This window comes from Streptomyces sp. NBC_01237, assembly GCF_035917275.1.
In the GTDB taxonomy this organism is placed as follows: Bacteria; Actinomycetota; Actinomycetes; order Streptomycetales; family Streptomycetaceae; genus Streptomyces.
In genome coordinates, this window is the sequence record NZ_CP108509.1 from 115,343 (window position 1) to 169,575 (window position 54,233).

At 69.0% G+C, this 54,233-nt stretch carries 64 protein-coding genes and 4 pseudogenes (2 of these 68 running past the window's edge); 37 read left to right on the forward strand and 31 right to left on the reverse strand.

What is annotated here, in order from left to right:
• Together OG251_RS36875 and OG251_RS36880 are read left to right on the forward strand one after the other, a co-directional pair.
• On the forward strand, positions 1-447 hold the 3' portion of the coding sequence (locus tag OG251_RS36875) for a NucA/NucB deoxyribonuclease domain-containing protein (protein ID WP_326681630.1). It extends 411 nt beyond the left edge of the window; 447 of the gene's 858 nt are visible here — the last part of the coding sequence; its start codon lies off the left edge, out of view; it ends in the stop codon at positions 445-447.
• Between the two features lie 18 nt (positions 448-465).
• On the forward strand, positions 466-1,011 hold the full coding sequence (locus OG251_RS36880; protein ID WP_326681631.1) for a hypothetical protein: 546 nt from the start codon (positions 466-468) through the stop codon (positions 1,009-1,011).
• Between the two features lie 12 nt (positions 1,012-1,023).
• On the opposite strand, the gene OG251_RS36885 is transcribed toward OG251_RS36880, so the two are convergent.
• On the reverse strand, positions 1,024-2,454 hold the full coding sequence (locus OG251_RS36885) for a transcriptional regulator (protein WP_326681632.1): 1,431 nt from the start codon (positions 2,452-2,454) through the stop codon (positions 1,024-1,026).
• Between the two features lie 462 nt (positions 2,455-2,916).
• Between OG251_RS36885 and queC the strand changes: the two genes are divergently transcribed.
• Entirely contained in the window at positions 2,917-3,627 is a 711-nt protein-coding gene (queC, locus tag OG251_RS36890) for a 7-cyano-7-deazaguanine synthase QueC (RefSeq protein ID WP_326681633.1), read from the forward strand.
• Positions 3,628-3,790: 163 nt separating this feature from the next.
• On the opposite strand, the gene OG251_RS36895 is transcribed toward queC, so the two are convergent.
• Both OG251_RS36895 and OG251_RS36900 read right to left on the reverse strand, forming a co-directional pair.
• On the reverse strand, positions 3,791-4,204 hold the full coding sequence (locus OG251_RS36895) for a WHG domain-containing protein (RefSeq protein WP_326681634.1): 414 nt from the start codon (positions 4,202-4,204) through the stop codon (positions 3,791-3,793).
• A complete protein-coding gene (locus OG251_RS36900) occupies positions 4,173-4,526 on the reverse strand; it encodes a TetR/AcrR family transcriptional regulator (protein ID WP_326681635.1) in 354 nt (117 codons plus the stop codon). Before OG251_RS36900 ends, OG251_RS36895 begins: the two co-directional genes overlap by 32 nt.
• A 155-nt stretch (positions 4,527-4,681) precedes the next feature.
• On the opposite strand from OG251_RS36900, the gene OG251_RS36905 reads away from it, so the two are divergent.
• The 3 genes from OG251_RS36905 (at position 4,682) to OG251_RS36915 (ending at position 8,902) form a co-directional block, all read left to right on the forward strand.
• Positions 4,682-7,195 (forward strand): hypothetical protein, encoded by a 2,514-nt coding sequence (locus tag OG251_RS36905; protein ID WP_326681636.1) that lies wholly within the window; start codon positions 4,682-4,684, stop codon positions 7,193-7,195.
• A gap of 164 nt (positions 7,196-7,359) precedes the next feature.
• The gene (locus OG251_RS36910; protein WP_326681637.1) at positions 7,360-7,614 is read left to right on the forward strand and encodes a hypothetical protein; all 255 of its coding nucleotides are present in this window, start codon (positions 7,360-7,362) and stop codon (positions 7,612-7,614) included.
• Positions 7,615-7,810: 196 nt separating this feature from the next.
• The gene (locus tag OG251_RS36915; protein WP_326681638.1) at positions 7,811-8,902 is read left to right on the forward strand and encodes an NUDIX domain-containing protein; all 1,092 of its coding nucleotides are present in this window, start codon (positions 7,811-7,813) and stop codon (positions 8,900-8,902) included.
• An 80-nt stretch (positions 8,903-8,982) separates the two neighbouring features.
• Here the strand turns inward: OG251_RS36915 and OG251_RS36920 are convergent, their stop codons facing one another.
• From OG251_RS36920 to OG251_RS36950, 7 genes are all read right to left on the reverse strand, one after another.
• The gene (locus OG251_RS36920) at positions 8,983-9,750 is read right to left on the reverse strand and encodes an SDR family NAD(P)-dependent oxidoreductase (protein WP_326681639.1); all 768 of its coding nucleotides are present in this window, start codon (positions 9,748-9,750) and stop codon (positions 8,983-8,985) included.
• 57 nt (positions 9,751-9,807) lie between these two features.
• A complete protein-coding gene (locus OG251_RS36925; RefSeq protein WP_326681640.1) occupies positions 9,808-10,575 on the reverse strand; it encodes a glucose 1-dehydrogenase in 768 nt (255 codons plus the stop codon).
• Between the two features lie 47 nt (positions 10,576-10,622).
• Positions 10,623-11,873, reverse strand: coding sequence for an MFS transporter (locus tag OG251_RS36930; RefSeq protein WP_326681641.1), 1,251 nt, complete (start codon positions 11,871-11,873; stop codon positions 10,623-10,625).
• 53 nt (positions 11,874-11,926) lie between these two features.
• A complete protein-coding gene (locus tag OG251_RS36935) occupies positions 11,927-12,469 on the reverse strand; it encodes a cyclophilin-like fold protein (RefSeq protein ID WP_326681642.1) in 543 nt (180 codons plus the stop codon).
• Positions 12,466-13,149: an SDR family NAD(P)-dependent oxidoreductase gene (locus OG251_RS36940; RefSeq protein ID WP_326681643.1), complete on the reverse strand. Its 684-nt coding sequence runs from the start codon at positions 13,147-13,149 to the stop codon at positions 12,466-12,468. Before OG251_RS36940 ends, OG251_RS36935 begins: the two co-directional genes overlap by 4 nt.
• A 71-nt stretch (positions 13,150-13,220) precedes the next feature.
• Positions 13,221-13,631: a (R)-mandelonitrile lyase gene (locus tag OG251_RS36945; RefSeq protein WP_326681644.1), complete on the reverse strand. Its 411-nt coding sequence runs from the start codon at positions 13,629-13,631 to the stop codon at positions 13,221-13,223.
• 24 nt (positions 13,632-13,655) lie between these two features.
• Complete coding sequence (locus OG251_RS36950; protein WP_326681645.1) at positions 13,656-14,672, reverse strand: zinc-dependent alcohol dehydrogenase family protein; 1,017 nt, start codon at positions 14,670-14,672, stop codon at positions 13,656-13,658.
• A 264-nt stretch (positions 14,673-14,936) separates the two neighbouring features.
• On the opposite strand from OG251_RS36950, the gene OG251_RS36955 reads away from it, so the two are divergent.
• Positions 14,937-15,833 carry a helix-turn-helix transcriptional regulator gene (locus OG251_RS36955; RefSeq protein WP_326681646.1) on the forward strand — a complete coding sequence of 299 codons (897 nt, stop codon included), beginning with the start codon at positions 14,937-14,939 and terminating at the stop codon, positions 15,831-15,833.
• Between the two features lie 133 nt (positions 15,834-15,966).
• Here the strand turns inward: OG251_RS36955 and OG251_RS36960 are convergent, their stop codons facing one another.
• From OG251_RS36960 to OG251_RS36970, 3 genes are read right to left on the reverse strand one after another with little or no spacing between them, the layout of a single operon-like run.
• Positions 15,967-16,404, reverse strand: coding sequence for a hypothetical protein (locus tag OG251_RS36960; RefSeq protein ID WP_326681647.1), 438 nt, complete (start codon positions 16,402-16,404; stop codon positions 15,967-15,969).
• Positions 16,401-18,542: a site-specific integrase gene (locus OG251_RS36965; protein WP_326681648.1), complete on the reverse strand. Its 2,142-nt coding sequence runs from the start codon at positions 18,540-18,542 to the stop codon at positions 16,401-16,403. The genes OG251_RS36960 and OG251_RS36965 overlap by 4 nt, the downstream gene beginning before the upstream one ends.
• Complete coding sequence (locus OG251_RS36970) at positions 18,539-19,450, reverse strand: hypothetical protein (RefSeq protein ID WP_326681649.1); 912 nt, start codon at positions 19,448-19,450, stop codon at positions 18,539-18,541. Before OG251_RS36970 ends, OG251_RS36965 begins: the two co-directional genes overlap by 4 nt.
• Positions 19,451-19,632: 182 nt before the next feature.
• On the opposite strand from OG251_RS36970, the gene OG251_RS36975 reads away from it, so the two are divergent.
• The 3 genes from OG251_RS36975 to OG251_RS36985 are packed head-to-tail and all read left to right on the forward strand — an operon-like array spanning position 19,633 to position 21,424.
• On the forward strand, positions 19,633-19,935 hold the full coding sequence (locus tag OG251_RS36975) for a hypothetical protein (RefSeq protein ID WP_442818445.1): 303 nt from the start codon (positions 19,633-19,635) through the stop codon (positions 19,933-19,935).
• Positions 19,932-20,972: a GNAT family N-acetyltransferase gene (locus tag OG251_RS36980; RefSeq protein WP_326681650.1), complete on the forward strand. Its 1,041-nt coding sequence runs from the start codon at positions 19,932-19,934 to the stop codon at positions 20,970-20,972. The genes OG251_RS36975 and OG251_RS36980 overlap by 4 nt, the downstream gene beginning before the upstream one ends.
• A gap of 20 nt (positions 20,973-20,992) precedes the next feature.
• Positions 20,993-21,424, forward strand: a complete 432-nt coding sequence (locus OG251_RS36985) for a hypothetical protein (protein WP_326681651.1) — start codon at positions 20,993-20,995, stop codon at positions 21,422-21,424.
• Positions 21,425-21,431: 7 nt separating this feature from the next.
• Here the strand turns inward: OG251_RS36985 and OG251_RS36990 are convergent, their stop codons facing one another.
• Entirely contained in the window at positions 21,432-21,845 is a 414-nt protein-coding gene (locus tag OG251_RS36990; RefSeq protein WP_326682746.1) for an HIT family protein, read from the reverse strand.
• A gap of 72 nt (positions 21,846-21,917) precedes the next feature.
• On the opposite strand from OG251_RS36990, the gene OG251_RS36995 reads away from it, so the two are divergent.
• The gene (locus OG251_RS36995; RefSeq protein ID WP_326681652.1) at positions 21,918-22,346 is read left to right on the forward strand and encodes an NUDIX hydrolase; all 429 of its coding nucleotides are present in this window, start codon (positions 21,918-21,920) and stop codon (positions 22,344-22,346) included.
• Positions 22,347-22,473: 127 nt separating this feature from the next.
• Here OG251_RS36995 and OG251_RS37000 read toward each other — a convergent pair whose 3' ends face one another.
• Both OG251_RS37000 and OG251_RS37005 read right to left on the reverse strand, forming a co-directional pair.
• Entirely contained in the window at positions 22,474-23,229 is a 756-nt protein-coding gene (locus OG251_RS37000) for a restriction endonuclease (protein ID WP_326681653.1), read from the reverse strand.
• 902 nt (positions 23,230-24,131) lie between these two features.
• Positions 24,132-25,484, reverse strand: a complete 1,353-nt coding sequence (locus OG251_RS37005) for a helix-turn-helix domain-containing protein (protein ID WP_326681654.1) — start codon at positions 25,482-25,484, stop codon at positions 24,132-24,134.
• Positions 25,485-25,772: 288 nt separating this feature from the next.
• Between OG251_RS37005 and OG251_RS37010 the strand changes: the two genes are divergently transcribed.
• From OG251_RS37010 to OG251_RS37050, 9 genes are all read left to right on the forward strand, one after another.
• Positions 25,773-26,477, forward strand: a complete 705-nt coding sequence (locus tag OG251_RS37010; protein WP_326681655.1) for a 6-pyruvoyl trahydropterin synthase family protein — start codon at positions 25,773-25,775, stop codon at positions 26,475-26,477.
• Entirely contained in the window at positions 26,474-27,208 is a 735-nt protein-coding gene (locus OG251_RS37015) for a 7-carboxy-7-deazaguanine synthase QueE (RefSeq protein ID WP_326681656.1), read from the forward strand. The genes OG251_RS37010 and OG251_RS37015 overlap by 4 nt, the downstream gene beginning before the upstream one ends.
• 113 nt (positions 27,209-27,321) lie before the next feature.
• Positions 27,322-27,960, forward strand: coding sequence for a GTP cyclohydrolase I (gene folE / locus OG251_RS37020; protein ID WP_326681657.1), 639 nt, complete (start codon positions 27,322-27,324; stop codon positions 27,958-27,960).
• On the forward strand, positions 27,957-28,778 hold the full coding sequence (locus OG251_RS37025) for a hypothetical protein (RefSeq protein WP_326681658.1): 822 nt from the start codon (positions 27,957-27,959) through the stop codon (positions 28,776-28,778). Before folE ends, OG251_RS37025 begins: the two co-directional genes overlap by 4 nt.
• Complete coding sequence (locus OG251_RS37030) at positions 28,775-29,854, forward strand: hypothetical protein (RefSeq protein ID WP_326681659.1); 1,080 nt, start codon at positions 28,775-28,777, stop codon at positions 29,852-29,854. The genes OG251_RS37025 and OG251_RS37030 overlap by 4 nt, the downstream gene beginning before the upstream one ends.
• Positions 29,851-30,549 carry a dTMP kinase gene (locus tag OG251_RS37035; protein WP_326681660.1) on the forward strand — a complete coding sequence of 233 codons (699 nt, stop codon included), beginning with the start codon at positions 29,851-29,853 and terminating at the stop codon, positions 30,547-30,549. Before OG251_RS37030 ends, OG251_RS37035 begins: the two co-directional genes overlap by 4 nt.
• A 35-nt stretch (positions 30,550-30,584) precedes the next feature.
• Positions 30,585-31,508, forward strand: coding sequence for a DUF2797 domain-containing protein (locus tag OG251_RS37040; RefSeq protein WP_326681661.1), 924 nt, complete (start codon positions 30,585-30,587; stop codon positions 31,506-31,508).
• Between the two features lie 77 nt (positions 31,509-31,585).
• On the forward strand, positions 31,586-32,425 hold the full coding sequence (locus OG251_RS37045; protein WP_326681662.1) for a class I SAM-dependent methyltransferase: 840 nt from the start codon (positions 31,586-31,588) through the stop codon (positions 32,423-32,425).
• Positions 32,422-32,973 carry an NUDIX hydrolase gene (locus tag OG251_RS37050; protein WP_326681663.1) on the forward strand — a complete coding sequence of 184 codons (552 nt, stop codon included), beginning with the start codon at positions 32,422-32,424 and terminating at the stop codon, positions 32,971-32,973. Before OG251_RS37045 ends, OG251_RS37050 begins: the two co-directional genes overlap by 4 nt.
• Positions 32,974-33,005: 32 nt before the next feature.
• Here OG251_RS37050 and OG251_RS37055 read toward each other — a convergent pair whose 3' ends face one another.
• The gene (locus tag OG251_RS37055) at positions 33,006-33,536 is read right to left on the reverse strand and encodes an NUDIX hydrolase (protein WP_326681664.1); all 531 of its coding nucleotides are present in this window, start codon (positions 33,534-33,536) and stop codon (positions 33,006-33,008) included.
• A gap of 105 nt (positions 33,537-33,641) precedes the next feature.
• Here OG251_RS37055 and OG251_RS37060 point away from each other — a divergent pair, with 105 nt between their 5' ends.
• The 3 genes from OG251_RS37060 (at position 33,642) to OG251_RS37065 (ending at position 37,154) form a co-directional block, all read left to right on the forward strand.
• The gene (locus tag OG251_RS37060; protein WP_326681665.1) at positions 33,642-34,850 is read left to right on the forward strand and encodes a hypothetical protein; all 1,209 of its coding nucleotides are present in this window, start codon (positions 33,642-33,644) and stop codon (positions 34,848-34,850) included.
• Positions 34,851-35,703: 853 nt separating this feature from the next.
• Positions 35,704-35,991 carry a type I-E CRISPR-associated protein Cas6/Cse3/CasE gene (locus OG251_RS45065; RefSeq protein ID WP_442818446.1) on the forward strand — a complete coding sequence of 96 codons (288 nt, stop codon included), beginning with the start codon at positions 35,704-35,706 and terminating at the stop codon, positions 35,989-35,991.
• Positions 35,992-36,098: 107 nt separating this feature from the next.
• Complete coding sequence (locus tag OG251_RS37065) at positions 36,099-37,154, forward strand: zinc-ribbon domain-containing protein (protein ID WP_326681666.1); 1,056 nt, start codon at positions 36,099-36,101, stop codon at positions 37,152-37,154.
• 294 nt (positions 37,155-37,448) lie between these two features.
• On the opposite strand, the pseudogene OG251_RS37070 reads toward OG251_RS37065, so the two are convergent.
• A pseudogene (locus OG251_RS37070) lies at positions 37,449-37,823 on the reverse strand (helix-turn-helix domain-containing protein); the annotation flags it as partial.
• A 58-nt stretch (positions 37,824-37,881) separates the two neighbouring features.
• Between OG251_RS37070 and OG251_RS37075 the strand changes: the two are divergent.
• The gene (locus OG251_RS37075) at positions 37,882-38,154 is read left to right on the forward strand and encodes a YrhB domain-containing protein (RefSeq protein WP_326681667.1); all 273 of its coding nucleotides are present in this window, start codon (positions 37,882-37,884) and stop codon (positions 38,152-38,154) included.
• A 116-nt stretch (positions 38,155-38,270) separates the two neighbouring features.
• On the opposite strand, the gene OG251_RS37080 is transcribed toward OG251_RS37075, so the two are convergent.
• Positions 38,271-38,468 (reverse strand): DUF397 domain-containing protein, encoded by a 198-nt coding sequence (locus OG251_RS37080; RefSeq protein ID WP_326681668.1) that lies wholly within the window; start codon positions 38,466-38,468, stop codon positions 38,271-38,273.
• Positions 38,458-39,360, reverse strand: a complete 903-nt coding sequence (locus OG251_RS37085; protein ID WP_326681669.1) for a helix-turn-helix domain-containing protein — start codon at positions 39,358-39,360, stop codon at positions 38,458-38,460. Before OG251_RS37085 ends, OG251_RS37080 begins: the two co-directional genes overlap by 11 nt.
• Positions 39,361-39,668: 308 nt before the next feature.
• Here OG251_RS37085 and OG251_RS37090 point away from each other — a divergent pair, with 308 nt between their 5' ends.
• The 11 genes from OG251_RS37090 to OG251_RS37135 all read left to right on the forward strand — a co-directional run bounded on the left by OG251_RS37090 (position 39,669) and on the right by OG251_RS37135 (position 45,976).
• A complete protein-coding gene (locus OG251_RS37090; RefSeq protein WP_326681670.1) occupies positions 39,669-40,559 on the forward strand; it encodes an ATP-binding protein in 891 nt (296 codons plus the stop codon).
• Entirely contained in the window at positions 40,556-40,936 is a 381-nt protein-coding gene (locus OG251_RS37095; RefSeq protein ID WP_326681671.1) for a DUF6415 family natural product biosynthesis protein, read from the forward strand. Before OG251_RS37090 ends, OG251_RS37095 begins: the two co-directional genes overlap by 4 nt.
• Positions 40,936-41,358, forward strand: coding sequence for a DUF6302 family protein (locus OG251_RS45070; protein WP_442818472.1), 423 nt, complete (start codon positions 40,936-40,938; stop codon positions 41,356-41,358). The genes OG251_RS37095 and OG251_RS45070 overlap by 1 nt, the downstream gene beginning before the upstream one ends.
• Positions 41,359-41,434: 76 nt before the next feature.
• The gene (locus tag OG251_RS37100) at positions 41,435-41,683 is read left to right on the forward strand and encodes a DUF5999 family protein (protein ID WP_326681672.1); all 249 of its coding nucleotides are present in this window, start codon (positions 41,435-41,437) and stop codon (positions 41,681-41,683) included.
• 68 nt (positions 41,684-41,751) lie between these two features.
• Entirely contained in the window at positions 41,752-42,003 is a 252-nt protein-coding gene (locus tag OG251_RS37105) for a hypothetical protein (RefSeq protein WP_326681673.1), read from the forward strand.
• Between the two features lie 17 nt (positions 42,004-42,020).
• The gene (locus OG251_RS37110) at positions 42,021-43,025 is read left to right on the forward strand and encodes an MvdC/MvdD family ATP grasp protein (protein ID WP_326681674.1); all 1,005 of its coding nucleotides are present in this window, start codon (positions 42,021-42,023) and stop codon (positions 43,023-43,025) included.
• 164 nt (positions 43,026-43,189) lie between these two features.
• Complete coding sequence (locus tag OG251_RS37115) at positions 43,190-43,621, forward strand: hypothetical protein (RefSeq protein WP_326681675.1); 432 nt, start codon at positions 43,190-43,192, stop codon at positions 43,619-43,621.
• Positions 43,618-43,866 carry a hypothetical protein gene (locus OG251_RS37120; RefSeq protein ID WP_326681676.1) on the forward strand — a complete coding sequence of 83 codons (249 nt, stop codon included), beginning with the start codon at positions 43,618-43,620 and terminating at the stop codon, positions 43,864-43,866. The genes OG251_RS37115 and OG251_RS37120 overlap by 4 nt, the downstream gene beginning before the upstream one ends.
• Complete coding sequence (locus OG251_RS37125) at positions 43,859-44,638, forward strand: HAD family hydrolase (RefSeq protein WP_326681677.1); 780 nt, start codon at positions 43,859-43,861, stop codon at positions 44,636-44,638. Before OG251_RS37120 ends, OG251_RS37125 begins: the two co-directional genes overlap by 8 nt.
• A gap of 592 nt (positions 44,639-45,230) precedes the next feature.
• Positions 45,231-45,545 (forward strand): hypothetical protein, encoded by a 315-nt coding sequence (locus OG251_RS37130; protein WP_326681678.1) that lies wholly within the window; start codon positions 45,231-45,233, stop codon positions 45,543-45,545.
• On the forward strand, positions 45,542-45,976 hold the full coding sequence (locus OG251_RS37135) for a helix-turn-helix domain-containing protein (RefSeq protein ID WP_326681679.1): 435 nt from the start codon (positions 45,542-45,544) through the stop codon (positions 45,974-45,976). The genes OG251_RS37130 and OG251_RS37135 overlap by 4 nt, the downstream gene beginning before the upstream one ends.
• Positions 45,977-46,085: 109 nt before the next feature.
• Here OG251_RS37135 and OG251_RS37140 read toward each other — a convergent pair.
• The 10 genes and pseudogenes from OG251_RS37140 to OG251_RS37180 all read right to left on the reverse strand — a co-directional run.
• Positions 46,086-46,433: pseudogene (locus OG251_RS37140) on the reverse strand (NAD(P)H-dependent glycerol-3-phosphate dehydrogenase); the annotation flags it as partial.
• A 43-nt stretch (positions 46,434-46,476) separates the two neighbouring features.
• A pseudogene (locus OG251_RS45075) lies at positions 46,477-46,551 on the reverse strand (hypothetical protein); the annotation flags it as partial.
• 519 nt (positions 46,552-47,070) lie between these two features.
• The gene (locus tag OG251_RS37145) at positions 47,071-48,438 is read right to left on the reverse strand and encodes a hypothetical protein (protein ID WP_326681680.1); all 1,368 of its coding nucleotides are present in this window, start codon (positions 48,436-48,438) and stop codon (positions 47,071-47,073) included.
• A gap of 228 nt (positions 48,439-48,666) precedes the next feature.
• Positions 48,667-49,215 carry a hypothetical protein gene (locus OG251_RS37150; protein ID WP_326681681.1) on the reverse strand — a complete coding sequence of 183 codons (549 nt, stop codon included), beginning with the start codon at positions 49,213-49,215 and terminating at the stop codon, positions 48,667-48,669.
• Position 49,216: 1 nt separating this feature from the next.
• Positions 49,217-49,795, reverse strand: a complete 579-nt coding sequence (locus OG251_RS37155) for a hypothetical protein (RefSeq protein WP_326681682.1) — start codon at positions 49,793-49,795, stop codon at positions 49,217-49,219.
• Positions 49,796-49,842: 47 nt separating this feature from the next.
• Positions 49,843-50,037 (reverse strand): hypothetical protein, encoded by a 195-nt coding sequence (locus OG251_RS37160; RefSeq protein WP_326681683.1) that lies wholly within the window; start codon positions 50,035-50,037, stop codon positions 49,843-49,845.
• A 2-nt stretch (positions 50,038-50,039) separates the two neighbouring features.
• The gene (locus OG251_RS37165) at positions 50,040-50,186 is read right to left on the reverse strand and encodes a hypothetical protein (protein ID WP_326681684.1); all 147 of its coding nucleotides are present in this window, start codon (positions 50,184-50,186) and stop codon (positions 50,040-50,042) included.
• A 62-nt stretch (positions 50,187-50,248) separates the two neighbouring features.
• A complete protein-coding gene (locus OG251_RS37170) occupies positions 50,249-50,632 on the reverse strand; it encodes a hypothetical protein (RefSeq protein WP_326681685.1) in 384 nt (127 codons plus the stop codon).
• Between the two features lie 69 nt (positions 50,633-50,701).
• On the reverse strand, positions 50,702-51,826 hold the full coding sequence (locus tag OG251_RS37175) for a hypothetical protein (RefSeq protein ID WP_326681686.1): 1,125 nt from the start codon (positions 51,824-51,826) through the stop codon (positions 50,702-50,704).
• A gap of 493 nt (positions 51,827-52,319) precedes the next feature.
• Positions 52,320-52,448 carry a hypothetical protein gene (locus OG251_RS37180; RefSeq protein WP_326681687.1) on the reverse strand — a complete coding sequence of 43 codons (129 nt, stop codon included), beginning with the start codon at positions 52,446-52,448 and terminating at the stop codon, positions 52,320-52,322.
• A gap of 248 nt (positions 52,449-52,696) precedes the next feature.
• Here OG251_RS37180 and OG251_RS37185 point away from each other — a divergent pair, with 248 nt between their 5' ends.
• Together OG251_RS37185 and OG251_RS37190 are read left to right on the forward strand one after the other, a co-directional pair.
• A complete protein-coding gene (locus OG251_RS37185) occupies positions 52,697-53,518 on the forward strand; it encodes a hypothetical protein (protein WP_326681688.1) in 822 nt (273 codons plus the stop codon).
• Positions 53,519-53,781: 263 nt separating this feature from the next.
• Positions 53,782-54,000: a hypothetical protein gene (locus OG251_RS37190; protein ID WP_326681689.1), complete on the forward strand. Its 219-nt coding sequence runs from the start codon at positions 53,782-53,784 to the stop codon at positions 53,998-54,000.
• Positions 54,001-54,168: 168 nt separating this feature from the next.
• Here OG251_RS37190 and OG251_RS37195 read toward each other — a convergent pair.
• Positions 54,169-54,233 (reverse strand): annotated as a pseudogene (locus OG251_RS37195) (IS110 family transposase) (its annotated part continues 742 nt past the right edge of the window); the annotation flags it as partial.

A 54,233-nucleotide genomic window follows, 5' to 3' on the forward strand; every position in this document is an offset into this window, starting at 1 on the left:
CCGATTCTGGTACTGCACTACAACGATCCCTCCGCGGGATGGAACGCACTCAATGTGGGCTGGTCCATCTATACCGGCCTTCCGGCCGAGCTCACCCGGCTGCTCAACCCTGCGGATTCGAAGGGCAACGGAGACCGAGCCTGCCCGAGCGGCGGCGCCTACCCCCGCCCCGTCGGCTACGAGTGCGACGAATACCCTTTCCGGTCCACCCAGGAAGGCGCGAAGACCAGCGGCACCCCGTTTGCTCCCAGGACGTTCTCGTTCTGCCAGCTCAACGACACCTGGCCGAATACGCCCGTGGTGAGCACCGATGTTGGCCCCCTGGGGTGGAGCCGCTGCAACATCCCAGGGCCGGACAACCAGGCCGGCGGTCAGATCCTTTCGAAGTTCTACATCGATCAGCGGGTTCTGTCGGGGGAGAAGTTCCTCGTCGTCCCGACGGACTAGCAGGAGGAATCAGCAGGCATGGCGGGACTGCAGGACGGCCGGGTCTGGGCGAGCCACCACCTTTTCTACCTGACCTCAGGTCCGCCCATGCCTGACAGGGTTTGGCTGCCGTCACCAGCGACCGCCGGTCTCGTCACCGCCAGGGAAGGGGCGATCATGGTCGAGACCGGCATCCATACAGGCGACGTGAGGCTGGCCATCGAGGTACTCGACCGTGAACCGCCGCTTTCCGCCGGTTGGGAAGACGTGGCCGAGGTGTCAGTGGTCGTGCCCAACGGAATTCTGCGGGTGCAGGAACTCATGGAGCCATCGGTCTTTCCCGATCTGCCCCTCCAAGGACCGGGCAGCTACCGGATTCGCGTTCACGCCAATGGGCGGGAGTTCGGCCACCGCGGTGTCGAATTCGCCGAGCGCTATCTGATGTCCCTCTGGATGGCGCCCCTGGCGGATGATGCCGTGGTGCACCTGACGGCCCATTCCCGGTGTCAGGCCCGTGCAAGGGCGATGGCCTCGAATGCAACCGCCCTCGCTCGCGCACCCCGCCCGCCCCGCTCCCCGCGATAGCGAGCGGAGGTGTCAGAGCGGTTGCAGTGCGTCATGGATGCGTGCGCGGCTGTCCTTGGTGGCCGACGTGCTGGGGGCGGCCGCGAGTTCGTCGTCCAGCTCGCGCAGGCGGTCGCCGACGCGGGTGGAGGTGATGCTGCCCATCAGCGTCAGTGCGTTGGTGGTGGCGGTGGCAGCGGCTTCGGGCTGGTCGGCGCGGACGTGGGCTCGTGCCAGGGCGATCTGGTCGAAGGCCCGGCTGCGTACCCGTTCGGCGGGCCGGTCGGCGGTGCCCCGCTCGATAAGCGTGATGGCGTTCCCGGCTCGGTCGGGGGCGTACTCGGCGGCGATGAACTCGCACACGCCGACGGTGACGCGGTATTCGGCGGGGTCGAACCAAGCGGCCCAGCCGGGGGTTGTCTCGGTGTCGTCGTCGGCGAGGGCCTGTTCGGCGGCCCCGTTGGCACGGGTCATGTCGTCGATGTGTCCAAGGACCGCGTGGGAGCGTGCTTCGAGCGAACACAGCAGGGCCTTCAGCCGGCCCGGGCGGAGTTTGCGGGTGCCGTACTGGGCGGCCTGAACAAGGTCGAGGGCATCCTCCGCGTGTCCGAGGTGGTTGGCCTGCCGGGCGAGGCAGTTCATCAGGTGCCCGCCGATCCCGGCACCGTCGGGTCCGGCCTGCTTGGCGGCCTGAAGGCCCAGGAGCAGGTAGTGCTGGGCGTGCGCGTGGGCCCCGGCGTCGTGGGTCATCCAGCCGGCGACGGAAGCGAGTTCCGCGACGGCAACGAACAGTGCACGGCCCGTCTCCTCGGTGTAGGTGCGGGTGCGGATCAGCTGAGTGACGTGCTGGAGCTGGCCGACGACCGCGAGGCGGGACAGGCCCCCGCCGTGCGCGTTGTCCAGTTCGCGGAACGCGCCGGTGGTCGCCTCGATCCGCGCCACGTCCGGCATACCGAGGCGGCCCCCGGGCCCGGCCGCAGGCAGGGGTTCGAGGCCGTTCAGATGCAGCCAGGGCTGGACAGCGTTCACGAGGGCAACGCCGGACAGGGGGTGCGCGCGGGACAGGGTGCGGTCGTCGGTCACGGCATCGCTCCGGGTGGTTTCGAGTAGGGCGGCCACAACCCCCAGGGCGGACCACGTGTCTCCTCCCCGGGGCAGTCCGCCTGCGGTCAGGCCCAGGTCGGCCGCAGTGAGCGTGCGCCCGTCGCACAAGTTGCTCATCGCCTCGGCGAGGAACACGGGGACGGGATGGCGGGGCCGTTCGCCCTTGTTGATCCACCGGGAGACACGCGAGCTGTCGGTCTGGATGTCCCGGCGCCCGTGCCGGGCCGCAACGCGGCCGACTTCCGTCGCGATCCGGCTGTAGCTGGCGCCCGAGGTACGCACCCAGTGCGCCAGGGCTTCATTGGGTCCGGACTGCGCCACCGTGTCCACCTGGTCCGAGTGAGGAAGTGCTGCGGGCATGGCCGAGAGGGTGCGAGTCCAGGCTACGCCGCGCAGCGTGAACTCCGCCCAGTCCAAGAGCTGTTCGCAGTGATTCGCAGCGGTATCGCCACGCTGCGGCTCTCGTGGAGCGCAGGCAAGCGCAAGGGGTTCCGCCGTGGAGACGCAGCGGGTGCAGGGGGTGAACTGTGCTCAGCCCGGCAGGCACGGCGCCGGGTGCACAACGGAAGGACTGTTCGGCCTGCTGATCGGGTTCGGGGCCGGTGACCAGGATGTCGCACCGGCCTCGGAGCATCTGATCCGGCAGTGCTCACGAAGGGACCGATGCCTCGTCCTGCCCGCTTCGGCCTCACTGCTGCCAGGCGGTGACGGAACTGGTCCGACCCCGCTCGCGCGGCTTGCGGATTCTTCCCGTCAGCCGACCCCAGGTCCACAAGATCCACTGCCCCGGGCACGGTCCGGGGACCTCGGAAGGGCACATTCATGCCTCGAACTGCTCTACCGCGTCACGCGGTACTCATCTTCTCCGGCGGCCTGGACAGCGCCGTCACGGCCTACAGACTCCGGGACGGGGGCGTCACCCTGAGCCTGCTGTCGTTCGACTACGGGCAGCGCCACGTCAAGGAACTGGCCCACGCCGCGCACCTGGCCGATCAGCTCAGCGTGTCCCACGACGTCGTCGACCTGACGTCCCTGGGCCGGATTCTGGGCGGTTCCGCCCTGACTGACCCGGCCATCGCGGTTCCGCACGGCCACTACCGTACCGAGACCATGAGCAGCACGGTCGTCCCGAACCGGAACGCGATCATGCTGGAGGTCGCGGCCGGCGCCGCGGTGGCAGCGGGGGCGGACGCGGTGGCATTCGGCGCGCACTCCGGGGACCACGCGGTCTACCCGGACTGCCGGCCGGAGTTCTTCACCCTCATCGAAGCGTCCATGAAGGCCGGGAACGACGGGCACATGGACGCCGACTTCCAGCTGGTCGCCCCGTTCCTGAACCTCACCAAGGCCGACATCGTGCGCGAGGGTGCCCGACTGGGGGTGCCATTCGAGCTGACCTGGTCGTGCTACGAGGGCGGCGACGTGCACTGCGGTGCCTGCGGAACCTGCGTCGAGCGTCGGGAGGCGTTCGACGGGGCCGGGGTGGCCGATCCGACCGTCTACGCAATGACGCCGAAGGGAACAGTCCAGTGACCAGCTCTCAGCCTCTCTTCCGGATCGGGAAGAGTTTCCGCTTCGAGGCCACGCGGCAGCTGCCCGACGGCCGCTTCGACGGTCACTCGTTCACCGTGGAAGCAGTGCTGTCCTCCTCGGTGCTCAGCCCGGTGGGCCCCGGCCTGAAGGAGGCCATTGTGCGCTACGGCTTTCGCGGCACACCACACAGGGCGAGGAGATCGTCCATCATGTTCTCGAACAAGGGCGGGTAATCATCGAATGACGAGGCCAGGTGTCCGTAGACGGCCATGCAGAGCAGCCCGTAGATCTGCCGCCAGCATGTGATCATTACCATGGCGACCCCTGGCGGGTAGTCGTGCTCCATCAGCCGCCCGTACGCCGTCACCTGTGCCCGAAGGCGCGGCTCCATCTCTTTCACAGACGGGTACCGCAGGATGTCCCGACGCCACAGCTGCGCGAACGTTTGTCCGAATAGTCCGCCCAACTCCCGAATCAGCACCTGGTCGACGTGTTGCCCGGAGGCGACCAACCGTGCGTAGCCTGCGCCCATGAGGAGATCGAACTCACCAGGGTTCGCGACCGACCATTCCAGCACTGCCCTTGCAGCCGCGTACAGTTGCCCCCCCGAAATCCTCCGGGCCCATCACCCCCGCCGCCTTGGCAACCGTCGACACGAAATCACGCGTAACCCCTTGGTAGACCGCCAGCGTGAGACCCGGCTTTCCCTCGAAGTAGCGATACAACGCCGGCGGAGTGACCCCTACTTCCCGGGCAACCGCTGACAGGCTGAGGGCCTCGACGCCCTGCGTGGCGATGAGCCGGCGCGCCGCTGCGAGCGCGTCGTGCTCCAACTCGACGCGCAGGCGCTCCCGACGTGACGCGGGCCGACCGGCATCTCCCATGGCGGAGGGGCGCATCCTCACCTCTCAATGACTTCGAGCGAAGCAACTCAGCCAAGCCATCACGAAGTTGACGGATCGCTGAGTTGCAGTGACACCATGTTATGTGGTTAATACCTTTCACTCTATTGATGGGTGTCACGCCTCACCCTGGCGCTGTGAAGGGATAGCGCATGACCATGCAACGCAGACGGGCCTGGTGGCTCGGCGTCCTCGTGGTGCTGGCACTACTGGCCGGAGGCGGGGTCACCTTCTGGAAGATCCAAGAATCCAACACCCGCCTTGCCATCGAGATCAAAGGTCTGCCTGGCAAGGCCCACCCAGCCGTCACGGTCACTGGGGCCGGCGGGTTCAAGCGGTCAGTGGCGGCCTCCACCACTATGGAGGTACCCCCCGGACCCGTCCGTGTTACACCAGCACCGTTCAGGGCCGCAAAGGCCACCTTCTACACCCCGGACGACATGCTGACCGTCACGATCGGCAGAGGTAAGTCCGGACACGTGACGGTCGACTACCGGATTGCTGTCTCCGACAAGGCCCGCATCCTCGACTACACCGGCCCCGGCCTCGCCAGGTCAACCACAGGTAATGAAAAGGAACTTCTCTTCAGGGCTGACGCCAAGAGCGCACAGAACCTAGAGGTCGGTGACATCCTGCTGGCTGCTGAGGGACCGAAAACTCCGCTCGGCCTGCTTCGCAGGGTTGTGAGTCTCGAGCGCCGCGGAGATCTTCTGGCAGTCCAAACCGCCTCGGCTCGCCTCAACGAAGCCATGCCCAAGGCAGTACTACGGTTCACACGTACGCCGCCTAAAGCGTCCACTCCAGAAAGCGAGATGCGGCCGGCTGCGTATCGGGCCGAGGATCCCAGCCCCACACCGGAGGAGAAGCCCGGGGAGGGTGAATTCGCAATCAAGATGAACACGTGGCAACAGAAGCTGAAACATGGGGAGGTTGCGTGTGGCACCGGGGTCCCCCTGGTGAAACTAGAAACCACCTGGCCTAACGTCGACCTCAGCGGTAGTGAGATCGGGTTCAATCTGCGTGACGCCGTGTGGGCCGATATCCAGGCCAAGGTCGAGTATTCGGCCAAGGTCACTCTCGGCACTCCGCACGGGGCTCAATGCAGCTACGAATATGAAAGTCCGGACCTGTTCAAGCTTCCGGCGCGATTGGTGAAACTTGTCCGGGTTGGACCGTTCAGCGTGAGGCCGGCGGTGACCGGAATCGGAGGTTTGGAAGCCAAGGCAGAAGGCGGAATGAAGATCGAGTCAGGTGGGAAGCAGGACTGGAAGTTCACTTCCCGGCTCAGTCTCCTTCCTCATGCTTCAGGAACTTTGGACGGCCCAAAGCCATTCACAACCTCGATCTCGGGCGTCAGCGAGGGAAAACTTAAGGGAAAGCTCGGGTTGCGGATTAAGCTTGAGGCGAGCGATCTCATCGAAGTCTTCATCACCGACTTCTACTTGGACGCAGCTCTTGCACTTGAAGGAAGCGTTGACCCACTTGCGGGCCAAGGCAAAGTGGAGGGATTCGCCGAAGCTGGCGTTGGAATAGAGTTCAAACCTGGCGAATTCAAGACACGAGAGATTGGTGCCACGTTCGCGTCGCCGAAGTACACATTCTGGGAGTCCGACAAGCTGATGCCGCCGCTAGCTTTCGCCACGGACCACGCCATCAAGGTGAAGTCCGGCATGGGCAGTCCCGACACCGTCGCCACGCTCCCCGCAGGCATGGCGGTCCGCCAGATTACCTGGTCACCGGATGGTAAAAGACTCGCGTGGAGCACAGCCCCGACAAGGTCCGGCCATAATACGGGGCGCATCTACCTGGCAGATCTCGCGACGGGCGACGTCGGCAATTGGGAGTGCTGGAGCTGTCGGATCTCTTTCGGGGGAGACCGCCTGCTCTCCATGTGGGACAAGACGCTGGGTGGCGAGGAAGCGGGCTTCGCCTGGTATCGCATCGGGCAAAATGAGCCCAGCACGGTGCAATTGGAAAACCCTGCGACGCTCCACCACGGACAGACCCAGGACGAAGTCTGGGAGGTGGCCAGGAAATACTGCGGAACCGGAGGATGCGCGACGATAGACCTATACGGCGAAGCGGCGAGATCGGGTGATTCACTCATCGGAATTCCGTGGAACGACTGCCGTCCCAAGCTGTTTCGCGTCAACTCGCGCCTCCAGGCATCCGCCCTCACGGTGGCCAACACCTACCCCGACGTGATCGAACCCGGACCCGACGGGCGGTTGCTGCTCTCCGGAGTGAATTCCGGTGGTTGTGACGAACTAGGGAAGCCAAGTCATCTAGAGTTCTCGGAAGTGTCCAAGACCGGGCAGTTGAGCACGGTGCCGGCTCCCGCTCACTACCATTCCTGGGAGCCGTGCTACCTCTGGTACGACGAGAAGAAGAACCCTCACGCCGTTCTCGCTCCTCCGATGGATGATGGTGACGTTCTAACCCAGGAGTACCCCTGCTTCCAGCAGATGCCCAGGAAATTCAGGACTCTGAAGAAACAAGGAAAGTCCTGGGAAGAGAGCGGTGACGCTGCACTGCTGCGGAGAACTCAAGGGGACTGGAGCGCCGAGCTACACGTCGGTGGCCGGTTGACGGCTAAGAATTCTAGCCAGCGTTTCCGCGTATCCGAGCGCGTGCGAACATTCGCCTGGAGTTCAGGGGCATCGTAGACGCCCCTCTCGCTGTCATCATGCCCAGCATCTGGCGGTGACCGGACCTCAGCTCATGGCAGGCGCGGTCAGCATCGCGTCCGCTGACGGACAGGCGGGGGAGAACCAGACAGCGCTCCCCCGCCACTCGATCGGAGGCAGGATTGTTAGTTCAGAGAAACTGGATGAACGGTGAGGCGGTCCTGGAGATGGCCGACCGGGTCGCCACACCGGGTGCCGCAGTGGCGATCATGGGCGACGGGAGCCTATGGACCCACAACGCCGACTGGACTCGGGCGCTGCGCGAGTTGATCCAGCTCCACCTGGGCGCCGAGCGCCGGGCGGGCGCCCGCCGTTCCAACGCCGAGCCCCGCCGCTCGTACGAGGAGGACCTCGCCGCTCAGCGTTCAACGACGTCACCGAACACCTTTTCCCCGTAACCCGCACCTGGGCGCCGCAGGAGGTACTCGGCTACCTGCGCACCACGTCCTTCGCCGGGGCCGGCCTCTTCGCAGAACGGCACCAGGCGTTCGAGGACGAGGCCCTCGCCCTTCTCCATGCGCACGCGGTGGACGGGTCTCTGGTCGAGGAAGCGACATTCAGGGTTCTGCTCGCCCGGCGTCCGGAGGGAGCGCGATGAGCGGCCAGCGGCACACCGAGCCGGTGGACGTCCACCTGATCCTGCGTCGGGAGACCGCCGACGGGCCGCAGGTTCTGCTGTCCCGGCGGGCTGGTCAGGTGTACGCCGCCGGCCTGTGGCACCTACCGTCGGGGCATCTGAACGGTCCGCATGAGGACGTGGTCACCGCCCTGATCCGCGAGGCGCGGGAGGAGACCGGGGTCGTCATCGACCCGGCCGACGTGCGGTCCGCCGTGACCGTGCACCACCGAAGCCCCGGAGGCGCCTCCCGTACCGGGCACTTCTTCGAGGTCCGGCGGTGGAAGGGCGAGCCCGAGATCGCGGAGCCGGACGTCTGTGACGCGATGGACTGGGCACCCCTTCACGCCCTGCCCGCCCAGATGGTGGCGTACTGCCGTGCGGGCCTGGACGCCTACACCGCCGGCGCGCGCCTGGCCGTGCACTTCCAACTGCCCGGCGACAGCATCGCCTTCGACCCCGGCGCCGACCGACTGCGCCTCGTGCCGGACGTGACCGGCCAGGCGTCTACCGCCCGTCCCGACGCCGCGGTCGTGGAGTTCGCGGAGCAGGCGGTCGGCCGGATCACGCAGTGGACGGATACGTCATGGGCGCGCGAGGAGAGCCGCGTATGGCGGGTCCACGGCGTCCAGGGCGGCACCTGGTACGTGAAGGTGCACCAGAACGAGCGGTTCCACGGCCGGGAAGTGCGGGGGCTACGGACGTGGGCGCGGGAGCTGGGGGCGTCCGCGCCCCGGCTGGTCGTCGCCGACGAGACCCTGCGGGCGGTGGTCCTCACCGCGGTGCCGGGCCGCCCGCTGCACGGCACCGTCCTTGCCCCGGAGCGGGAGAGGGAGGTCTTCCAACGGATCGGCGCGCTGGCCCACCGCATCCACCAGGCATCTCCCCCACGGCCCGCTCCTGCCGACAGCGGCCCAGCCGCGGCCGAGGCCGACCGGCACCTGGCCGGGGCGCGGTCTCATCTGCTCCCAGGGGATGAGGAGTTCGTCCGCGAGCTCGTTCGGCAGGCCGAGGCCCTGCCACCGCTGGAGCGGGTGGAGACCCATGGAGATTTCCAGCTCATTCATTAGGCAAGTCACTTGTCGGGATTGAGGTTGTCGCCCTGCCTTGTTCAACGAGGTAGTCGGCTGCAGGGCATGCGGCGGGGTGGCTATTGGGCGACGTAGCCGCCGTCGACGGGCAGTGCGATGCCAGTGACGTAGCTGGCGCCGTCGCTGCAGAGCCAGAGGACGGCCTGGGCGATCTCGTCGGCTGTGCCGAGCCGGTCGATGGCCTGGCCTGCTTCGGCCTGGTGGCGATCGAGTTCTCCGCCTTCGACCATGGCGTCGACCATGGGGGTGCTGATGGTGCCGGGGCAGACGGCGTTGATTCGGACACCGCGGGAGCCGTATTCGAGGGCGACGCTCTTGGTGAGGCCGATGACGCCGTGCTTGGAGGCGTGGTAAGCGGCGCGGCCGGGGTTGCCGACGAGGCCGCCGAGGGAGGAGCAGTTGACGATCGCACCGCTGCCCTGCTCCCGCATGTGGCGCAGTTCGTGCTTCACGCTCGCCCACATACCACGCAAATTGATGCCCTGGACGCGGTCGAACTGCTCCGCGCTCTCGTCGGCGGCGTCGGTGGGCGGGGGCATGATCCCGGCGTTGTTGTAGGCCATGTCCAGGCGACCGAAGGCTTCGACGGTGCGGTCGACGGCGGCGGCGACCTGGTCCTCGTCGGTGACGTCGCAGACCAGCGCGAGGACGCGGCGACCGTCGTCGGAGAGTTCCTGGGCAGCGGCGTTGACGGCCTTCTCATTGATGTCGGCGAGGGCGACGGCGGCGCCCGAGGCGGCGAAGGCGCGGGCGGTGGCCAGGCCCATGCCCGAGGAGGCACCGGTGACGAAGGCGACCTGGCCGGTGAAGTCGTAGGTGGGGTTCATAGGGATGACTCCTCACGTGGCGTTTCGACAGGTGGTTTCCGTGTGGGATTTCGCAGGTCAGGCTGTCTGGCCGCCGTCTACGACGAGTGCGGTACCGGTAGTGAAGGCGGCGTCCTCCGAGCACAGCCACAGCACGGCCGAGGCGATCTCCTCGGGTTTGCCGAGGCGGCCGACGGGTTCGTCGGCGATGAGCCCTTCGCGGCTGCCGGGGCGGGTGTCGCCGAAGCGGCGGATCATCTCGGTGTCGATGATGCCGGGGCACAGGGCGTTGATACGGATGCCTTCGGCGGCGTGGTCGAGGGCCGCGGAGCGGGTGAAGCCGATGACGCCGTGCTTGGCGGCGGCGTAGGCGGCCTGGCCCTTGAACCCCTTGACCTCGGCACCGGAAGAGACGTTGACGATCGCCCCGCCGCCGTCCTGCCGGAGCATCTGGCGGACCTGCGCCCTGGTGCACAGGAACGCACCGGTGAGGCTGACGCCGAGGATGCGGTCCCAGTCGTCCTTGGCGGTGTCGGCCGCGGACTGGACGGGCTGCTCGACACCGGCGTTATTGAACGCGGCGTCCAGGTGCCCGAAACGCTCCACGGTCCGGTCGACAGCGACCTGGACGTCTTCCTCGCTGGTGACGTCGCAGGTCAGGGCGAGGGCTTCCCCGCCGTCGGCCTCGATGAGGCGGGCAGTCTCCCGCAGGCCGTCGGCGGACCGGTCGACGAGGGCGACCCGCGCGCCGGCGCGGGCGAAGGCCAGGGCCGTGGTGCGGCCGATTCCGGAGGCGGCGCCGGTCACGAACGCGCTCTTGCCGTGGAAGTCGTAGGTGACGTTCATGTGAGTCTCTCCTTCGATGGCCGAGCCGTGGCTCGTTCGGGCGGATGTCAGTGGTGTACCGGTGTGGAGGCGTCGTCCCGTACAGGGGCCGCCGTAGCGGGCTGGGCGACGATCCGCGTGCGGTGGCCGGTGCCGCTGAGTGCGAGCGCGAAGAGCGGAAGCAGGGTGAGCGCGGCGAAGACCGCCCCGACCAGAGCTGGGCCGGTCAGGCCGAGCGAGGAGTCCAGGGCCGTGCCGGCGAGGGCGGATCCGGCGGCGATGCCGGTGTTGTAGCCGGAGGTGGTCAGCGCCGAGGTGAGGGTGGGGGCGTCGCCGGCGAATCGGACGGCGAGGGAGGTGACGACCGGATTGACGGTGAACCCGGCCAGCGCCATGCCGAAGATCAGGACCACGGCAGCCACCGGACTGTTCGAGGCGGGGATCAGGGCCAGCAGGATGAGGGAGGTAGCTGCCGCCGCGGTGATCGTCGTGACCATCGGGCGGCGGTCCCCGAGACGCCCGCCGATGGCGGTGCCGCCCAGCGCTCCGATGCCGAAGGCGATCAGCACCAGCGGCACGGCACCGGCCGGAATGCCCGCCCGGTCGGTCAGCAGCGGCGTGATGTAGGTGTACGTCGCCAGGACGCCGCCCATGATCAGCACGGCCGCGCCGAGGGCGAGCCACAGCCGCCCCTGGCGCAGAGCCCGGACCTCGGCCCGCACCGACACCTCGGCGCGCTGCTCGGTGCGGGGGATGAACCGGCCGACGAACGCGGCGGCCAGCGCGGCGAGAACGGCGAGCGCCCAGAAGGGGCCGCGCCAGCCGGTGTAGTGGCCGACGAACGAGCCGATCGGAACGCCGATCACGTTGGCCAGGGTGAGGCCGCCCATCATGACGCCGACCGCCCGTGTGGCCTTAGCGGGGCCGGCGGTGGTGGTAGCGATGACAAAGCCGACGGCCCAGAACGCGCCGGTGGCCAGGGCGGTCACCACGCGGGCGGTCAGCACGACGGTGAAGGACGTACTCAGCGCGGCAACAGCGTGCCCGAGAGCGAAGACGGCCAGCGCGCCGATGAGGGTGTGACGCTGGGGCAGGCGCAGGGTGGCCATGGCCATCGTGGGTCCGCCGACGATCATCCCGACGGCGAACGCGGTGATCAGTAGACCGGCGTGGGACACGCTCACGTTCAGGTCGGCGGCCATCTCGGGCAGCAGCCCGGCGATGACGAACTCGGTGGTGCCCATCAGGAACGTGCCGGCGGCGAGCACCCAGACGACGAAGGGCAGCCGACCGGTGGCGGAGCCGGTGGCGGAGGGCATGCGAGGACTCCTTCCCGTACGAGGAGGGGTGGTGGACGAGGTGAGGCGGCTGGTCAGGAGGCAGCCTCGATGGTGATCCGATCGGCCCCGGACAACTGGTCGGCTTCGGCGTCGATGTTGCCGAGAATTAGCAGATCCTCGGAGGCGGCGGGGCCGTCTTCGTAGAAGATGGCGAGGTTGCCCCACGGTGCGAAGTAGGCGATGTCCCCGACCTTGGCCGCTGCCGGTGCAGGGGCGCCCTCTGTGGTCAGCTTCCTGGGCGGGTCGGCGATCCGCTCGGTCCCGTGGAAGTCCTTCAGGTCCAGGGTGAGCGGGAGGAGGGAGGCCAGGTCGCGGGCGGCGGGGCTGGCGTTCAGGGTCGCCTCGACCTCTTGGCCGTCGATGGTGACGCGGATGTCCATCGGAGTGCTCCTGTCTGATCCGGACGGGCTCGCGGACGCCGTGGTCGGCAGTTCTCCGGATGCCGGGCCGGACGACGAGGCGGAGGTGGTGGGGGCCTGCTCGGCGGACGAGTCGTCCGCGCAGGCGGTCGCGGCCAGCAGCAGCGCGCCAACGGTGGCGGTGGTGGTCAGGGCGCCGCGGAGGGTGAAGGTCATGGGGTGCCGTCCTGCGGGTCGGGCATGGGCTCGGCGTAGTGGCGGAAGCCGTTGCGGTCGGTGTGCAGGCCGTACAGCAGGTCGGCGAGGGCCTCGGGGCTGGAGGTTGTGGAGTCGGGGCTGATAGCCCCAGGCACGATGAGCTGTGTGACGTGGATGTTCTCGGGGGCGAGGGCGGTGTGGAGCATCTGCGCGTACGCGCTCTCGGCTGCGAACGCGATCGAGGTACCGGCCACGCTGGCCTTCGGGCGAACCGCGCTGCCGCCGTTGACGAACAGAAGCGTGCCCCGCCCGAGCTCCCGCATGCCGGGCAGAACGGTGTTCACGCAGGTGAGCGGCCCCTTGACGGAGAAGGCCAGCGGGTCGTCCAGGTCGGCGGAGGTGGTGTCCAGGACCGGCTTCATGAAGTCGCTGCGGGGTACCGGGCTGAACTGGAGGATCTCGACGGGCCCCAGCGTGTCCGCGGCCTCTTGCAGGGCTGCGGTGAGGGAGGCGGGGTCCAGGACGTCGGCGGTGAAGCCGCGGGCGTGAATGTTGTCCCTGGCCAGTTCAGCTGCCAGATTGTCCTGGTGCTGGGCGCTGCGCGAGAGGAGGGCGACGCGCTGGCCCGCTTGGCCGAAGCGACGGGCGGCAGCCAGCCCCAGACCGGGGCCGGCACCGACGAGAGCGAAGGTGGTCACGGGAGTTCTCCTCAACGACGTGGGTGGGGTGGGCCGCATCAAGGCCGGGGGAAAGCGGTATGCGCCGGAGTTCAGCCGGTGGCCGGGGTGGCGGTGTATTCCTCGTCGGTGACGGGGTTCAGCCAGTGCACGACGTCGTGGGTGTCGTCGCCCTCGTTGATGGCCAGGTGGACCATGAGCCGGTTCGGTGCGGCGCCGTGCCAGTGCTCCTCGTCGGCTTCGAACAGGACGCGGTCGCCGGGCCGGATGACTTCCACCGGGCCGCCGCGGCGCTGGCACAGACCGACGCCTTCGGTGACGAAGACGGTCTGGCCCAAGGGGTGGCGGTGCCAGTGAGTGCGGGCGCCGGGCATGAAGTGAACCAGGGACGCGGTGACCCGGGACGGGGCGGGCGCGGCGGCGACGGGGTCGATGTAGACATCGCCGGTGAACCAGTCTGCCGGGCCCTTGACGGTGTCGATCGAGCTGCGGGTGATCTGCACGGTTGCTCCTCGTGCGGTAGGGGGTCAGGGCTTGAGGAGGGTTTTGATCGCACGGCGCTCGTCCATCGCCTTGTAGCCCTCGGCGACCTGCTCCAGGGGCAGGGTGAGGTCGAAGACCTTGCCCGGGTCAATCCGGCCCTGAAGGACGCGGTCGATCAGGTCGGGGAGGTAGCGGCGTACGGGGGCGGGGCCGCCGCGCAGGCCGACGTGGGAGAAGAACAGCTCCTGTCCGTCGACGGCGACCTCGTGGGGGACGCCGACGAAGCCGACGTTGCCGCCGGGCCGGGCGGAGTGCAGGGCCTGGCTCATGGCCTGAGCGGTGCCGACGCACTCCAGGACCGAGTCGGCACCGATCCCGCCGGTCAGCTCCTTGATCCGGGCGACACCTTCCTCACCGCGCTCGGTGACGATGTCGGTGGCGCCGAACTCGCGCGCCAGCTTCTGGCGAGAGGCGTGCCGTGACATGGCGATGATGCGCTCCGCGCCCAGCTCCTTGGCCGCGATCACCCCGCAGAGGCCGACCGCGCCGTCGCCGACGACCACGGCGGTCGAGCCGGGCCTCACCTCGGCGGCGTCCGCGGCCCACCAGCCGGTGCCCATCACGTCGGACACGGCAAGGAGACCGGGCCACAGATCCTCGCCCGGCACGTCCTCGGTGGCGACCAGGGTGCCCTGGGCGTTGGGAATGCGGACGTACTCGGCCTGGCAGGTGGACATGAACTCGCGGTTCAGGCAGTTCGACTGGAAGCCGTTGCGACAGTTCGCGCAGGTGTTGTCCGAGGTGGCGAACGAGCCGACGACGAACTGGCCGGGCTTCACCGAGGTGACCGCAGATCCGACCTCCTCGACGAAGCCGACGTACTCGTGGCCCATGGGATGTGCGTGCTCCGTCGGCTCCGCGCCACGATAGGGCCACAGGTCGGAACCGCACACGCAGGTCACAGCCGTCCGGATGACAGCGTCGGTCGGCTTGAGGATCTTGGCATCGTCCACGGTCTCGAACCGGATGTCACCGGGGGCGTAGATCACTGCTCCGCGCATAAGGGAAGGCTCCTCGTCTGCTGAAGCCTGCCGACGCCGGGAGGGTTCCGGCAGGCCACCGAATGGGTGAGGGCCCCGGCGCAGACAGCGATTCCGCCGCCTGCGGGCCCAGGGGCCCGGCGCCCGGCCCGTCCGCTGTGACGGGCGGACGGCGAGCGCCACGTCAACCAGGTAACCCGCATCCCGCGCGGACAGCGAGTCACTGACGAGGGGTGTACCAGCAGTACATCCCTCCCGTCCCGGGCAGGCCGTACCGTCGAAGGCATGGACAACCGCGAGGAGGTCCGCGAGTTCCTCACCTCGCGGCGAGCCAAGATCACCCCCGAGCAGGCCGGGCTGCCGGCGGGCCCTCGACGCCGGGTTCCCGGCCTTCGCAGGAGCGAGGTCGCTGCCCTGGCAGACATGAGCGTCGAGTACTACGCCAAGCTCGAACGCGGCAACCTCGCCGGCGTCTCCCCGTCCGTCCTGGAAGCTCTCGCCCGAGCCCTTCAGCTCGATGACGCCGAACGCGCCCACCTGCTGAATCTGGCCCAGGCCGCCGACGGATCCGACGTCCTCAACCGCCCCCGCCGACGGCGTACGAAGGACCAGTGGAGGCCGCACCGCAGCCTGCAATGGACCTTGGACGCCATCACCGCAGGTCCCGCGTTCGTCCGCAACGGCCGTATGGACATCCTGGCCGCCAACCCGCTCGCTCGTGCCTTCTACGGCGACGTCTACGCCGCCCCCGGCAACCAGGCGAACCTGGCCCGCTTCAACTTCCTCGACCCCGCCTCGCGCCGCTTCTACCCCGACTGGGACCTCTTCGCCGACGTCGCCGTGGCCATCCTGCGCACCGAAGCCGGGCGAAATCCGCACGACAAGGACCTGCACGACCTCGTCGGCGAGCTGTCCACCCGCAGCGAAGAATTCCGCACCCGCTGGGGTGCCCACAACGTCCGCCACCACGGCACCGGCACCAAACGCTTCCACCACTCGGCCGTCGGAGAGCTCACCCTCGCCTTCGAGGGCCTGGAAATGGCCGCCGAACCCGGCCTCACCCTCACCATCTACACCGCCGAACCCGGCTCACCCTCCGAAGAAGGACTGCGCCTGCTCGCCTCCTGGGCTGCCACCCAGAACAGCGACAGCCCCTCCACCACAGAGAACGCGGGCCGGTAGCGACACCACACCGGGCAGCTGGGCCACAAAGAACCATGGTGGTCACCTCTCATGATGCTCGGCGCGGATCTGGTCGACGACGAGCATCACGTTGTGGTCCTCTCGTGGCGGTGTTCATGGGAGGCGCCCAGCTTCAATCGGGCACTCGTCTGGTTTCTCGCGGGCCCGGAAGCCAGGTGACCTGCTGAGCCGCTGCGAGTTCTTCGCGGGCCTGCTCCAGCTCCAGGGACAGCTCGGTGGCGGCACGTACCAGTGCGCGAACCCGTTCGCGCTCCGCTGCGAGATCTGTCTTGATCTTCGCCAGGGCCTCGCGCAGCGCGGTGTTCTCGTCGGCCATATTTTGGACGACCTGCGGGGTGAAGTTCTGTGCCTTGGCCCGTGCCCGGAACTCGTCCACGAGCTCTTTGTGATCGCCGTAGACGACGTCGCGCCGTAGCCCACACTCGGCGATCAGCTCGGTCCCCGTGAGCTTTCCGACGGGCGAGCGCAGGGGCGTCCCGGCCATAAGGCGTTCTGCGGCGGCGCGTATCTCCTGACGTTCGGCTTCCCGGTCTCGGTTCTTCCGCGTCATGCGACCTGGCCGCCTTCCATGTGCGTGGCGACCGGACGTGATGTCTCGTGCTGCTCGATCACCGCGCAGATCCGCGCCGCTTGTGCGGCAGCGCGGTCCCGTCGCGGACGTGGCGTCATCGGGTCACGGGCCTCGGTTTCCAGGATGGGCAGTCGCCTGCGGTGTTCGGCGATGTCCCGGTCGGTGTAGGCGAGGTTGGCGCAGGTGCTGTGACACAGCGAATCGTCGGGCCCATTGTCGGCGGCCAGGCCCAGCAGCAGCTTCTCCTTGCGGCACTCGGCGGTTTCGGCACGATGAACGCAGGTCATGGCTTCGCCATGGTGGATATCGGTGTCGCTTTGCTCAAGGAGCCGCTTGACGCTCGCCTGCGCGCGTACGGTACGGCCGAGGAAGGTCGCTGCGCCGGCGGTGCGGCGACGGTACTCGGCTGCGGCCGGCCCGCTGACGTGCTCGTTGTCCTCATCCAGACGGGTCCAGTCGTCCTCGGACTGTTCGAGGGCCATCTCCAGTCGCTCCACCGCGACGTCATCCAGCCAGGAATCGTCGCCTTGAGCCGCGTAATTCAGAGTGACCTTCGTCTTGAGATGGCCGTACTGCAGGGCGGCGGCGATGAGTCCGCGAGGGCGGCGCACGATGAAGAAGGCGAGGGTACGGCGGAAGCGCGACGCGTGCAGGTGCTTGATGGGATCTGGAGGAATCGCGATGTCGCCATCGGCGGGGGTGAAGGTGGAGTTCACCCAGTCCTGGAGCCTCCGCAGCTCGCGGATGGTCTTGCTGGAGCCCCACGTGAGGGCGCCCATGCGGCTCTTGCGGCCACTGCTGCTGGGCAGGCGGGTCGGGAAGAGCAGGTCGGTTGTGTGGAGCGTCTCCAGCAGGTCGATGGCCTGATGTACGGGGCGGACGACAGCCCAGGGGCGGCTGGCTGGCCTTTGCGACTCGGCCGCGGTGCGGTCGTGGCCTTTGCCGCGGTGTCCGAGCAGCAGCAACTCCCCGGAATCGGGGTCCTCCGCACGGCAGCCGCGGCGGAGATTGGCCACCTCCCCGGGGCGCATACCCGACAGATAGGACACGATCACGAAACACGCTGCCGTCACCACCCAGACGAGCTCAGGGAGTTCGGATGCGGCGATCGGTTTGTCCCTCCACGGGCGCCCGTCGACGCGACCAGTGACACTACCGGCGCGATCGACTACAAGTACCTGGCCTGCCTCCTCGGGCTTCCCGTGCTGCCCAATTCCCTCGGTCTCGGGCCCCGTTCGATCGCCGAATCCTCCGGGATTCCGGTGGCCGGGGACGTCTTCGCCGGGGTTCTCGGGGTCACCTGGCAGTGCGACGCCTGTACGGTGTGCGTCCCGGAGGAAGAGCTTCATGCGCTCGGTGCGTGGCAGTCCGGCGAACCGTGCCTGTTCGGGATGGGTTCCGGTGTACAGCTGACGGAACTCTCGCCAGGCGTCGCGGACATCCGGGCCGATGTCTTCGACGATCCGCAGGGCCCAGTCCAGCAGGGGGATCATCGTGTCCGCCGCGATCCTCGCGGTCCTGTTGCCGCGGCCGGTCTGGATGTCCTCCGCGAGCTCGCCCGGCGAGCGTCCCTGCCACGGTTCCGCTACAGACATGCGGCATTCCGGAGGCAGATGCGGCGCATAGGCCCACACGGCCCGAACGGCGTTGAAGAGCTGACGGCGCGTGCTCGTGCTGGCCTGTATGGACCGGACGTGATCCAGATACTGGTCGAGATCGCGGTCGGTCACTTCGTGGAGCCGATCGATGCCGCGATGCCGCAGCCAGGTCGCAAAGACGCGAAGGCGCTTGAACCACATGTGCACCGTGGAGACGCTCGCCTGGTCGATCCCCGTGAGCCTGCTCAGGACGGGCGGGTATGGGCTGTCGAGGGTTGCCAGGACGAAGACCTTGAAGTCGTATTCCAGCAGCCCCGGGTACGTCGCCCAATGAAGCATGATTGTTTGGGTGTGCTGGTCCGGCTGTGCTTCTGCCAGCGACCAGGCGCGATCCCGGACCCTGGACAGTGCCGCACGGTCGGTTCCGTACCGCAGAGACCGGGTATGGAGAACTTCCCTGTCCGCGAGCTCGCTCAGTAGCGACGGCAGGATAGCGGCACCGTCGTTGCCTGTGGTCATCGCAGGTCCATCCGTCCGACCATCAGGTCGTTGATCAATTCAGACTGACGCCCGGTGAGCCGACTGCGCGCCTGGTCCTGCTCGGATTGGTGGTACTGGCCCACCAGGTCCTCGAGTCGCTCGTGATGCACCGCGTGTCTCGCGTTCCACGTCAACGCATCGGTGTGAACCTTCAGGACGCTCATTTGATCCAGGGCGGCTATCTGCCGCGGGAGTTGGTGGGGCAGGGCACGGGCGTTCTCGCATCCCAGGCAGGCCAGGAACGACTCTGCGCAGAGTTCACCCGGAGAGGCCCCAGGACTGTTGAGGTGGTCGGTACACCCCGTCAGTACGGTGTCCTGTTCACCGGAGATCAAGCGCTGAAGGACCGCGGGATCCAGGTCGGCGTCTCGGGCAGCGCCCTCCAGATCGGAGGCCGCCCGGGCAACCAGAGTGGCCGGCAGTACGGTGATGCTGCGTCGCTTGCGGGCAGCGGCTACTTGGGAGCGCAGAGCGTCGGCGACGACGACGCGGGACTGGGTGGCGACGTCCTTGCTACGGGCGAGGTAGTGGTCGTTCATGGTGGACCGGGTGTGGGCCACCGGGCGCCGCTTGCGCTCGATTCCAGTCTGCCGAAGCCGCCGCGACTCCACCGGCTCGACTCCGTCCTTCGTGGGCTCCTTGGTCGGAAACCCGTGCTGTACGGACCATCGGGCGATGTTCTTGGCGTCGGCCCCACGCGTCCAGCGTTTCGCTCCGGACGTTTGCGTCCGGAAGCCGGCGAAGGCCGAGTTGTGGCCGCCGTGGCGCCGGGCGAGCTGAGTCAGGTCCAGCAGCAGCTGGTAGACCCGTAGCGGTGAACGAAACAGCCGGGGCTCTGGATCATCGGCGACCAGTAGGGTGGCCAGTTCCTCCGGCACATCTTCCACGGGTGTCACCATGTGCTCGCGCTCCGGGCCACGCCGGGTCGACACTCCAGCGATCCAACATCACTTCTCCAAGGGCGAGCCATGAGCCGATTACCCGACAACTCTGGGAAGCCTAGTGAAAGCTCAGAAACGTCCTCGCCACTTCTGACGCCGGTGCCGAGACGGACGACCGTGAGGTATTCGTGGCGGTGATCGATTTCGAGCGTAGTGAACCGGGTCCGGCCGTACGGGATCTGGTCCGTCTGTCCGACGCCTGGGCCGGCCGCGACGACCTGTTCGAGGCGTTTCTGGCCGGGTACGGCAGGACCCTGACCGCCGCCGAGGAGGCCCGGCTGGTCATCGACGCAGCGCTCGATTCCGTGAGTGGGATCGCCTACGGCGCCGCCCACGGTGACCCCGAGCTCGTCGAACGAGGCCGGCGGACGCTGGCCCGGCTGCGCGCCGAGCACCGTGCAGCCCTCTCACCGACAGGAGATGCGACGTGAACGCCGACACGGCACCCACTCCCGCGACCGAGCCGCGCGACGCCGACGGACGGCCGCCGGTCCGCGCGGCAACCGCCTCTGACGCCGAGGCCATCACCCGGATGCGCTCCGAACATGTCCTGTCCGCACCGTTCACCGAGGACTGGCTCCGGCGGTGCACGGACGAGCTGGCACCACGGCTGACGCCGGAGAGGGACGCTCGGGCTTTCGTAGTCGACGCCCCGGACGGCACGATGGCCGCCTGCGCTCTGGGCCTGATCCACCCCGTGCTCCCGGCCCCGGCCTACCCCCGAGGCCGGGCCGCCCGCGTGCAACTCGTCGCCACGCACCCGGACCACCGGCGCCGCGGTTACGCCCGGGCGGTCGTGTCCGCACTCCTGGACCACCTCGCTGGCGTCGAGGAAGTGACGCTGTTCGAGCTGCACACCAGCCCGGAGGCCGCGCCCCTGTACCGGGAGCTCGGCTTCAGCGGCAACCCAGCGCTCATGCGGATGACCCGCCACCGCCCACCCGCCGGTCTCGCGCCTGGTGCGCAGCCGGATTCGACGTGGGTGCCGCCGCAGCAGTACGCCGACGCACTGCCCCGGGCGGCCGCGTACGTGTGCCTCTACGTCACCGACGAGGACGACCGGCCGCTCCAGCTGCACTCCGTCTACTCCCCCGGCCACCCCTGGCACATGATCGGCGGGGCGATGGATCTGGGCGAGCGGCCCTGGGACGCGGTGGTGCGCGAGTGCCGGGAAGAGACCGGCATGACCCCGGCGGGTCCGCCCCGGCTGCTGGCCACCGTGTACGGGCAGCCCCGGGAAGGGCGTCCGTACAGCACGCTGCAGCTGATCTTCGACGGCGGGCGCCTGACCGCTGAGCAGATCCGGGGCCTCACCCTCAACCCGCGCGAGCACGACGAGGCCCGGGTCCTGCCCCTGGCCGAGTGGGAGGCCTTGATGCCGGCTCGCGATTTCGTGCGGCTGCGTGCCGTGGAGGAGGCGCGCCGCACCGGCGTGGCCGCATACGTCGACACCTGGGGGAACGCATGAGCGCTGGCAGCATCGTCTTGATGTCCGACCGGAGAGTCGCCGCAATCCCCGTCCAGGAGCGCGGTGAGGCCCTCCTCGACGCCCGCGCGCACGGCCTGACGGTCGACGACCGCAAGCAGGACGCGGCGGGCGCCTGGGCCCACGTCCGCCCGTGCGTGCTCACACGGCTCCAGCAGGCGCAAGCGCTGCTCCCCGGCGGTGTGCGGTTGCTGTTCATTGAGGGCTACAGGCCCCCGTCCCTGCAGCGCCGGTACTTCGAGGAGTACTCCGACGAGTTCACGCGCGCCCGTCCGGACTGGCAGGCCGCCGCGATCCGGGAGGCGGCCAGCCGCTTCGTGTCGCCTCCGGAGATCGCGCCGCAGCGAGGCGGACAGGGCAGCCGTCCGCGGCCGGATGCCGCAGCCGAGCACGTCGCTGATCTCGTCCGGCAAGCGGCGGATCAGCACCGGTAGCGCAGGGTCAGTCGTGGTTGCCGTACATGTCGCGGATCTCCGCCTCGCTCTCGCCCCGGTAGGTGACGTGCCAGTGCATGTGCTTCGACTCCTGGTACAGGCCCAGGTTCGTCGTCACCGAGCACGCCCCGTACTCCCTCTCCACACCGGCGGCCACCTCCCGCACCACCGCCACCATCTCGTTCAGCAGACCCTCGTCAGCGTTGCCGAGGTCAGTGAGCGAAGGGACGTGCACCTTGGGGATCACCACGATGTGGACCGGGTACGAGGGGTTGGTGTGGTGGAAGGCCAGGACCCGTTCGGTCTCCTTCGCCCTCTCGATGGGAACCGCGCCGGCCAGCGCCTGATGGCAGTAGAAGTCGGAGACGGTCGCGGTACCGGTGGCACCGCCCTCGCTTCGGTGAACTGCGAAGCCGGCCAGTGAGCGCCGACGGGGACGGCGCCGAGAAGCGGGGCCGCGCCCCGTTCCACCGCATGCAGGAGAGGTGCTTCCGTGCCCGAGAAGGTCACCAAGGACACAGTCCTGTGCTACGTCGTGCGCGACGGGAAACTGCTGGTCTTCCGGCACACCGACTACAGCTACGAGGAAGTCGGGATCCAGGTCCCGGCAGGCAGTATCCGCCTGGCCGAGAGGCCGGAGGCCGCCGCGTTGCGGGAGGCCCGCGAGGAAACCGGCCTGAGCGACTTCAAGATCGTGCGCAAGCTCGGCGAGACTAGGTATGACATCAGCCCCTACCGGGCCGAGATCCAGCGCCGGCACGTCTTTCACCTGGAGCTGACCGAGCCCACCCCCGAGCGGTGGGCCAGCCAGGAGGGCCACGAAGGGGTCGGCGAACCGACACGGTTCGAGTGTTTCTGGATCCCGCTGGAGGCCGCCCACGTCCTTCAGTCCGGCCAGGGTGCGCTGCTGGGACGCCTGTAGGACTGAACTCCTAGCTTGGCGGCACAGCCGACGTCTGTGGCCAGGTAGTTGTCACCGAGATAGGCGGCGCGCGTGTGAGCGGCGAAGCCTACGGATGAGTCGCCAATGTCCGCACGGCACGTGGTGTCTACGCGGGCGAATGCTCCTCCTTGACCACGGAGTACAGGTGCTCACCGTGGGCCCAGCGTTTGAGTTCCGGCCGGCCCACGAGGACGAGCCCGTGGCGCCGGGCGAAGTCCGTCGCGGGCCCGGTGAAACCGTTCAGGGCGACGATGACAGCCACCTGCGCGTGATGTTCAGGCACCGCGGTTCCGTTGAACCTCTGCACGGCTTCGGACCCGACCGCGCTGCTGTACTGCTTGCACTGCAAAACGACCTTGTCGCCGTCTTCGTCCCAAGCCACGACGTCCGCCCCAAGGTCCCCGGAACCTCCGACCCGGCGGGCCCGTACGAACCCGTCCCGCGCGAGCAGATCAGCGCACGCTTGCTCGAAACCATCCGCGCTCATCGCAGCAAGCTGCTTCATCCGGAAGGTCAAGACCTTGGGCGCTGCGGTGCCCAACTCACTGCCACCGCTCTCGGCCGGGCCATCGTCGCTGCCATAGGACACGTCGTCGTAGACGACGACATAGCCACCCCTGTCTGAGAAGAGCACGAAACACAGCAGCACGAGCGTGCCCAGGATGAGCAGCGCGAACCACCAGGGATGCGCCATGAGCCAACCCCACACGCCCTCGCTGACCCAGCCCCCGACGTCGTCGCGCACCCAGGGCCATGCCTCCTGCGTCAGCCACTTCCAAGCGACCTTGGCGATGGCTATGCCGAGGATCGACCAGAGGATGACCTTCAGCACCGGGTCCAGGGACCCGTCCTCCTCGAACACCGCTGCCTCTTCTCTATCCTCACGGTGGCCCACGCTACGCGGGCGGTTCCACAGCGTTCCTGCCGTGTCCTGCGACCGGGCAGCCGCAGCTGGGGCGCACTGCGGACTCGCCTTCAGCCCACTGCCCCAGCCGTCCAGGGGCGACCCGGTGGCCCTGATCTATCCATGGAAGGAACGCTAGCTGCGGGCGGGTACGGCCGAGTGGGAGTTGCCGGAATCGGCCTGGCGGACGGGCCTCTGTGCTGATGTGCGATCACATGACCTTTTCGTGAAGACGCCTCGGAGCGCGTTCGAGCGACTTCCTCTCAGCTTGCCGACGACGACGAGATTCGCTGAACAGACAAGACTGCCTGGGCGCAGGAGTGGCCGATCACGGCAGGTTGGGCTCTGATGGCCGCCACCGGACACGGGCGGCATGGTCGCGAACCCGGCCCGGGCCCGGCCGGCCTCCGAGACTTTGCGGCCAGCACCGGTACGTTCGCAAACGGCGGCAAGTCCGCCCGGACCAGGACAGGAATGAGCGCGAATCCGATGCGGCGCGCGCGGTCTACCGTTGCCATGGCGCCATCACGGCCGTGCCCTGCGGTCAGTGGAGAGGGGGCGACTCGTTCGGCCGGGCGTGTCTCTGTGGATGAGCGTGGGACCGCACGATCGAACTCGGGCAGGCGCCGCGGGCCGGAAGGCGATGAACATCGACGGACGCTCCTTCCGCCAGAGCCGCCGCCCTCACCATGGTCCCCTGCACCAGTGCGGCCACGGAACAGGCACACCTGGGAGGTGGCCCGGACTCATGTTGACTCCTTCCGCGAGACCGCCGCGAGCCAGTGGCCGCTGGTGTCCACCGCCGTGCCGGCCGGCCCGGGGTGACATCAAGCGGGCACCCGCAGCTCCGACGGGGCCTTCTATGCAGCCGTGCGGGCGAGGAGTTCGGGGACGCCTTCAGCCGACGGGAACGTTCCGAAGCGCGGTGTCAGTTCGCGGACGAGCTGCACACACCGCGGTGCGCCGATCCGCAGCGCCAGGTCGAGGGCTTCGGTCGCCGCGGCGGCGGCCTGTTCCGGCTCCCCCAGTTCCAGGTAGGACCGGGCCTGATAAGTCTGGAAGACGCCGTACGTCTTGATGCGGGCCGAGGGAAGTCCCGCCTGCCCCTCACGGATGAGCTGATGAGCTCGCCGTGTATCACCGAGGTCCAGCAGCGCTTGTCCGGAGTCGACGGCGAGGTCGGCGGTCGAGTACCAGCTGCAGAACGAGGGCACCGGGTCAGCGGCGGGCACGCTCAGGAGGTTCTCGGCTGCGGTCAGCGCCCTCAGGGTGCCCTTGCGGTCGCCCAGCGCGGCGAGCGCGCGGGCCAGGCGCAGCTGGAGGAGGGAATGCGCCGCCGGGTGTCGGGCCCGTTTCAGTGCGCGGCGCAGGAGTTCCGCCGCGGTGTGCGGGCGGCTGCGCCAGGATGCCTGGTAGGCCAAATCACTTAACAGGCCCGCGCCGGCGTCGATGTCGCCAAGTTCGTGCGTGCTGTGCAGGCCCCCGATCCAGTACCGGGCCGCCTCGGCGTGTCGGCCCAAGTCGAAGCGGTGCCAGCCTACTTCCGAGGCGAGTTTGGCGGCCAGGGTGTGGAGGCGTGCCGTGTCCCGGGGGCCATGGCGTCGTTCGTCGAGGAGGTCGGTGACGGACTGGAGCAAGGCCTCCAGCACCGTCACGGTGCGCATCCGGTTCTCGGTGGCTCGGTTCGTGAAGAGGGCTGCGGCCTGCTCCAGTCGGCTGATTTCGTCGCCATCGACGAGGTTCGTGGCATCGGACGGTTCGGGCTGTGGCGTGGCGGTGTGGCTGGGCTGTGCCCAGGCCCCGGCCAGGGCGAGCAGGGTGGTGCTGGAGACGGCGGATACGACGATGCGGCGCCGGGTGTGGTCCATGGTGGCCTTGAATGCCTCTCGCAGGGCGGGAACGGTGGTGGCGGGACCCAGCGCGACGATCTCGTCAGGGAGCGGAGGGTGCCCGGCGCTCGGCAGCCAGTACGGCCAGGGCAGCGGCCCGTCGGGGACCGGGGCCGGCAGGCCGAGGGCCTCCGCGATGTACACCTGGTGCTGGTCGTCGGGCCGCACGCCGTGCACTTCCCACTTCCGGACGCGGCTCTTGTCCACGCCCGAGCGTAGGCCGCGGCGCTCAGCAGCCGCGCGCACCCTGTCAGCGAGCTGCTCACGGGTGAGGCCCGCTGCCTCGCGGGCTTCGGCCAGCGGATGCCATGGGGTCTCGTCCACCCCCAAATCATGGCAGACGCACCCCCGTTGTGTACGCAAGTACACAGAGGGGGACCCCTACGGGACCCCCGCCGCCCTCTTCACGCCCCAGCACGCAGTATCGACACTCGATCACCTGGGCGACACCGACAGCAGGCGTACGCCCGCCTCCCGACGGGCGACGGGTCCGCCCCCGCCGACCACCGGCAGTCCGCACAGTGCCACCGGCCGCACCAATGGCGTCGGGCTCCGGCGCCGCGTATGAACCGCAGCGCCGGACGTTGCTTCACGAGAAGAAGGGATCGACGGATGACCACTTCGGCTAAGCCCGTCCGCGTCTCCCCCCTGAGCGGGGTCCACGCCTCCTGGCACATCGGCAAGCAGTACCGCTTCGAGGCAACGCGGTGGCTGAACGGCCGGGCCGACGGCCACTCTTTCACCGCCGAGGCGGTGCTCCGCGCGCCGGAGCTCGACCCGGTGGGCTTCGTCATCGACTTCGGTCGTCTCGCTGCGCTGAAGACGCACATCGACGACCGGCTCGACCACAGCTGCCTCAACGACCGCGTACCCGACGTCAGCGACGACGGCCTGGCCGCCTACCTCACCGGCTGGGCACGGACCCACCTGCCCGACGACGTGGCCGACGCCCTGGTGGGTGTGCGGCTCCGTACCGGCCGGCCGCGGGGACCGGCTGTGGGGTTCGCGGTCGAGTTCGAGGCGACGCACCACCTGAACGGTCTGGCGGCCGGGCACCCGTGCGGGCAGCCGCACGGTCACTCCTACCTGGTGAGCGCGGCGGAAGCCGACGGGTGCTCCGTGCCCGTTCCGGAGGAACTGCGTTGGCATATCAGCAAGGTGCTCGACGGGTCGGTGCTCAACGAGAGCGTTGACCTCAACCCCACGTCCGAGCAGCTCGCCCGCTACCTCAGCGACTGGATGGATCGCGGTCCCGCCACCCTTCGGGTTTCTGAGACCGAGTCGAGCTGGGCGCAGTACACCAGGAGCCGGTCATGAAGGCCCAGCGGACCAAGGGAGGCCTGCCCGCCGGGTCACTGCCTGTGCAGGAGATCTTCGGACCGGTCCCCCAGGGGGAGGGGGCCTTCATGGGGCGGCGGTCGTGCTTCGTCCGCTTCGGCCGGTGCAACCTGCACTGCCCGCCCTGCGACTCGAAGAAGACCTGGGACAGCAGCCGCTACGACCTGCGGGAGACATGTCCGCCCCGCACCGTCGAGGACATCGTCCAGTCCGCGGCCGCGCACGGGGCGGGTTCGGGGCTGACCATTCTCACCGGTGGTGAGCCTCTGATGTGGCAGCGCAGCACCGCCTGGGAACAGCTCCTGCAGGATCTGCCGGGCGAGGTCCACGTCGAGACGAACGCGACGATCGCCCCGAGCCCGGTCACCACGGGGCGGGTCGCGCACTTCAGCGTGAGCCCCAAGATCGGGCGGATGGGCGCCGCCGACGCGCAGAAGAAGCGGCTGGTGCCCTCCGTGCTGGAGGCCTTCGCCGAGCTCGCGCAGCAGGGGCGTGCCACGTTCAAGTTCGTGGCCGCCGACATCGGCGAAGCGGATGAGGCGGCGGAGGTCGTGCGCGCGTTCCATCTGCCACAGGACCGGGTGTGGGTCATGCCTCTGGGCGACGACGCCGCCACGTGGGCTGCGGCGGGGGCGGACATCGCCGACCACGTGATGCAGCTCGGCTTCAACCTGTCGGGCCGGCTTCACCTCACCCTGGGCGTCCGATGACGTGATGTCCAGCCCGCCGCCTTTCGCCAGGCGGCCCGCCCGCCGCCCGTGAGGGTCGCCTGCGATCAGCCGATCTTCCCTTCCTTCGTCACCCAGCAGAAGGCGAGAAGTCCATGACCATCTCCATCACCAACACCGGCGCCGCACCCGGCGGCCCTCAGACACTTTTGAAGTCCAGCGGCCCCATCAACGAGGGCCGCGTGGCTGAGCTCATCACCCAGCTCCTGTACGAGTTCGGTGAAGACCCCCGCCGTGAAGGTCTCCGCGACACCCCGCGCCGCGTCGCGGCCATGTGGCAGAACTTCCTTTGCCAGGACGCCCCGGAGGCCACCTGCTTCCCGGAGTCCACGGTGAACGGCCAGCTGGTCATCGTGAGCGGGATGAGCGTGTGGTCGTTCTGCGAGCACCACATGCTGCCCATGAACTTGCTGGTCAGCGCCGGATATCTGGCCGACGACAGAGTGGTGGGGCTGTCGAAGTTCGGAAGGATCGCGCAGCACTTCGCTGGACGGCTCCAGGTTCAGGAGCGCTTCACTCAGCAGCTGGCCATGCACCTGCCCAGCGTCGTCGGTCACGACAACGTGGCCGTCGCCGTGCGGGGCGTTCACCAGTGCATGAGCATGCGGGGCGTGAGGATGGAGCCGGCTCGCACCACCACCGTGCGCAGGCTCGGCCAGTTCGCCACTGATGCCGCCCTCGCGAGCGAGTTCCTCACCCTGACCACGGCCGGGCAGCAGGGGGGCGTGCAGTGAGCAAGAGCATCGACTTCTCCGCGATCGCGCCCACCCCGTACCTGAAGGACTTCGTCGCCCAGCAACCGGCCCGCGTCCACCATGTCGCCGCCCAGCACGTCCTGGCCGACCCGGGCTACCGCGCCTTCTTCACCCGCGAGTCCGCCCGCGACGCCGACATCATCGTCGACAACGGGCTCTTCGACCTCGGCTACGCGCTGCCGGCCGATCAGCTCGTCGCCGCGGCGCGGGCGGTGTCCGCCCGCGAGATCATCCTCCCGGACGTCATGCGGGACGGAGCGGCGACGCTCACCGCCAGCCAGCAAGCCGCCCGGGAGATCCGTGAGATCGCGGGGGACGAGTTCCGGCTGTGCGCCGTGCTGCATGCCCGCGACGACGAGGAATGGCACCGCACGTACGAGGCGATCGTCACCGAAGGCTGGGCGGGCGCCATCGCCCTGCCCGCCTCCCGCCGTCCGGACCCTGCCGGGCAGCTGTGCCGTACCCGGTGGGCCGCGACCGCCTACCTGGAGAACAAAGGGCTGGTCGACGATCGGCTCGTCTATCGGCTTCTCGGGCTGGGCCGGACCGGACACCTGGAGCTGGTCGAGCAGCGCGAACACGAGTGGATCTCCTCCGTGGACGGCGCGGCCCCCGTCATCCTCGGGGCCATGGGCATCGAGCTCCTGCCCGAGGGCCCCTACATCAAGCCCTCCACCCCGCGGATCGAGAAGCTCGGCCCGATCCACCCGGACCGCTTCCCGCTCGTCCGGGCCAACATCGCCGTCGTCCGCGCCGCCGCCGGCAGCCAGGTGACCATCGCCGAGGAGCTTCGATGAGCTTGAGTTCCTTGCTGGTGAGCCCTCCCGCGGGGCTGCTTCACCCGGCGCCGGTCGATCCGGCCCGGCACACCATGAGCCGCGAACGGCTGTTGCGCTACCTGGAGATCAAGGTCCACCACCTCATCCAGGAGCAGGACTGGGACAGCATCCGGGTCGTCGGCGGCTACAACCGCACGAGGGGCATCTCCCGGCACGAGAAGAGCGGGAAGCTGTTCAACACCGAGCGGCCCACCGCCCAGGCGTACGGGCGGAACCTCCTCGTCCAGGCATTCCCCGGCGCCGACTACGTCCAGCACTACGCCCTGATCATCGCCACCTACCTGGCCATGACCGGACGCCCCGCCGACACCGTCACCTACCAGCCGCCCGGCGAGGAATGGTGCCGCACGGCCCTCGACACACTCAACCTCGACCTGCACGGCGACGTGGTGATCGTCGGGTGGGGCCTGGAACACCTCGCACCACGATCCGGCGTGTGGACGCAGGGCCCCGGATACTGCTGGCAGGACGCCCAGGTCGGCGACGCACGGGTGGTCTACCTGGGTTTCCGGCACAGCATCTGGGGCGACGTCGCCGGGCGCACCGTGGCACGACTGGCGCGGCTGGGTGCCGGAGCCGTCGTCTACGTCGGAAAGGTCGGCGGCCTGAATCCCGGCACGGAACCGAACAGATGGCTGGCGACCGGCAACACCAGCCTGCTGGGCGGGGCATTGGTGAGCTGGGAGGACTTCTTCGGCGACTACGCCCGCGCCCAGCCCGGGGTTCGCAGCGGGCTGCACGTCTCCTCGCCGTCGATCCTGCTGGAGAACCAGGACTGGCTGGCCCAGCACGCCTCGTACGCCTTCGTCGATCCCGAGATCGGCCCGATGGGGGCAGCGGCACAGCGGGCGGGAATCCCGTTCGGCTACCTTCACGTCATTTCCAACAACCTCGCCTCGCTCTATCCGGCCGACCTGTCCAATGAGCGGCACGGCGACGTCCTTCGCCAGCGCGCGATCCTCGTCGACCGGATCGCGAGCATCCTCACCGCCCGCCTGACCGGCGGTGCGCCTCTCACGGGAGCAACTCCATGACCCAGACCACGTCCGCCCCCGCTGCCCGGCCCGGGCCGGGTCGGCTCATCACCTTCGTCGGCGGGGACGGGGCGGGAAAGTCCACGCTCGCCGCCCGCCTCCACGAAGCCCTCAACGACGCCGGTCACCGGGCAGTCCTGGTCACCAAGCACAGCACGACCGCCGCCGACCCTGGCCTGTCGGACTACCTCGACCGCCTCAACGCCCTGGTCTACCGGCGCGATACGCGTGTCGCCCAGGCGTGCGGGGATCACTACTGGCTGCTCGCGCTGGCTTCCTGGTACACCCTGCAGGACCGTCTGGTGATCCAGCCCGCGCTCGCCGAGGGCGCCCACGTGGTGCTCGACAACTCCCCGCACAAGATCCTCGCCCGGTACGCCGTCAACCCGGACATCGACCCCCGCCTCACCGAACGCGTCTTCGCTCACCTCCCCGCCGGGGACCTGGTGTTCTTCCTGGACCTCTCCGCCCAGGAAGCCCTCGCCCGGAAGGGCTCCTTCACGTCTCTGGAAGCCGGCCACGACGCCGGGGGCGATGAGGCGTTCATCCGCTACCAGGACTCCGTCCTGGAGCAGATCCGCCAGCAGGCCACGACAGGTGGGTGGCAGCAGCTGAACGTCGGACGGATGGACCGCGATGAGGTGTTCAAGGCCGCCGCCACCGTCGTGTCCGAACGTCTCGACCTGCACCTGTAACCCCGCGAACCCCACCGGCCGCGAAGGAGCGCGCGATGGACCAGGACCTGCCCGCCGACGGGAGGTACCTCTGCCACGGCATCACGTGGGCGAGCGGTGCCCCCGGGCTGCTGCTCGTCCCGCTCGGCGGGGGGCGGCTCGTCCACGCCCCGGTCATGGGCCGCCGCCTGGGCTACCGGGCGGAGGAGTCCGGCCGGTGGTGCACCGGCCGTTACCGGTTCGCCGACCGCTTCCGCGTCGAACCCGACCCCTGCCCCGGCATGGCGGCCTCCGGCACCGGCTCCCAGTGCGCCGCGTGTGGGGGGCGCGACGAGTTCCGCTTCGCCCACCACGTCCATACCGGCGGCCCTGTCCCCCAGGCGCTCGCCCTCTACATGAACCAGCCGCACTGGCTGTATGTGGCCACGTTCGCGGACACCACGACCAAGGTCGGCACGGCCGCCGAACCGCGCTGGCGTTCCCGCCTCGACGAGCAGGGTCCCCTGGTCGCCACCTACCTGGCCAAGGGCCCGGACGGCAGCGCCGTACGGTTCGTCGAGGACGCCCTCACCCGGCGCCTGGACCTCACCCAGACCGTGCGGGCCACGGCCAAGCTGCAGGGCCTGGCCCGCCTGAGCGACACTGCCCCGGCCCATGACGCCCATGCGCGGCATGTCCGGCGAGCCGCCGAGGTCCTGACCGAACTCGGCATCCCCGTCGACCTCCAGCCATGGACCCCACCGGAACAGAGCCGTCTGGCCAGCACTCCAGGCGCCGACCGGCTCTTGTACCCGCACGACCTCCGCGAAGGCGAGCACGGACTGAGGGTGCACTCCGTGGCCGGCTCCCAGGCCCTCGTCACCCTCTCCGGTGACAGCCTCCACTACCTGCTCGACCTCTCAGCGCTCAAGGGACGCCGGATCACGCTCGGAGCGCACTTCCGCTCCCCGCCCGCCACCGTGCAGCCCGCCCTCTTCTGACCCAACCGCCCCTCCCACGGACACCCCCCGGACTCTGCAGGCTCCGTGGGGCCCGCGCACACGAAGCGAGGCAGCTCATGGCACCTCAGGACGCACTTCTCGGCTGGGACGAACCCGCCAACGCCCAGGCGTACGAAGCCTTCACCCGCGCCTTCCCGATGTACGACACCACCAGCCGGGACCTCGCCCGCCGGGCGCAACTCGACAACGCCGACCTCGTGGTCGACCTGTGCGGCGGCGCCGGAGCGACAGCTCGGGCTCTCCTCGACCTGCTCCCCGCCCGGGCCCGGGTGGTGTCGCTGGACAGTGCCGCCGCGATGCAGCAGGTCGGCCGCCGCACCCTGCCCGATCCCCGCCTGACCTGGGTCACCGCCTCTGCCGAGCAGCTCAGCAACCACCTCGCACCCGGCAGCGTGGACGTCGTGGTGTGCAACTCCGCGCTCTGGAAGACCGACGTCCCGGCGGTATGCGAGGCCGCCGCTCGTGTTCTGCGCCCGCAGGGCCGCTTCGTGTTCAACATCGGCGGCGGCTTCGCGGGCGTCCGCCACCCCGACGAAGAGACCAGCGCCCGGCCTTCGCTGAACACCTTCATCCGCCAGATCGCGGAAGCCGACCACGGCTACATCGCCCCGCCCCTCGGGCGGACGGACCCCAAACTGCCGCCGGAAACCATCACGCAGCACCTGAACTCGGCCGGTCTGTACGTGACCGACGCCGAGGTGACCGCCCAGCACAGCACCATGGCCGAGAAGAAGGCCTGGCTGTCCATCCCCCTGTTCGCCCGCCCCGAAGGGAACTTCACCCACGAGCAGCGCATGGAGATCCTGGAGGCCGCCTACGCCCGGACCGTACCGGAGGCCCGCTTGGTCACCAGCTGGCTGGTCATAACCGCCGAGCTGCCGAAGGCGGCCGCGTGAACACCGCCGCCCGCACGAACAGCGCCGACGGCGCGGTTCCTCACTGCGACCACACCAGCGTCGGCGTCCTCATCCACTCCGGGCAGGGCCTGCTCATGTTCGAGCGGGCGACACCGCCCCGGGGAATCGCCCCCGTGGCCGGTCACATCGACGAGCACGGCGGCCCCGAGCAGGCCGCCGTCGCCGAGACCCGCGAAGAGGTCGGCCTGGATATCACCCGGCTGCAACTGGTGCACACCCAGTGGCGTCCCAACCCCTGCCGCCGCACCCCCACCGGGCCCGTGGGCCACCACTGGTCAGTGTTCCACGCCGAGGCGTCCGGCACCCTGCAGCCCTCCCCCCGCGAGGCCCGCTCACCTCGCTGGATGACCTCCGAAGCACTCCATCAGGCCGCACGGCGGACAGCGGCGTACGCCGGCGGAGAACTGCGGCGGGAGGGCTGGGAACAGATGCCGGGGCTGGAACCGGTGTGGTGCGGGATCCTGAACGCTCTGGGGCTGATCACCCTGGCGCAGGCCGATCTTGCCCGGATCGAAGCAGTCCGATGACCCCCGGGCCCAAGAAGGGGCAGCAGCGGCTCTCAGCGGGCGCCGACGGTGCGTCCGGCTGCCAGGAACTGGGCGTGGGCGCGGATCCGCGACCTGTCCGCGGGAAACACGCTGTCCCACCGCTCCTCCAGCCGGAACCACCGGGCCGGCTGGTCCGCCTCCGCGACCAGGGACTGATCGCGGTCGACGATCGCCGCGTAGGACAGCCCCAGCGTCGCAGACCAGTCGGCCCGGTAGGAGCGTACGGCGACCGCCGCCGGGTCAGGCAGCAGCTCGGCGCGGACCCCGGTCTCCTCCAAAAATTCCCGGGCCGCGGCCGTACGCGGCCTCTCGCCCGGTTCGACCTTCCCCCCGGGCGGCACCCAGCCGCGCACGCGGTGTCTGACCAGCAGCACGTGCGCGAAGTCCGGGTCCAACGCCCAGACCTCAGCCGAAAGCGGCTCCATCCGATGGCGCCGTGCCTGCTCCAGCCAAGCTCTAGCGCCGTCGAACTCCCACACGGCCCGCGCAGCGTCCGTCTCCGCCTCGTCCACAACCACCTGATCGGCGTGCCCATGATTCACCCGCCCCACTCTAGGCCGACACCTCCAGCCCCGCGGGCAGAAGCACCGCGCGCCATACCCGCGCCGTCCCCTGCGCGCGGGTCAGCCGGGAAGGAGAAGGCCGCAGTGCGCGATGACGGAACCGGAGCAGGCGCCGGCTGGGTGGTCCTGGGCGGCGTCCACCTCCTGAACCGCAGCGCCCCCGCCCGTGACGAGGACACCATCGTCCTCGTACGCGTGCCCGAGCTGGAAGTCTGCCGGCCGGCCACGACCGTGACCGTGAGCTGGCAGACCCTCGGCCTCTGTCCCGTCGACGTCCGGACCGCCGACGGGACCCCGTTGGCGTCCGGTGTGGTCGACGGCGCGGCCTTGTGGTCCCACGCCATGCCCGGGCCGGCCCTGCGCCAGCTGGTCGGCACGGCTCCGGGGCTGGTCCCGCTGTGCTATCTGGCCCGGTACCCCGGCGGATTCCACGTCTACGCGCAGATCAGGTTCCACCCCGAGGACGCCTGCTTCGTCCGCACAACCCAGGAACCGGTCGGCGCCGGACCGGTCGAAGAACTGCGCTGGCTGCGCCCGGCTCTCACCGCCCACAGCGACCACGGCCGGGCTCTCAACAACCACCGCCGGTACTTCCGCACCCACCTGTCCGGCACCGAGTTGGAGGTCAAGTACACCCTGGACCCGGCACCGGACATCTGGACGGCGTCCATGAGCCTCCTCAAGGCCCTGCGCAACGGCGAGCTGGAAGGCTGCCGACCCGAATACCGGGACGAGTTCCAGATCAACCACACCGAGAACCACCTGTTCGACGTGACCGGCCCAGACGAAGAGATCGGGTACGCCTCCTTCATCCCCACCGTGACGGCCGGGCACGTCCTGAAGCGGAAGTGGTACACGGAGGACGCCTTCGCCCGGCGTGAAGAGCTCACGCCGGGCATCGATGTCCGCCCCGACGGCTTCGAGGCCTACCTGCGTGACGAACTCGGCCTGGAAGTCGCGCCACTGCCCGCGTTCGCGCGCGTTCGCTACGACATCCAGTGCGAGTCAATGGGCACCGGCCACATCTTCGGCATCTTCTTCGACCGCTGCTCCCTGCTGGCGGCCCCCGACATCGTGCTCTCCCAGTGCGAGTTGGAGTACCTCCGCTCCCGCAGTGTCCTCGACACCACCCACGATGAGCTTCTCGCCGAGATGGAACGCATCACCCGATGGCTGGGCGACTACCTCGCAGCGCGCGGCTTGGCCACGGAGCGCACCTACTACTCCAAGCGCACCTTCCTGCGCGACGTCGTAGCCCGGAGACCCGATCTGCCCACCGCATGCCGACGTTGATGTCCGCCCGGATTCCTCAGCCCCCGCCCGTACGCGGAACCGATCGGCAGTACCAGCCGGTGATCAAGTCTGCTGCGACCGTCAGGGGCGGGCCGGTGATCAGTCCCCGGCGTATCAGGAGACCGTCGCTCACGAACCATCATCACCGGCCGTCCTGCGGCCAGCGTGTGCGAGGCCATCTGCTCGCAGGCCGTCGTCGACGGCGGCGCCTGCCCCTGCTACGTACGATCTTTCGCGCCATCGATGCACGTCACCCGCTCCGTCCAGAAGCGGCACGCGACCTTCTCATCGAACTCGCTGAGGCTAAGAAGCACTCCACGGCGACTCCCCCGACAGCTCTACCGGGCTGCCGCCATCCGCTGGCATCCCGACGTTGAAGGTGGCGATGGCGAGATCTTCCAACTTCTCGAAACGGCCTACCGAACAGTGAAGCTCCCTGCTGCACGGGCCTCTGGCCCTCCGGCCAAACGCTAAGCCGAACCTGTACAGCAGGGAAGGCGTACCACTCGTCAGGGGAAGCGATCTCGCCGAGCGACGCAATCTTCCTGCTCAGCGCATTCCGTCGGTTGGCCGGAGGAGACCGGCCCGGAACTCTGGACTTCTTCGACGCCCTGGACGGTTTCACGTGAGCCACCTGACCCGATGCCGCCTCAACCCCGCCCGCGCCCGCCACCTGACCGCCTCCCCCCAGCGCCTCCACACCGCCGTCGCCTCCGCCTTCCCTCCGCCTTCCCTCCGCCTTCCAGCGGAGAAGGACCCTCCCACCGCGTTCTGTGGCGTCTGGACGAGACCCTCCTACCGCACCGACAGCCCGTCCTCCTCATCGTGAGCTCCACGCGACCCGATCTCGCTCATGTCATCGAGCAGGCCGGATGGCCTCGCCACTCCGCGGACGCCCGGGTGGGAAACCCGGCCCTACGCCCCGGTCCTCAACGCGCTCCGCCCCGGCCTACGCCTGCAGTTCCGGCTCGCCGCCAACCCCACCCGCGCCGCCTTCCACCGCGGCCGCCGAGGAGTTCGCACCGCCGCGACCACACCCGCCCAGCAAATCCAGTGGCTCCTCGACCGCGCGCCCAGAGCTGGCCGGGGCTGGCATGGCGGGAGCACACGGCCGGTGACGAGTGGTATATCCGGTTCATGAGCGATGTTCCCGTACCTACGGACGGGCCAGCGGTCCCGCATCCCCGGCAGGCAGACGCTCCTGCGGACGAGTGCGTTCCGCGGGAGCGGTCTGCGGCGCTGCGGTGGTTGCAGGACCGAGAACAGGCCCTGGCCGACGTGTTTCTGCGCGAGGGGCAGCACGAGCTCCCCGTGGAGGGCAACTACCTCCTCTGGCGCCAGGACCAGCAACGACGGCTCGGTCAGGCGCGGCAGCAGTGGATGCAGATACTGGCCGAGGTGGGGCTGTGCAGCTGGGAGCCGGGCAGCCGGTCACTCGCGTATCTGCGCCCCGACCTGCTGGCCGAGTACGACGTGGAGAACCCGGCAGACCTTGCGTACACGGGCTCGGTCAGGTCGGTGGAGAGCGTGTGGTGGCGATGTCTGCGCGATGAAAACCATCGGTGGCGGACGTCGGTCAACAACCGGCACGTGCACGGGAGTGGTTGTCCTCGGTGTGGGAAGCGGGGCGTTTCGCGGCGCGAGCAGGAGGTCTTCGTAGCGTTGCGGCATCATCTGCCCGGACTCGTCAGCCCCGGCACTGCTGTACGCCACTCACCTTCGGGAGAAGCCGTGCGGCGGCTGAGGTCGTGGAGGCTGGACATGCTGCTGCCGGGAAGCCCACCCGTCGCCGTGGAGTACGACGGCGCCTACTGGCATCAGAGCGCCCTGCGCCGCGACCAGAACAAGACCGCCGACTTGATCGCCTCGGGTCACCTGGTCATCCGTATCCGCGAGGAGCCCCTGTCCCAGATCACTCCGAACGATGTCGTATGCACACCGGACCAGCCGGCAGCAGAGGTTGCCGAGCAGGTGCACCAGAAGATTCTGGAGCTGGCCGGTCCGGCCCACCACCGTCCGGACAACGAGCCGGACCGGGCAACGGGTGAACAGCTCGGGCTCTTCGACGACAGCATCGGCACTGGAAAGGCTCGCAACGGGGATGTCGATCTCGGAGCGCTCCGCGCACTGGTGGGAGAGGGGCTGCTGAACGTGCACCGCGGCAGTGTTGAGTCGCACCTGGCGTTGGCTCGGTACCTGGTGGACGGTGCTCCTCTTGAGGCGCTGTGTGCGCAGATCCACCGGGAGCTGGGAGGAGGGCAGGCCTATCTCTCGATGGCACGTCGGCTGATCGATGGAGTGTGAAAGGGGCGGTCCGGGTCGGCCGTCCTGGTCTTCCCCGGCCACCCGGCCGTAGCTCGCGTCCCTGCGGGGTCGTCCTGCACCACCACTACAGGATGGATCTCTGGCCGGGCAGGCAGCGCAACGCTGGTCCGCGGCGCCGCTGGCCCCCGTTGTCCGTGGACAGGTCCTGTGCAGCGATCCTGAACGGCGGGGCCGGGCTCTTGACTCACATGGCGGTCGTGCGGGTTCTGACGGCGAGTGCGTCTCGGAGGTTGCGGGCGGGCCGACCCCGTGTCCTGGGCGATGGCCAAGGCCGTTCTTCGACTGCTCGGCCACGGTGTGGTCGTGGGTGGGGACCAGGGTGCCGTCCACGATGAGCACGGTGTCCTTGACGAACCGCTTGCGGCTCTTGAGCGCGAGCATCGGCCCGAGCTGGTCGATGATCCGGTCCGCCGCCGACTTCGAGACCCCGAACAGCGGGGCGAGCTGCCGCATGGTCAGATTTGTGCGCCAGTACACCGCGACCAGCAGGGCCCGGTTCTCCAGCGGAAGACTCCTCGGCCGGTCCTCGCGAACGGAGTCCGCACCCTGGCGCCGCAGAACGGTCATCAGCTTCCCGAACTGCCCCGGGCTCAACCCGGTGAGCGGGGCTATCCAAGACGGCTGTGACGCCGCGATCACACCAGCCACGCGGAGATCATCCCAGGACGGTTAGGGTGCCTTCGTCGAGCCGACGGAGTGGAGACGGATGATGGAGCAGGACGAAGCCCTGCAACTCGCGGTGGCGTTTCTCGCGCACAGCCAGCGAGATGACGAGCCGCCTCTCGCCATCGACACTGAGCGAGCCCGCGAGAGCAACGGGCTCCTGATCGTGCCCTACAACTCCGTGCAGTACCTCGCCTCGCGCGATGTGAGACACCAACTGTTGGACTGCTGGCCCATCCTCGTCGGCCTTGCACACGGAGACGTGCGGTTCGGAACCCTGGACGAGCGGCATCTGTGGAGGAACCCGAGCGCCTGACGAGGCTGTGGGCTGCTCCGCCACCACAGTTGCGGGACAATTCTTAGGATCAGGTGCGCAGAACATGGTGGTCCCCCTTTATCTGCCAGAGGGGACCACCATGTTCTGTCTATCGGTCAGGCGCTGACGTTGGCGGTGAACGCCGTCCAGGCGTCCCCCGAGACGTAGAGCGCGGGGATGCTGATGTCCTTGGAGTCGCGTACACCGACTTCCTGGCCGATCTGTACCTCGACACAGGAGTTGCCGGTGCCGTCACTGTAGGACGACTTGTACCAACCGGATTGCTGCGGAAGGACGTTGCTGTCACTGTTCATGTTTATCTATCTCTCGGATTAGGTCTTGCATGATCGTGGGGGTTTCCTCGGGCGGTTCTGCCGAGGCGGTCATGGAGTTGAACCAGGCGGTGAAGCGTTCGACCTCGGACCTCTTGCTCGACATGGAGATCGCGCCCCATGCCGTGTCGGTCGCCACGGTTGTGGTGAGCGGGTCGTCCAGGTCCATGATCGTGAAGTTGTGGGCGAACTTGCGCCCCTTCGCCGTGGTCCTGAGGACCTGGACCTGTACGTGGTCCATGGCTGCAAGGCGAGCTATCTCGACATACTGTGCCCTCATCACGTCCGGGGTGCCGAGAGGGTTCAGAAGCGCTGCCTCTCCGAGCACGACCCACAACCGGACTGGATCAGGGGCTCGCAGGATCGACTCCTTCTTGCGCTGCATCCGAACTTCCACGTGTCCTCTGATGAAGGACGCGGTGGTGTCCTCGATTGGTCGCTGCGACTCGTACAGAGCCTGAGCGTATTCCTCTGCTTGCAGCAGGCCGTGGATCACCGTGGGGTGATAGACCCGCAGGGTCGTTGCCTCGGCCTCAAGGCCAACGAATGCCTCCATGTCCGGGAGGAGGTGATCCCGGTGCAGCGTCAGCCATGAGTCACTCGATGCCTTTTTATGCAGGTCGGTAAGTTCCTCAATGACTGGTGAGCCGTCCTCCACTCCGTACACGCTGATCAGCGCATGGAGATCGGGGGCCATGCGAAACACGCCTTTGCCCTTCTCGATCCGCTGAATCCGCGTCTCGTTGAGAGTGGAGACCTGAGGCCGGACCGCCTCGGACGCTTGTGCCTGCGTCAGGCCGGCCGCCTTACGCAGTTGGCAGAGCCGGGCGCCCAGTTCGATCTTGTGGATGGTGACACCTACAGGTTTGCCCATACCTACCTCTCCTGTCGAGCTGCACTCCATGGACCACGAGCTACGCAGCGTGGGCGCCTGCCTGCACATTCTGGCACTGGGAGTTGGCTTCCCACAGCCCCACCTGCGCTATCTGGCATATACCAATGAATCCGCACGACGGATTCACGACGGATTCACTTGCTCCCGAACTGTGCCGCGCGGGAACGTAGTTACGCCACCTCGACCCCCTGGGTGACGGACGGCGACCTCGGCTTGTGCTGCCTGAAAAGGCACCCCCCTGACGTGCGGAGGCTTGGGCAATGACACTCACTGCACCCCCCGAAGGGTTGATCGCGCAGGCGATCGACCCGAGCAGAGCGAGCAGCGCACCCAGTGGCTCCAGCGTCCGGGACGCCGCGGCCATCGCGTTCGGCCGCAGTGCGCCGATCAAGAATGGGCTGTCCGACGCGGAACAGCCCCAGCGGGCCAGGGAGTTCGCTTCCGCAGCCCTGGCCCGCTGGGGCCTGTCCGAGTACACGGATGACGTGAAGGTTCTGGTGTCCGAGCTTACGACCAACGCGCTGCTGCACGGGACCGACGAGATCGGCCTCACGGTGACGCTCACCAACAAACGAATCGGTGTCGTTGTGACCGGATCCCCGTACACACCAGTGCCGCCCCCTCCGGTGGATGACCTGAGCGAGCACGGTCGCGGCTTGCAGATCGTCGCGGCGCTGTCCGACGCCTGGGGTGTCAGCGAGAACGGCACCCATACGTGGTGCCTGCTCGATCGGCATCCGGCGGCTGCCGTCCCCGTGAAGTCGAGCCCTGTCGTCCGTGAACTGCGGTCACGGGTGCGGGCTCCGACGATCGGCGGCATCGCGCAAGCGGTTCAGACGGCCCGAATTCACACCGGCCTCTGTCTGACCTCACTTGGATGGGCCGGTCCCGTCAGTCCCGTGGACGACCTCGTCCGGCTGCTGATCGAGCGCATCGGCCGAGACGATGGCCGCAATGGGCCTTGGGAGTTCAGTCTCGGCTTCGGCCTGACCGAGGCTCACGAGCTCGTGATCGAAATCGAAGACAGCGTCCCCGAGTTCCGCAGGTTCGACCCGGCCGACGCCGGTCACAGCGATCTGCGTGCAGCCTGCTCGCTCGGCGCCGATGTCACCTGGCAGCTGCGGAACGGCCGCCAGGCCGGTCGGGCCTGTCTTCCCGCTCCGCGCGAGGCGTCGTGACCACGTCCATAGGGCTCTGCCCCTCCGCCGGAACGCAGCCGGGCACCGCCGTCGTGAAGCAGGTACCGCGGGTTCTGGACGCGCTCTTCGAGGACCTGAACACAGCCTTCGAGACCGCGGCTCCGGCCGGCGAAGTCGCCACGACCACCGCGAGACTCCACGGCTGGCACCAGCGGCTCGCCACGATCGCCACGGCCGACCCCAGGCACCCGCCCGGCCCGGAGACGCACCGGCTCATCGCCTGCGGCCAGCGCCTGCGTGAGGAGCCCCTGTCCGATGACGGGCCGGCACTCGGCCTGATACGCCGCCTCGCCCTGGCGGTCTCGGACCTGACCGACGAGATAATGGAGCAGGGGACCGTGGCGGTGGCCGAATGATGCACGACCCGCTCTGTCCCGAGCATCCGCCGGTACACATTGTCGAGCTGCCGCGCCCGGAAGACGCCGAGGACTATGCGTATTTCGCACGCCGTCTCGCGGATGTGCGGCTCCTGGAGCGGAGCGTCGTCCTGAGCGTGATGGGGGTGGCGTCTCTGGCAGTCCCTGTGGGCGGCACCCGCCACGGAGGCTTCTACTCCGTCCCCTGTATGTGTTTCGGCCTGAAGGTCCGCGACGCCCTGCTGCGGCATGCGGGCTTTCCCCGCCTGCGCCTGCGGCCGGCGCCTCACCCGCGCACGTGTGACGCAGTCGAGTGGGGCGGTCCCGAGCCCACCGCCTGGTCGGACGAAGCCGCAATGGCGCGGTTCCACGGCTTCGTCGAACCGCCGACGCGCCGACAGGTATCCCGAACCCCCGCGTAGCACCACCCCCGTACTCCTTCCTCGGCGGCAACCCCGCGGCCGCCGAGGAGGGTGCCAGTGCCGAGAGGAAATCTGCATGTGTCAGCACACCCCCACCTGCCCGACCGCTGATGCGGCGGACAGGGAAGCAGCCCGGACGGAGATGCGGGCCCAAGCCCAGGGCTGGTCCCTCCTGTGCAACGGCGTCCTGCTCTTCGAGGACACCGGGGAGCTGCTGCCGGACGGGCGGATCATCGCCCCGCACCGGCCCGGCCGTGGCCGCGTGATGAGCCCTTCCGCCTCCATGCCCCTGGAAGCCCTCGCGGCGCAGAAGCTCGTGCCGTAGGGCACGCGTCACCGCCACCCGACCCGCGCCGGTACGAACCGGCGTACCCCCATCGAAGGAGAGACATCGTGCCCAGCACCGTTCAGGAAACCACCCTGCCGTTTGCGCTGCGGGAGGACAGCCCCATGCTGCTGCTGGAGCCGGTTGCTCAGGTGCCCGGAGAGCACTTCGACCCCCGGCGTCAGGTCCGGGCCGACGCCGACGGCCGACCGCTCGTGCAGAGCCACGCCCATCGGGCATCCACGACCTCACCCCAAACCACCCCTCAGATAGGTGACCCGACCTGGACCGACGTGGTGGGTCTGGGTGAGGGCCTGTGATCCGGTCACGGATCGACGTGCCAGACACCGTGCTCGTGATCACGGGCCCGGATGACGACACCGGCGACAGAGTGGTCCTGGAGCTCCAGAGGCTGGGCGCACCCTTCGTCCGCTTCGACCTCGCGGACTTTCCGACGAGCGTGGAACTCGACGCAACGCTCGATGAGTTCGGCTCCTGGCAGGGCCTCATCACGGTCCGCGGTCGGAGAATCAACCTGGCCGACATCCACTCCGTGCTCTGGTGGCACCCCAACCTCCCCAGCGGGAGGGACATGGGGGCGGCGAGCGAAGGGGAGAGCCTGTGGCTCGCCAGGGAGTCCGCCGCGGCGCTCAATGTCCTCTGTGCCCTGGACTGCAAACAGGTCAGCCACCCCCGGGACACACGGTCGTCGCAGGTCAAGGCCGATGTCCTGATGCAGGCCGTCCGCGCGGGGCTGACGGTGCCGCCCACCTGGATAGGGACCCAACCCACTGCGGCCCGGATCTTCGGCGACTGCGCACCGGCCGGCATCGTCACCAAAACCCTGACCACGCCGCAGATCCTCCTTGGCGGTGACCGGGTGCGGATGCTCTACACCGCGCCGGTCGATCCGCAGGCCCTCGACCGCGCCGCGGTTCTCGGCCCGTGCCAGTTGCAGCACCGGATCGACACGCAGTACGCGGTACGCGCTCACGTGATCGGGCCCGAGGTCATCGCGGTACGGATCGACGCGCGCAGCCCGGCCGCCCACCAGGACTGGCGCGCCGACTACGACGCGCTGTCCTACTCGCCCACCGCCCTGCCCGACGAGGTCACTGACGGGCTCCTCGCTCTCACGGAGCACTACGGCCTGGTCTACGCCGCGATCGATCTTCTGGTCGACAGCGAGGGCACCATCTGGTTCGTGGACCTCAACCCCGCCGGCCAGTACGGGTGGATCGAACAGGCCCTTCCAGAAATCGACATCACCAGGAAACTCGCACGGTTCCTGACCGGGCGCACTCAGCGCCCGCCCTCACCACTCCTGGCCTACGCCTCCTGAACCGCTGCGCCCCGCCCGCCCCGCCTGCCTCCCCGGTCTGGGCCGGCGAGCGGGGCGCAGTCCCCCTCCCCCCTTTTTTTCTGCGTCACGAATCGGAGACGACCTCCATGACCCCCCTGGCGGCCCCGGCACCCCGTCCGGCGATGCCGCGCCAAGATTTCGATGTGAGGGCCTGGATCCCCAGCGACTCCGGCAGGGTGCTGCTGGTCCGCGACGGCCAGGAGGCCACGCTGCCCGGCCGACGTTTCACCCTCCAGGAGCACGCCTGGGAAGTCCTGGTGGAGGCGGTGGGCCGGCAGACCGGCCTCACCGTGCACCCGACGCGGCTCCTCGGACTGGACTGGCGGCTGATCTGCGACCGCACGGCGGAGGAGTGGACCATGGTCGTCCTGTGCTCCGCCGTGCGGGCCGACTCGCTGCCCACCGAGGGCCCCTGCCTCAGTGCGTGGACCAGTCGTGAGGAGTCGCTGCGCGAGCTGCGCGGCATGGGCCGCCAGTTCCTCGAACTGTGGCAGGCGTGGCAGGACGGGCATCGCGCCCTGATGCAGGACAGCCGCGGCGTCCCGTTCGACGCCGCCCGGGGGAGGCTCCGGTGACATCACCCGACGTGCTCCTGGCCGAGCCCGAGACCACCCCCACCACACACCCCGGAGCCATGGCCATGGGTGCGCAGCTCGCGGCGATGCGGATGCTGTACGGCCTCCGCCTCGACGCGGTCGCGAAGCAGGCCGCGCTTACCTTCTGTCGTCGGCAACACGGCCGGTACTGCCGGGTGCAGGTCGCGCCCCGGGGTGGGGGCTGCCGACTTCCGTGGGCGAGAGATCGGATTCACCATGCTTGAATCGGTCGGCTATGTGGAGAGCGCGGTCGGTGAGCGGAAGCTCACGGCGCACTGGTCCTTCCGGAAGGTCCATGCGCCCACCGGTCCTCGGCCCCAGTGGGCGCACGTGCGGGCGGTCTGCTTCGATCTGGAACGTACGCTGGTACGTTTTTGGCCGACCGGGGCGACCGAACGGGTCGCCGAGGTGCTGGGTCTTTCTCCGGGGGAAGCCCGTGCGGTGATGGGCCCGGACGCCATGCCTCTGGCCGCGGCGAAAGGTCCCGCCCGCGAGCGGGTCTGGCCCTCCGCCCGCCCTGCCGAACCGGTGACCGTTGTGGTGGAGCACGCTCGCCGGTTCACCGAGACTCCCGATGTGTACCCGGACGTGTACCCGGTGCTGACCGCGCTGCGGGAGCGGGGCTTCACTCTGATCGGCATGACTGACACGTTGGGGTGCTCTGTGTCCGGGGGAGGCCCGGACACAGTGCGTGAACTGCTGCACCCCGTCCTCCACCCCGCGCACACGGCCGCCATCAGCCCGGAACGGGCGTTCGCCGAAGTCGCGAAGGCCGCTGGTCTTCAGTCTCATGAACTGCTGTACGTCGGCGGCTGTGCCGCCACGGGCGCTATTGCCGCGTCGGCCGGCTGGAACACTGCCCGGCTGGACCGGCACCACATGAGCGGCCCGCTGACGGCAGAGGCGTGCACAGCACGCCTGCACTCCCTCAACACCCTGCCTCTGCTGCTGCCCTTCCGGGCAGCAGCCGTCACCCTCTCGGATATGGCCGGCTGATGAGGCCTGCCCACGCGTCCCCCGGCAACACCTCCGCCCGCCACACGGCCATCCCCCGGCCGGCGTCCATCTCTCTGTTCAACCGTGACGGATGCCGCTGCGCATCTGGTGGAACCCGTGCCCCGTCCCCGGTGACGCGGGCGTGATGCGTACCGCTCATTCCGCCTGCCGATACGTCACCAGAAACCGTCGGAGTCATCCCAGCAGCAGCCGTCCGTCGCCCCTCCCCGCACCGAAGCGGTGCGTGAGCCAGGCAGCGGCACGCCGGAGAGAACCGAACGCCGGACTGCCAAGGTACGCAACCGGTTGCTGGCGAACGCCGTGCGGCTGTCGCGCATGTCGTACAGCGAAGTGGCGGCTGAGGTCCGGGGGATGGCACTGGCCGAGGGGCAGCACCATGTGGCAACCGACCGGACCCGGATCGGGCACTGGATCAACGACGGAGGCCAGCCGCAGGACCCCGTCCCCCGCCCCTGCGGCGCGGCCCCCATGGGAGCCGCAGCCACACACACCCTTGCGATTTCCACATTTGGAAATTAGCGTGGTCGGCGGGTCAGGGCATCGCGCCCGGACCAGATGGGGAGGACCCTTCATGCCCGCCAGCCAGCAGCACTTCACCGCGTGGTTCACCGACGACCCCTCCGTTTCCGACAAGTGCGTTCTCGACATTTTCAAGGACGAGATCGTCGGGTACGAGACTGGCCTCTCCGGATTCACGACTGACGAGCCGGTGTGGGGTGCCGCAGGTCGGCCGATTCTCAACATCCCCACCGCGATGGACGTCAACAGCGGCCGCCGGGACACCCTCCGTCAGGCGGAGCAACTCCTGCGGGATGCCGGTTGGGAGGCCGTCGGCGGCTGGAGCGACAACCAGTCCGGGTACACCATCACGGTGGAGCAGGCGTGACCAACCGGCAGCACTCCGACCCGCCCGGCATGCCCGAGGACGAGCGGATGACGCCGGCCGAACTGCGCGTCGTCCGCGAGTACCTGGGCCTCACCCCCGAGTGGCTCGCTGCCCACCTGAACATTACCGGCCGTCAGGTCCGGAACTGGGAGCAGGGCAAATCCCCCATCCTCGATACCTATCGCCTGGAGATCCAGAACCTGGAGCGCTACACGGGCGATTTCGTCTCCGCCGTACGCGACCGCCTGATGGACCTGCCCGACCCGGGCGTGATCACCTATAGGAACGATGCCGAGTATCGCGCCGCCCACCCCGAGGTACGGTTCCCCGCCTCCTGGCACCGCGCCGTCATCGCCCGTGTTGCCCAAGAGGTTCGTGGACTGACGATCGCGTACGCCGACGAGGTCTCCGAATCGGCTGCCGGTACCTGAGCTCCAGCGCGATGAGAAACGCCGCGGGGCCAGCGCACGCCATTGACCACCCGCACCCTGCACGGTGCCCTCCAACGATCGAAGCGGAGGCCCCGCTGAGAGGGGCCGGTCAGTGCTCGGACTTCGCGGGCCGCTCCATGAGCGCGGCCGCGGCCCTGTCGAGGGTGAGCGTCCCGCGCAGAACGGCGGCGACAGTCTCGGTGATCGGCATCTCGATGCCGTGGGCATGGGCGAGAGTGAGGATGGCGTCGGCCGACTTCACGCCCTCGGTGGTCTGCCGGGTGGCGGCGGCCGCCTGGTCGACGGTGCTCCCGGTACCGAGGTGTGACCCGAAGGTGCGATTACGCGACAGGGGCGAGGAGCAGGTGGCGACCAGGTCGCCCAGGCCGGCCAAGCCGGTGAGGGTGATGGGGTCGGCGCCCAGTGCGGTGGCCAGCCTGATGGCCTCTGCCAGGCCCGGGGCGCCGGGCATGCAGCGTGACACCGGTGCCCGCGTCGGCAAGGATCTTCGCCGCGGCGGTGCCCCAGGATCCGGCTGAGAGGACCGCCGCGCGGGCGGGACGTGCGTGACTCACCGGGTGTTCCTCTCGGGCGAATCCGGGCCTGCGTCAGCTCCGGGGGCCTGCGCGGTCATCGTATCGGTAGGGGCACCGGCACCCGGTCGTGCCGGAGGCGGCGCCGCAGATCACCCGCCTCGGCACTCGGTCTCAGGTCGCCTTCGCTGTCGACTCCCAGGACCGCCCGGGTTGTTCGGTGTTGGAGTGCGTCTCGCTGCAGGACAGCCGGGTTTCTGGTGCCCGAGGCTCTGCCCGCGCACGGTGGGGAGCGACATACATCCGTTTGATCCGCAGTGCGGAGGCTGGTGGCCTGCCAGCCTCCGCATGTGCGAGGCGTAGTCCATCCGAGCGGGTGGCGATGAGAGAGGATTCCGTGCGGCAACTCGAACTGGTGAGCTGGCGTGGCGACGGGGTCATCGGCGGAGCCGTAGACCGCCGTCTGTTCACGGTGGAGTGCTCCGCAGCACCGCTGATCCCCTGTCGGACGTGCGCAGTTCCGGGATTACCTGCGTGACGGTCCTGGGCGTGAGGAGCTCGTCATCGGGACCGGGCGTCGAGGAGCTGGGCGCGGGTGTAGGTGGTTGTTCCTGCCGATTTGGTATGGCGCAGGAGCTCGAAGAGGCCGCGTGGTGCTGCTGCTGGCCCGCTGTGCTGGGCCGCAGGGGCGGAGATGTCGTCGAGGAGTACATCGACGAGCTCGGCGAGCGCATGGCAGCCATTGCCCGCGTATCCGTAGCCGATGCCCCAGCCTTCGCGTTCGGGGGCGAGCCACAGCGTCCCGTCGCCGGTGCGGATCCAGCAGTTCTGGGCGCTCAGGATGAGGCCCGCGAGTGGTGAGTGCGTAGGCAGGCGCTGCAGTGAGTAGGTGAGCAGGCTCGCGTTTCGGGTGCCCGGGGAGCGGTGGAGTACGGGGAGGGCTGCGACGGGGTCGTGCAGGAGGGTGTCGGCCTCCGGATCGCGGGGGTCGTCCAGCAGGATCTTCTCCAGGACGGTGGGAGGCTGGTCGCGCACGGCGGGGACGAGGCGCTCAAACCACTCGCGGGCGGTGTTGCAGGTGGACGGCCTGATGTCGGCGGCGGCACCGGTGTGCCAGTCCTGACCGCCGTCCCAGCCCTGGCCGAAGTCCGCGACGCGGTAGGCGAGGACGTCGCGGCGTTCAGTGATGCTCAGCCAGCCGGCGCGGCGGATGAGCTCCGTCGGCTCCTGGGGGGCAGAGGGGCGGGCGAGAGGGGCGGGCACCGCGCCGAGTGCGAGGTGGGCTCCGTCGCCGCCGTCGGCCGCGTTCTTCCGGAGCTCGTCGATATTGCGGGTGGTCGAGGTGTAGTCGCGGTAGCGGATCAGACGGGCGAGGTACCAGCACAGCTCCGCGGCCGCAGAGCCGTCCGGCTCGTCGGCGGCCAGCTCGGTGAGCGCGGTGACGGGGGTCGCGATGTCGTGTGCGGGTACGAGCGCCGGCGGTGCGCCCGGGCGCCAGGCGCTGATGGCGTCGCGGTCACGCAGAGAGTGGAACCAGTACGGTGCCCGCTGCCCGAGGACGGCCGCGAGGTGGGCCCATGTCGTCTCGTACGGTTCGCCGCCCCCGCCGACGTCGTACGCGTGGAGCTGGGGCACGTACGGGTGTGTCACCTGGGTACGCGTCTGCGCCGTGATCACGCACGCGTACTGATGGGCGAGATGCTCACCGTGGTGCTGCCGCAAGGCAGCGACGGCCAGCTTGGGGGACGTGTTGCCGTCCGTCATCGAGTGCACCAGTGCGATGCCGCCCCGGCCGGTGTCCCACCGCAACACCGCAAAATGGCCGACGAACTCCACCTGGTCGAAGACGCCGTCGCCTTGCGGCTGCCGAAGCCATTGCTCCTTGCGGGCGCCTGCGCTGTCGTCGCTGGGCACGCTTCGTGAGAACAAGTCCACGTACTGTCCACTCCCCTGAGGTTGCCGGCGCGTCCCCACCCGGCCGGAGGATGCCACCGGGTTCGCACACCGCTACCAACCTTGCCCGCCCGCCCGGTCCGCCGCGGGCAATCCTCCACAATCGGACATCGGCTGATATCCGACGGCGGTCCGGTCCTCCCGCCAGCCGTTTCACCCACTGTCCCGCTCCCGGGCAGGCACGCTGTCGATTGCGCGCCGGATTCAGGGCGTGGGTGTGGAGGTGATGGTGCTGGTGTCGTCGCACGTGCCGGTCGGCAGGACCACCTTCGCAGCGACGGCGTCGGCCCATCGGTCGTCATCGGCCGCACCGGTCGCGCGCTCCGCACCCCATACCCAGCGGCCTTCGGCGTCGGCCCGGTCGAGGAGGGCGACGGCGTAGCGCTGCCCGGTGATGAGGGGCTGGTAGACGGGTTCGGTGGTGGTGTAGGTGTCCCGGGCGGTGCGGGTGACAGCCTGGGCGACAGTGAGGGGGTCCTGGGCGGTGCCCTTGAGTGTCCTCTCCACGGTGAGGGTGGCGACCTGCACGCCGGTGGCGGAGTCGGCGCCGTTGGGGGTGTAGCGGATGGGGCCGCTGACGGTGCCGATGACGACAGTGTCGGCGAAGGCGGCGACGTGCTCGGGTGTGCTTGCCGGTGGGGCGCACAAAGAGGAAACGGTGATCTCCCCGTCCTCCAGGAGGACGTAGGCCCCGGCCGTTACGGCCAGGGCGAGCACGGTGGTGACAGCGGCGATCAAGGCGTGCTTGCGCAAGTCAGCTCCATAGCCTGCGGTAGTTGGCCTTGTCGACGGCCTGGGGGGTGATGATGGGGGGTGAGGCGATGTCGGTCCACATCAGCGACAGGACGCGGTCGGGCTTGTGGCACAGGCCGAGGGCATGGCCGAGTTCATGCGCGGCGGCGGAGTTCTGGAACTCAAGACTGCGGCCGTCCATCTTGTCCCTGTTGAACCGAATATGGTCGGTGGCCGCGGTTCCTGAGTCGCGTACGTACTGGGCCACTGGCGCGCGGTCTCCGCGGCCGCCGTCGTAGTCGCGGAATTCGAGGTCGTTGACGGTGGCGGCGGAGTCGGGGCGGAGCTCGATCGTGGCACCGGAGAACTGCCATGCCTTGAGGGCGTGTTTGCGCGGGCCGTCGTAGCGGGTGTTCTCCGTCCAGCGGATCTCGCCGTCATCGACGGCGGATACCCCTGGGCGTTCGCGTTCGCCACCGACACAGGGCGCCGGGGCCGCTGCCTGGTGCTGGTGTGCGGATACGGAGGGCGGGGGCAGCGCGAGGAACACCGTGGCGATCACGGCGGCCACATTCGGCACGGTACGGATGCGGGTCGTCACACTGGGCAATCATATGGGTTGCGGAGCGCCCGCCGCACGTGGCTGGTTCACTCCAGGACGAGGTCGGGCCGGCGGGTGCTGCGCCCTGTCCGCCCGGCCGCGGCGAGTTCGGTCCAGCTGTCTCGCAGCGCGGGGTCGAGAGCCCGCTCCATGTCGGCCTGTGGAACTCCGGCGAGCAGGTGTGCCAGGTCTTTGCGCCGGACGCCCGCCATGGTCCGCAGCTGGCCGAGCGTGTCGGGCATGCTCAGTCGTCCGGCCGCCTCGGGGCCCGTGCCGCCCTACGGTCCAGCCACTCGTCCGCGAGAACCCGCCCCAGCTCTGCCAGCGGTTCGTCGCCCGGCGTGCTGCGCAGCGCCACCGCCACTGCGGCGATCTCTGTCTCTGTACTCATCTCTTCGCCTTTCAGTCTTCCCGGAACGTCTCCGGGCTCTTGCGTTCCTTGGAGGCACCTTCTCAGGTGCTGGTGGGCGCGGTGGTCGTACTGCTGAGCTGTTCCCGGATCTGTTCGGCGAGGTCGAGGACGACGTCGACGGGCAGCGCGCGGGTGCCTTGGTAGGTGGTGCGGATCCGTCCGTTGTCGCGGCTGCTGATCATGTTCGTTGTCACCTGGGTGTCGGTGTCCGAGATGGCGATCGTCGCTCCGCCGAGGTGTGCCAGGGTGTGGAATCGGTCGCCGGGGTCGGCGATGGCGTCGATGCGGTCGGCCAGGAGCGCGGCGATGCCGCGTACCGACGTGATGGTCGCGCCGTCACGCTCCCGGGTCCTGACCTTGGCGTTGATGACCGTGCCGGCTTCGGGTCCGTCGGTGATGGTGTAGGTGGCGGTCAGGTCGATCATGGCGGCTTCTGCTTCCTGGTGCGCATGGCACCGGTGGTCGGGTGGGAGGTGCGTTGGGCGTCGGCGGCGTCAGTACCGGTCTCTTCCGGTCGCCTTGATCGCCTCTACGTAGTCGCGGCGGGCGCTCCGGGCGTCCACGAGGGTGCTGTCCGGAGCGTTGTTGCGGACCATGTACGCGCCGCTGAGGTAGTGCCTGACCCGCTGGGACGCCTCGGCCAGGGGCACCCCGACCGTGGCGGCGTAGCGGGGGGCGAGGACGGCCACCGCGTCCCCGAGGGTTCCGTCGAATCCCGGGATGTACTGACCGCCGGGGGCCGGGATGTGCGTGCTGTCGTCGGGGTCGGGCGGGTTGAGGGGGTGGGGTTCGCGGAGGAGCACGTCCGTGGTGGCGACTACGTGTTCGTCGTCGCTCACCGTTTTGACGGGGTCGACCCGGTAGGTGGGGGTGCGGCCGGTCCTCGCGTATTCCTCCAGTAGCCCGTGGTCGGGGAGGATCCTGAGCACGGCGTCGAATTCGGGGTCCCCGTCCAGCCAGGTGATCACCTCGGCGGGCAGCCGGTCGTGCAGGCGGGTGCGCTCGATCAGCCGGCCGGTCCGCACCTCACCGCTCGACCCCTCCCAGGGGCTGATCAGAGCCACGGTGTACCTCTCCGGTACCCGCTGCAGGCCGAAGATCGCCTCGTGCTCGGCGTGGAGCTGGGAGAAGCGGGCCGGCTTGAGGCCCAGCCGTTCCGCGGACCGGGCCTGTGCGCCGCGCTCGTTCCCCTCCAGGGAGGCGGCCCAGGCGACCATGCGGCCGCGCTCGGTCTTGGCGGCTGCCACCGCCCGGCGGCCGGTCTCCGCGAGCTGGGCCAGACGCGCCCACGGGCGCTCGACCGCCGCCAGGCGCTCCCAGTCGATCCGGTAGAGCGGCTGCTCGTCCGGCCGGTCGGCGCTGTCGCGCCCGGCGGTGGCCAGCATCTGGTCCACCCACTGGGGGCTGCGCCGGAAGCGGCGGCTCGCGCGGACCTGCGCCCCGTGGCGGCCGTGCTGACGGGCCAGCACTTCCACCTCCTGGGCGACGATGCGGCCACGGGCGGCGGTGACCTCGGCGGTGGCCTCGGCCCCGAGGGTGGCGAGCCGGGCCTGCCGGACATCGGCCGGTAGGCCCGCCAGTGCTTTGGTGTCCAGCTCGAAGAATGTGTACGGCAGCATGCGACGGGCTCCTTCTGATCGAGTATCAGAACCCAAAATTTACCCCCCTCTTGATGTTTCATCAAGAGGGGGGTAAATGGATTGTTCTTGCGAATGCCCCCCTATCCGGGGTGCTGGTTCGTAGCCAGAGGACGGCCAGGAGAGATGCCCCTGGACTTGCGGCCGGGACGGGTTCGCCCCGCAGGAGGCACCCCTGACGCGCCAGCCTGGCTGGGCGAGCTCCCGGCGGTGCAGGTCCTGCGCACGATGTGGGTCTAGGACGGCCACCGTGCCGCGACCGAGGCCGGGGTGGAGGTGAAGGGGCAGGCGAGCGTAGGCCTCCCGCCCGGCAGACTGCGGCTGGCCTCGCCGTACAACACGGACGCGCGCCACGGTCAAGAAGTCCTCGACCATGCCCGCCTCGACCTCTCCCCCGCCGCGTGACCGAGTGAAACCGGCTCGATCGACACTGGCCGTAAACGGTCGGCCTTCGGAGACTGAGGAGGGCTGGTCGTCAGGTGAAGAAGGGGGAGAGCGCTGCGGTGACGGCGGCGGCGAGGGCGAGGGCGAGGACTGCGGCGAAGGTGCCGGCAACGGGGTGGATTGCCTGGGACTGGGATCCCACCGACCCTGACGAGATCATCACCGTCTCCGAGCACGACCTGCTGCCCAGGGACCGCGGCGCTTTGGCAACCGCCGAGCACCGCCCGCAGCCGGGCGTCCTGGCCTATGCTCGGGCTGTCCCTTCGCGGCGGCAGAACTACCGAAGAGGCGTGGCAGGTGCCGGGGACCGGCACCTGAGGATCGCAACGACGCACATGTGCCGTCGCACCTGCCTGTCTCCGGGCGGGTGCAACGGCGGTCCGCACACGCCACGCATCGGGAGCACCCATGGCCTTCCTCGCCCTTGTCCTCGACACCCACGACTACGACGGTCTGTCCGACCTCCTGCGGGAGGCGGTGATCCGCCGCCAGCGGCGGGAAGACCCCGGATCGTGGAGCCTGGCCCTGCTCGCCCAGGACCACAAGGTGCCTGTCGCCGAAGTCCGTGAGGCACTCGCGCAGGGCGGCCACCCGATCCTCGACCGGACCACCCCGGGCTGCCTGCTGGGCCGGTTCGCCGGTATCTCCGCCTGGGTGGACGACCGCGTCAAGAACGGCACCACCCGAAAGATGGTCGACATGTCCCTGGCCCCGGGTTTCCTCTGGCCACCGCTGGCCGTCATCGACTGGGCGCAGCGCCTGAAGCGGGACATGAAGCGGCTGCGGCCGGATCAGGAGGCCTCGACGCGCGCCGCACTTCGGTCCGTACACGCCCTCATGGACGGTGCCGACATGTGCAACCAGCCCCTCAAAGAACGGGAACTGAGCCGGGCCATGCACGCGCACGCGGAGCAGCGCAGCGTGCTGGACCGCGCCGGCTCCGCGGAGACGGCCCGCGAGTCAGACCGGGCCGTCGCACTGGCGAAGCGGACGAAGGAGGCGCTGCTGCGGACCACCGGATGGGAGGCCGACCGGCTGGCCCGCCTCACGGTGCGGGACGTGGCGCTGCTGGACGGCGGGCAGACGGTGGAGCTCGGCGGCCCGGCCCTGGACAGCCCCGTGCGGCAGTACGTCGGATGGCGGGCCGGTGCCCTGGTATCGGCCCTGGCCGCCGACCGGGAAGAGGACGAACTGCTGCTTGACGGTGCGTCCGGCCGCGTAGCCCCGTAACCGGCCGGTACATCGGGGCTGCGGTCCACCGCAGAGCCGGAACGGCGAGCGCCCTGCGCGAGCACGGCACAGTCGCGTCCGTGCCCCGGGCAACGCGGGGCGCGGACAACTCGGCGACGGATCGAGCAGGCGCGCCTGGTGTTCGCGTGGGGGCCCCTATGGTTTTCGTCAAGGGAGTCCGGCGGTCCGAGCTGGAGTTCGGGCGGGGCTGAGGCAGCCTGGACTCTGCATACTGGGCATCGGTTGTCTGTTGGGGAGAGCTGATGAGTGCGTGGGCAGAGCTTGCATGGCGTCTGGTCTTTGGGGCCGCCGCTTTGGTGGTGGCGTTCAACTACCGAGACGTTGCGTGGCGTGTCCATAACTTCATGGCGAATACGGTGGGAGTCAGCCGGATTCTGACGCCTGCGATCGTCAGGGCAACCTTTGGGTTCCTCGCGGTTGCCTTGCTGGTAGAGGTCGCGATGGGTCTGGCCCGGTCCTGAGTGGCTGTCGAGCAACGGCAGATGGCTCAAGTCGTTTTGGCTGATCGTGCCTCGTAGAAGGTGCCGTCGCAGAGCATTGCGAAGAGGACGTCGGCCCGGCGTCTGGCGAGGCAGAGCAGAGCCTGGGTGTGGTGTTTGCCTTGCGCGATCTTCTTGTCGTAATAGGTCCGGGATGCCGGGTCGGAGTTCCTCGATCCGCCCGGCCAGCAGTTTCCGCTGGTCCAGGACGGCCG

What these genes read in the sequence shown, in the direction of transcription:
- OG251_RS36880 (WP_326681631.1), top strand. Translation starts at nt 466, where the DNA reads ATGGCGGGACTGCAGGACGGCCGGGTCTGGGCGAGCCACCACCTTTTC.
- OG251_RS36885 (WP_326681632.1), bottom strand. Translation starts at nt 2,454, where the DNA reads ATGCCCGCAGCACTTCCTCACTCGGACCAGGTGGACACGGTGGCGCAG.
- queC (WP_326681633.1), top strand. Translation starts at nt 2,917, where the DNA reads ATGCCTCGAACTGCTCTACCGCGTCACGCGGTACTCATCTTCTCCGGC.
- OG251_RS36900 (WP_326681635.1), bottom strand. Translation starts at nt 4,526, where the DNA reads ATGCGCCCCTCCGCCATGGGAGATGCCGGTCGGCCCGCGTCACGTCGG.
- OG251_RS36905 (WP_326681636.1), top strand. Translation starts at nt 4,682, where the DNA reads ATGACCATGCAACGCAGACGGGCCTGGTGGCTCGGCGTCCTCGTGGTG.
- OG251_RS36910 (WP_326681637.1), top strand. Translation starts at nt 7,360, where the DNA reads ATGAACGGTGAGGCGGTCCTGGAGATGGCCGACCGGGTCGCCACACCG.
- OG251_RS36915 (WP_326681638.1), top strand. Translation starts at nt 7,811, where the DNA reads ATGAGCGGCCAGCGGCACACCGAGCCGGTGGACGTCCACCTGATCCTG.
- OG251_RS36920 (WP_326681639.1), bottom strand. Translation starts at nt 9,750, where the DNA reads ATGAACCCCACCTACGACTTCACCGGCCAGGTCGCCTTCGTCACCGGT.
- OG251_RS36925 (WP_326681640.1), bottom strand. Translation starts at nt 10,575, where the DNA reads ATGAACGTCACCTACGACTTCCACGGCAAGAGCGCGTTCGTGACCGGC.
- OG251_RS36930 (WP_326681641.1), bottom strand. Translation starts at nt 11,873, where the DNA reads ATGCCCTCCGCCACCGGCTCCGCCACCGGTCGGCTGCCCTTCGTCGTC.
- OG251_RS36935 (WP_326681642.1), bottom strand. Translation starts at nt 12,469, where the DNA reads ATGACCTTCACCCTCCGCGGCGCCCTGACCACCACCGCCACCGTTGGC.
- OG251_RS36950 (WP_326681645.1), bottom strand. Translation starts at nt 14,672, where the DNA reads ATGCGCGGAGCAGTGATCTACGCCCCCGGTGACATCCGGTTCGAGACC.
- OG251_RS36955 (WP_326681646.1), top strand. Translation starts at nt 14,937, where the DNA reads ATGGACAACCGCGAGGAGGTCCGCGAGTTCCTCACCTCGCGGCGAGCC.
- OG251_RS36960 (WP_326681647.1), bottom strand. Translation starts at nt 16,404, where the DNA reads ATGACGCGGAAGAACCGAGACCGGGAAGCCGAACGTCAGGAGATACGC.
- OG251_RS36965 (WP_326681648.1), bottom strand. Translation starts at nt 18,542, where the DNA reads ATGACCACAGGCAACGACGGTGCCGCTATCCTGCCGTCGCTACTGAGC.
- OG251_RS36985 (WP_326681651.1), top strand. Translation starts at nt 20,993, where the DNA reads ATGTCCGACCGGAGAGTCGCCGCAATCCCCGTCCAGGAGCGCGGTGAG.
- OG251_RS37010 (WP_326681655.1), top strand. Translation starts at nt 25,773, where the DNA reads ATGACCACTTCGGCTAAGCCCGTCCGCGTCTCCCCCCTGAGCGGGGTC.
- OG251_RS37015 (WP_326681656.1), top strand. Translation starts at nt 26,474, where the DNA reads ATGAAGGCCCAGCGGACCAAGGGAGGCCTGCCCGCCGGGTCACTGCCT.
- folE (WP_326681657.1), top strand. Translation starts at nt 27,322, where the DNA reads ATGACCATCTCCATCACCAACACCGGCGCCGCACCCGGCGGCCCTCAG.
- OG251_RS37030 (WP_326681659.1), top strand. Translation starts at nt 28,775, where the DNA reads ATGAGCTTGAGTTCCTTGCTGGTGAGCCCTCCCGCGGGGCTGCTTCAC.
- OG251_RS37035 (WP_326681660.1), top strand. Translation starts at nt 29,851, where the DNA reads ATGACCCAGACCACGTCCGCCCCCGCTGCCCGGCCCGGGCCGGGTCGG.
- OG251_RS37040 (WP_326681661.1), top strand. Translation starts at nt 30,585, where the DNA reads ATGGACCAGGACCTGCCCGCCGACGGGAGGTACCTCTGCCACGGCATC.
- OG251_RS37045 (WP_326681662.1), top strand. Translation starts at nt 31,586, where the DNA reads ATGGCACCTCAGGACGCACTTCTCGGCTGGGACGAACCCGCCAACGCC.
- OG251_RS45065 (WP_442818446.1), top strand. Translation starts at nt 35,704, where the DNA reads ATGTCATCGAGCAGGCCGGATGGCCTCGCCACTCCGCGGACGCCCGGG.
- OG251_RS37075 (WP_326681667.1), top strand. Translation starts at nt 37,882, where the DNA reads ATGATGGAGCAGGACGAAGCCCTGCAACTCGCGGTGGCGTTTCTCGCG.
- OG251_RS37080 (WP_326681668.1), bottom strand. Translation starts at nt 38,468, where the DNA reads ATGAACAGTGACAGCAACGTCCTTCCGCAGCAATCCGGTTGGTACAAG.
- OG251_RS37085 (WP_326681669.1), bottom strand. Translation starts at nt 39,360, where the DNA reads ATGGGCAAACCTGTAGGTGTCACCATCCACAAGATCGAACTGGGCGCC.
- OG251_RS45070 (WP_442818472.1), top strand. Translation starts at nt 40,936, where the DNA reads ATGCACGACCCGCTCTGTCCCGAGCATCCGCCGGTACACATTGTCGAG.
- OG251_RS37100 (WP_326681672.1), top strand. Translation starts at nt 41,435, where the DNA reads ATGTGTCAGCACACCCCCACCTGCCCGACCGCTGATGCGGCGGACAGG.
- OG251_RS37125 (WP_326681677.1), top strand. Translation starts at nt 43,859, where the DNA reads ATGCTTGAATCGGTCGGCTATGTGGAGAGCGCGGTCGGTGAGCGGAAG.
- OG251_RS37130 (WP_326681678.1), top strand. Translation starts at nt 45,231, where the DNA reads ATGCCCGCCAGCCAGCAGCACTTCACCGCGTGGTTCACCGACGACCCC.
- OG251_RS37160 (WP_326681683.1), bottom strand. Translation starts at nt 50,037, where the DNA reads ATGCCCGACACGCTCGGCCAGCTGCGGACCATGGCGGGCGTCCGGCGC.
- OG251_RS37165 (WP_326681684.1), bottom strand. Translation starts at nt 50,186, where the DNA reads ATGAGTACAGAGACAGAGATCGCCGCAGTGGCGGTGGCGCTGCGCAGC.
- OG251_RS37170 (WP_326681685.1), bottom strand. Translation starts at nt 50,632, where the DNA reads ATGATCGACCTGACCGCCACCTACACCATCACCGACGGACCCGAAGCC.
- OG251_RS37175 (WP_326681686.1), bottom strand. Translation starts at nt 51,826, where the DNA reads ATGCTGCCGTACACATTCTTCGAGCTGGACACCAAAGCACTGGCGGGC.
- OG251_RS37180 (WP_326681687.1), bottom strand. Translation starts at nt 52,448, where the DNA reads ATGATCTCGTCAGGGTCGGTGGGATCCCAGTCCCAGGCAATCCACCCC.
- OG251_RS37185 (WP_326681688.1), top strand. Translation starts at nt 52,697, where the DNA reads ATGGCCTTCCTCGCCCTTGTCCTCGACACCCACGACTACGACGGTCTG.
- OG251_RS37190 (WP_326681689.1), top strand. Translation starts at nt 53,782, where the DNA reads ATGAGTGCGTGGGCAGAGCTTGCATGGCGTCTGGTCTTTGGGGCCGCC.